This window comes from Hydrogenophaga sp. L310, assembly GCF_055703065.1.
On the sequence record NZ_JBVPZA010000010.1, the window covers coordinates 111,424 to 166,526 of the forward strand.

The window sequence follows — 55,103 nt, forward strand, 5'->3', positions numbered from 1 at the left end:
GATGCGAGGCACCCAAGTCAATTCAACTACAAACTGTTGATTTAAAACACTGTTCAGTGTAAAAGTAATTTTTCATAAAATTCACTGAACACATCATGAACCTGGCGCATCTCGTCACTGAAAACAACGAGAACCAGCTGCGCCAATACACCGACGCCACAGCGGTGTTCGGCGCCCATGGTCGCGCCGTGAAAGAAGCGTTGACCGTGCGCGGGTCGATGTTCTGGCGCGACCTGCGAGGTGTCAGGTATCTGATCCGCGTGTCGGCAGCGGGCGCGCAGCATTCACTGGGCAAAGAATCTGAGCAGACCAGCGCCATCTATGCCAGCTTCATGAACCGAAAGGCCCAGCTGGAGCGAAGCCAGAAATCCCTCGCCATGAAGCTCGACGAAATGCGCAAGCTCAACAAGGTCTATGGCGTTGGACGCACACCGCAGGTCGTGGTCTCGCTGCTGCAATCGATGGAAAAGGCGGGCATCGCCGAACAGTTCCTGACCGTGGGCACCCATGCGCTGTACGCCTACGAGTCGGCTTGCGGCGTGCGCGTGGGCACCGACGCGCTGGCCACCCGCGACATGGACCTGCTGTACGACACCCGCCAACATGTGTCGTTCGTGACCACCCTGAAACGGCTGGACTCGTCGCTGATCGACATTTTCCGCAAGGCCGACAAGACCTTTCGCATCCGGTCAGACCAGTTGCAGACGGCGGTCAATGACGACGGCTTTGAAATCGACCTGATCCGTCGAACCGCGATCGATGACGATCCCCACCCTTTGCCCATGAGCACCAAGGAAGAAGACTTCTGGGCCGTGCAGGTTCCGTCGGGCAACCAGCTGGTGTCGGGCCGGAAGTTTGAGCAGATGGTGGTATCGCCCAAGGGCGACATGGCCTTGATGCGCACGGTGCATCCATTGGACTTCGTGAGGGTCAAGACAAGCATCGCCGCGTCAACCCAGCGCGACCCGCTCAAGCGCCCCAAAGACGCGCTGCAAGCCCAGATCGTTCAGCGCCTTTGGGATGACTATCTGGTCCACCTGCACAGCGCCAAAGGCATGAGCACAAGCCAAGGTGGCAACGAATCGGACTCGACCTGAGTGTCCGGGCTGGCGGGGTGCGGCTGATGGAGAAGCGGGGGGGAAGAGCGGGCATTTTGTGGCGACGGCTGCGGTGGGTACGCCCCTGGTGACCTGAAACCCCGCACAGGCACTCAATAAACCGCCATCGGCTCGATCTCAGCCTCGATCCGACTGGCCATGGCCCGCTCGGCCAGCTTCAGGTCGTGCATCTGCTGAAGATTGAGCCAGGACTGGGCATCGCCGCCAAAGAAGCGGGCCAGACGCAGGGCTGTGTCTGGCGTCACGCCACGACGCTCCAGCACGATGTCATTGATCCGCCCGGCCGGCACATGCAACGCCCTGGAAAGCGCATTGGCGCTCATGCCCAGCGGTTTCAAAAAATCTTCTCGCAAAACCTCGCCGGGGTGCACCGGCCGCATTCCGTTCTTGATCATGCTGCCCTCCTTGGCAAAAGAATCAGTGGTAATCAACGATCTCCACATCGGCTGGACCTTCCGCGGTCCACACAAAACACACCCGCCATTGTTTGTTGATGCGCACGCTGTGCTGCCCGATGCGGTCTCCCGACAAGGCCTCAAGGTGGTTACCCGGCGGAGACCTCAGAAATTCCAGCGTGGTGGCTGCGGCCAACTGGGTCAGTTTGCGCTCCGCCACTTCCTTGAAGTTGGCAAATCGCCTGGACTTGCCGGTCTCATAAAGCGCCCGCGTATCACCACACTTGAACGACTGGATCATGGAGCGTCATTTTATACCGCATACCGGTAAGCGGCATATATTGCCGGTGACCCACATGACACGCCAAAGAAAACCACGGTCAAAATCCGTTGCGCCAATCCACCGCCGAATGCACCGGCCAGATCGGTGTGGAAGTGGAAGCCCTGACCGCCTGCAGCGTGGCCCTGCTCACGATCAACGACATGTGCAAGGCGGTGCACCGGGGAATGATCATTGGCGGGGTGCGGTTGATGGAGAAGCGGGGGGAAGAGCGGAATATGTGCGGGAGTGTCACGCTGACACCCCCGCAAATTAAGAGCGTCAACCAGATATCATTTGAATCCATCAATCTGCGCATAGCCCACAACCTGCCCAGACTTGTCCAGAAGTGCGATCCAACCCAGATCTTTGCTGGAAGTCAGGGGAAGGTACCTCAGGTCGAAAGCTGGGATTTTCGACTTGCGGACAGCGTCCTCTAGAACAACTTTCTGAGCTCCGTCATCGCTTTGGAGCACAGTCAGAGGCTTGGCACGTCGTGCAATCTCAGCTTGAACCTCGGAATACGGGATCCACCAAGACGGTCGCAGCGAAGGAGGCACGCCGTTCAATGAAGCCTCCAAGCTTTCAAGCCGCTCTTGTGAGGATCGAGGAGCGCGCACAGCTACCCTTTGAAGACCAAACCAAGGCAAATTTTGAAACTCATTCGAAATCTGAGTGAAGTCAGTGGTCTGAACCTCATTGGCAGTCACCACAACAAAACGGTCTGTTTCAAATGCCAGCACAACCGGGCGCGCTGAAAAGACTGAAAACAGTCCGTAAAACAAGGCACCCAGCTGGATAACCACGACCAGGGTGAGATCGACCCACCGTTCACGCACGGATTTCCGCGGACTCGCCAAGACTAGTGTGAGCATCGGGCCACAAATCACATCCACCAGAACGACAAGAAGGAAAATCTGGGTCACCCCGAGCATGGTGCGCCAAGGATTTGGGTACCAACCACTAAACACCACGACTGATGACAGCAATGCCACAAACAAACTGCCGATTAAGTGATAGAAGCTCCAGCGGAGAGCAAACCCGATTCTCGAAACGTTGAAAAGCTTCATAGCATCAGTTTAAGATCGCATCATCATTGATGCCTATATTGTCTGTGGCCCCCGCTTGAATTGAATCTGGTTGGTAGCGCGAAAAAGAAAAGACCGCCAAAGCGGTCTTTTCTTTCAGAAGAGCGAAAGAGCAGAAAATTCATTCTCCTGCGTCACTCGCCTCCTTGGACATTAAGCACCACCAGCACGGCACTCATTGGGCACGTACTTGTAGTTAGCAGTAGCAGCCGTTGTGCAAGCCCAGTCAATCGCACCTGCCACACCCGTAGCAGGAGTCAGACTAAAGACCACACTTTTGGCGGTGGGATTCATAGTCGTTACCACAACACCAGTATCGTCAGTGCAAACCACGGAAGTCACGGCACCCACAGCACCAATGTTGTTCACACCAGCACAGGAGCCTGCCGCAATGGTGCCGCCATTGGCAGCAATGTTTTCGGAGATGGTTGGCTTCATGCCACTGGCCAAGTTCAGGCCCTCTGTAACACGGGCACGCACCGTGTAGTCCTGATAAGCCGGCAGGGCCACGGCGGCCAGAATACCGATGATGGCCACCACGATCATCAGTTCGATGAGGGTGAAACCTTTTTGCATGGAACGCTTCATTGCGAAAACTCCTTGGGTGGTTGGGGGAGAGGAACGCGTTCTCCTGAGCAGGGTCCGTGCCAACCCGACAAGGCCGGGTTTCTGCGGTCTTTTTCACGCCGCAGCCGGTGCATGTGACGATTTGTGTCCTGTGATGCTTTTTGCTACTGACAATTTTTGTCACCCCGGTCTGGGCAGACAGAAATTGTCACTTGCGGCGGCAAGGTCTTTGTGTTCAGTGTTGAAGGCGTGATGCCAGCGCCAGCGGTGTGATGACCCGCTGCCCCAGGCCGGCGTCTGGCAACAAACGCGGTCGCCCGTGACCAGGATGAGATCGGGGCTGAGCGCCAGCAGGTTCCACAAGAACGGATCGCCCGGGTCTGGCGAGTCGGGTTGCGGGCAGATCAGGCCGGCCACCACGACAGGGGTGTCAATAATGATGTCGATGGGTTTCTCGGCGCACGGCGCCAACTTCTTCCAGAGCCACTCACAGCTCGAAAGTCTGCCCGGCGCTGAGCCAGCGGATGTCATGGCGCACGTCGTCCACCCGGCTGGGCGTCTGGTCGAAGCGCTGGATCTCGTCCATGATGAGTCCGGTTTCGGCGGGCTTGGTGTGGGTGATGTAGATCGGGTAACGCTGGCGGCGGTCGATCTGGTCGAGCTCTTCGGCCAGGGTGCTGGGCGCGAGGTGCAGGCTGCGGCGGGCGAGCTCTTTTTCGCGGTCGCTGAAGGCGGTTTCGATGATGAGCAGGGCCACGGGCAGCTGGTTGACGCGTTCCCAGAAGGCGGGGTTGCGCTCGGTGTCGCCGCTGAAGACCCAGTGGCCCGAGGCGGTGGCGGCGGCGTAGCCACAGGCGGGCACGGTGTGCACGGCGGGCAGCACCTCGATGGCCTTGCCGCCCACCTGCAGCACCTCGCCCACGGTGATGGGCACGCAGCGCATGAGCGGTGTGGCGGCGCTGGGGATGGTGGAAAAATCGGGCCAGATGAGGTTGTTGAAGATGTGGGCCTTGAGGGCGTCGATGGTGCTCTGCAGGGCGCGCACCTGCAGCGGTTCGGCGCCCGCGGCCAGGCGGCGCGCGGCCACGGCGTCGAGCATGAGCGGCAGGCTGGCCACGTGATCCAGGTGCGAATGGGTCAGCAGGACGTGGTTGACCCGGGCCATTTCGTCCAGGCTGAGATCGCCCACGCCGGTGCCGGCGTCGATCAAAACGTCATCGTCGAGCAAAAAGGAGGTGGTGCGGCAGCCTTGCGCGATGGCGCCGGAGCATCCCAGAACGCGTACCCTCATCGGTCTTGTCGCAGGTTGGTGGCCCAGCGGGCCGGGTTATTTGGACTCAAAGCTGGTGGTCCCGTCCCAGGGGGCGTCGGGCGGCAACCGCCTCATGGAGGCTACCCGTTCGGCATACAGGCGGTAAAGGACTTTTTTGGCATTCTGGCGCTGCAGGTTGAGCAGGTGCACGTCGCAGGCGTCCCAGTCCCGGGCCTGCCAGGCCTGGAGCGCGAGCTTCCACTGCGCCAGCTCCGCGGCCTGTTCGGCCGTGAGCTGCTCGCGGCGCCCCAGCGGGGTGACGATGGTGACGGCCTGGGCCTTGCCTTTGACGCGCACCCGGTCGAGCACCTGCCAGGCGAAGCCCGGCGCCTGGGCCTGGGTGGCTTCGCTGGCGACGATGTCGACGCCATAGATCCGCGAGAGCCCTTCGAGCCGCGAGCCGAGGTTGACCGCGTCGCCGATCACGGTGTAGCTGCGGCGCACGTCGGAGCCCATGTCGCCCACACACATGTCGCCGGTGTTCAGGCCGATGCCGAGCTGGATGGCGGGCAGGGCGCCCTGTGCCCGCTCGGCGTTGATCTCGCGGATGGCCTGCGCCATCGCCAGCGCGGTCTGCACGGCGAGGCTGGCGTGGCTGGGCGTTTCGACCGGGGCGCCCCAGAAGGCCATGACGCAGTCGCCCATGTATTTGTCGATGGTGCCGCGCTGCTGGCGGATGAGCCGGGTCAGGCGGCTGAACACGGTGTTGAGCAGGGCCTGGAGCTCGGTCGGCGCCATGGTTTCGGCGATCTGCGTGAAGCCGCGCATGTCGCAGAACATCACGGTGAGTTCGCGGGTGGTGGCGGTCATGCTGTAGCGGTTGGGGTCCTTGACCATCTCGTCGACCAGCTCGGGCGGCACATAGGTGCCGAAGAGCTGGGCGAGTTCGCGTTTGGCCCGGCTTTCAACGAAATAGCCGTAGCTCATGTTGAGCGCAAAGGCCAGGCCCGCCATCACCAGCGTGCTGGCCAGCGGCAGCACCAGCCCATGGCCGAGGTACAGCCCGGTGTTGAGCCCGATCACCGCCAGCACCACCGCCAGGCTCAGCAGCACCGCGCGCGCCGCGCCCAACAGGGGCAGCGCCAGCGCCAGGACCAGGCCGGCGACCACCAGCACGACCAGTTCGTAACCCAGCGCGTAGTCGGGCTTGACGAGCAGCTGGCCATCGAGCAGGCCGGCGATGAGGCTGGCGTGGGTTTCGACGCCGGGGTAGGTTTCACCGACCGGCGTGACCCGCAGGTCCAGCAGCCCGGGCGCGGTGGTGCCGATCAGCACGATCTTGCCTGCCAGTTGCCCGGGCACCACCCGTCCGGAGAGCACGTCGGCGGCGCTGACATAGGTGAACGACCCGCCCTGCGGGCCACCGGGGCCGCGGAAGGGCACCAGCGTGGCGACCCGGTGATCCACCGGGATGGCGAGCGTGGACGCCCCCTGGCGCAGGCGCACGCTCTCCAGCGCCTGGTACTGGCGACCCACCAGCCGCTCGGAGGGAAAACCCGGTTCGACGCCGGGCGAGCCGAGCAGCAGACGAAACATGGCCAGTGACAGCGATTCGTAGTAGCGCCCCCCGTGCTCGGCCAGCAGGGGGAGCGAACGCACCACGCCGTCCGGGCTGGTGATGGCGTTGAAAAAACCGGCGCGCGGGGCCGCTTCGGCCAGCGGCGGGATGTTGGCGCCGTAGCCGTCCCAGCGCGTGGCCAGGATGGGCCGGCCGCCCAGCGCTTCGGGCGGCATCACCGGCGCGGGCAACACACCGCTGGTACGCCCGTCGCGGTCGCTGGTGAAGTAGTAGCCCAGGACCACCGGGCGGTCCTTGAGCGCCCGCGCCAGCCGGGCGTCGCGGTTCAGCTCGGGTTCGAGTTGCCGGAGGCGTTCGGCAAAACCGGGCTGGTCGGCGAGCGCACCGCTGGCCAGTTGCTGCAGCTGTTGCAGGCCCGAGCTGTTGTCGGCTTCGGCAAACACCGTGTCAAACCCGAGCAGGGCGATGCGCTGGTCTTCAAACAGGGTGTCGACCAGCCGGGCCACGTCGTGCCGGGCCCAGGGCCAGCGCCCGACTTCGGCCAGGCTCTTTTCATCGATGTCGACGATCACCACCCGCTCGTCGCGCGTGGCCGGCATGGTGGCGCGCAGGCGAGCGTCGTAAATGATGTCGTCGAGCCGCTGCAGCACGCCCATGGGCAGCACCCCCACGGCGTGCAGCACGGCCAGCAGCAGCGGCAGCAAGGTGACAGCGATGCGCGGGCCGTGTCTGCTCAAGGCCTGCATGGGGGGCGCCCGAATGGAAGATGCAGGCCGTTCATGGCCTGCGGACCGAGCCGCTGGCCGCTGGGCTTCAGGACTGCACGAACTGCATCTGCGTGCCCGCGAGCTCGATCAGGTCACCGTTGCGCAGGTTGACCGCCTCGGTGCCGATGGCGCTGCCGTTCACGGTGGGCTTGATGGCGCCTTCGACCAGCGCAACCACATAACCATGGGGACGGCGCGTGATGGCCGCCACCGCCACACCCGGTTTGCCGATGGTGGTGACCACCTTGACCAGCGGCACTTCACGGCCCGCGGCAGCACCCGACATGACGCGGATCGAGCCATTGCCCACCGGGGCGGCTGGCTCGGCGGCCCCCACCACGGCACCGGCGTTGATGACCGTGGTTTTTTCAAAGTTCTCGACCACACCGTCGTGCACGAACTTGATCTTGTACTTGCCGATCTCGACCGTGTCACCGTTCTTCAGCTGCTGTTTCTTGATGGCCTTGCCATTCACATAGGTGCCGTTGGTGCTGTTGAGGTCTTCAAGAAACACCTCGGCGCCAGACATCTGCATGACCGCATGCTCCCCGCTGACCGCGAGGTTGTCGATCACGATGTCGTTGTAGGGACGACGACCGAGCGTGGTGCGGTCTTTGGTGAGCTGCACTTCCTTGATGACGACGCCATCGATGGAAACGATCATTTTCGGCATGGCCGACTCCTGTGGAACCTGATGAATTAATTCTTAAGAACTAGCGCCGCCAAGCATACGCGACAGCAAACCCCTGCGGACCTGTTTGGAGTGTGCCAGCACCAGTATCACCGAAATATTATCCCGACCCCCGTACCCGTTGGCTGCATCGACCAGGGTGCGGCATTTCCCCTGCAAACCGCCTGTCGCCATCAGTATCGCGGCAAGCTGTTCATCGAGCACCATGTCGCTCAGACCATCGGAACAAAAGAGGTACAGGTCACTGTCTTCAACCCGGTATTCGTTGACTTCCAGCAACACCGTGTCCTCGACCCCCAGGGCGCGGGTGACGAGGTTCTTGTGGGTGGCGAACTGGGCCTGTTCCTGCGAGATCAGGCCGGCGTCGATCTGCTCCTGCAGCAGAGAGTGGTCGCGCGTGAGCTGCTGCAGGGTGGTGCCCCGCAGGCGGTAGCAACGTGAATCGCCCACATGGCCGATCATCGCTCGCGTTCCCATGAACACCCCCATGACCATGGTGGTGCCCATGCCCGCGTACATGGGGTTGGAGTTGGCGGCGTTGAAGATCGAACGGTTGGCGTTGTCGATGCAGATTTCCATCGCCCGCTTGAGTTCGCGGGGGTTGGCCTCGTGCCCGCCATCGACCAGCCAGCGGCCCAGCTCTTCCTTGATGAACGTGGTGGCCATGGCGCTGGCCACTTCGCCCGCGTTGTAGCCGCCCATGCCATCGGCCAGCACCACCACCTGGTTCTCGGCATCCACGGCAACCGTGTCTTCGTTGTTGTCGCGGACCAGGCCTGGGTCCGTGAGGGCGGCGTACTCAAAGTTCATGTTGAGCAGGTTTATAACCAAACATGTGATTCGTCATCGTTCTTGATTTCGACTATTTGTCACATATTCCGCGATATCAGGGGCTGCGACCCTGGTGGTTGACGGACGTTGGGGGCTGACCTGTGTGGTTTCAAAGTGGCCGGACGGGCCGGCCGCGCTGCTGGCATTGTCGCGCAATGGCATATCGGTACCAGCCAGGGTATCGACCTCCGCTCGCAGCCGCTTCAGTTCGGCCGCCAGATCAGCACCGGTCTGGTAGCGCTGAGCGGGCAACTTGGCCAGACTCCGGGTGAGCATGTCGGCGATCCCGGCGGGCAATCCGGGTCGCAGGGTGCGCACATCGGGGGGGCTCTGGTTGGCGATCTGGTACATCAGCGCGGCCATGGAGTCGCCCCGGAACGGCAGCGTGCCCGTGAGCAGCTGGAACAGCATCACCCCCAGCGAATAGAGGTCGGAGCGGCCATCGATGTGCTGCCCGGCCAGTTGCTCGGGCGACATGAAGCTGGGTGTGCCCAGCACCATGCCGGTCTTGGTGCGGCTGGAATCGGTGATGCGCGCGATGCCGAAGTCGGTGACTTTCACGCTGCCGGCCTCCGGCGCGTACATGACGTTGGCCGGCTTGATGTCGCGGTGCACCACGTTTTGGCGGTGCGCGTAATCCAGCGCCAGGGCCACCCGCTCGCCGATGTCCAGCACCGTGGCCACGGGCAGCAGGTGGTCCGCGCGGGTGTGTGCCACCAGGTCCCGGCCCGGCAGGAATTCCATGGCGATGTAGGCCAGGTCGTGTTCTTCACCGGCGTCGAAGATGGTGACGATGTGCGGATGCTGCAGGCGCCCGGCGGTCTCGGCCTCGCGGAAGAAGCGCTCGCGCGCGTCCTGCAGTTCGCTGCCCTCGAATTCGGCGCTCAGCGCCAGGGTCTTGATGGCCACCCAGCGGCCGATCTTCGGATCTCGACCCTGGTAGACCACGCCCATGGCGCCCTTGCCCAGCTCCTTTTCGACCTGGTAGCGCCCGAGCATGGGCTTCTCGATGCCGCCACCCGTGAGCAGCAGGGTGCCGCCCGGGTGCGATGCGCCACCGCCCAACACCATGGTTTCCGACAGGTTTCTGGCGCGTTTCAGACGGGCCTGCACATCGGCATCGGCACGGTCCAGCCGGGCCATGTGTTCGTACACCGACTGCGCCTTGTTGAACTGGCGCTTGCGTTCGAAATCCAGCGCCAGCTGCTGGAGGTTGTCCATCAGCGCCTCGCTGTGCGGCACGCGGCGCAGGCGGTCAAAGGCCATGTCCAGCTGGCCCTGGCCCTGCAGCGCCAGGCCCATCATGCGGTTGGTTTCGGCCGACTCGGCATCGGTCTGGACCTTGCGCGCCTCGGTGACCCCGAAGCGCCGCGTGACGAGGGCCAGGTGGCCGATCAACAGCAGCGCGGCCGGGAACACCAGCGGCAGCCACAGCGCGGACGCGGACAGCAGGCCGTATTCCGCACCCAGCATCAGCACGAACAGTGCGCCCGAGACCCAGGCACCGCGCACCGCTGACAGCCGCGGCAGGGCCAGCAGCAGATAGACCGCCACCGCCAGCACCAGCGCCGCCACGGCGATACCGCTCCACAGCGGCTGGGCGATGAAATGGCCCTGCAGGATGCTGGAGGTGATGTGTGCCAGGATCACGGCGGGCGACATGGCGGCCGCCACCGGCGTGGTGAACACGTTGCCGACCCCGGCCGCGGTCGCGCCCACGATCACGATCTTGCCGGCGTACTTGGCGGCGGGGATCTTGCCCGAGACCACGTCGTAGAAACTGTCCACCGCAAACGCGGGGCGGCCGTCTGGGTCCGGATAAAACTGCGGCAGCACGCGCGCCAGTTCGTCGGTCGGTATGCGCAGGCGCCCGAGCTGCACCCCCTCGCCGGGCAACAGGCGCAGGTCCTGCACGCCCAGGTTCAGGCTGTGCGCAGCCACCGCCAGGCCCATGGAAGGCACGGCGTGGCCGTCAAAGTTCAGCAACAAGGGTTCCTGGCGCACCGCGCCATCACTGTCCTGCAACTGGTTGAGATGGGCCACGGCCACGGCGGCCTCACCGATGGCGGCAATGGGCTGCTGCGACTGCGATGCCGGGAAGCCGAAACCGGTGGCATCCACCAGCGCGCTTTTCCGTGCAAAGGCGGGCAGCGGCTGGTCGGGCCGGCCCAGAGGCTCACCGAGTTCAAACACCGAAGGCACGATCACGTTGCCCGCGCGAGCCATGCTCGCGACCAGACGGCCATCGGCGTCGAGCTTTTCTTCCGCCTTGATGAGGGTGCGGACCAGGCTCTCGCGCGACAGCGGCCCCAGGTCCGGCAGCGTGCCGCCCTCGATCTGGGTGCGCAGCTCACGCAGGCTGTCCAGTCCACGCGCGGTCTGGGGTTCAAAAAACAGCGCCGTGTGCGCCACCGTTCTGGCTCCAGCGGCCTTGAGCTGGTCGATCAGCTGCGCATGCACCTCGCGCGGCCAGGGCCAGCGGCCGATGTTGGCGATGCTCTGGTCGTCGATGGCGATGATGGCGATGCGGTCGCTGGGTGCGCGCCCGCTGTGGCTGCTGGCGAAGTCGTAGAAGCGGCGCTCGAAACCGCTGAAGAGATCGGTGGCCGCGTGCAAGGCCAGCACACCGGCCACCACCGCCAGGCCCAGCAGCGCGTCCGGGCGCCAGCCCCGGCGGCGGGCGCTCGGCGGCATGGCTTGGCGGCGTTCAGGGGTGCGGGGCAATTTCCGACCTTGTTGGCGTGAGGAGACCGTTGCGACCGACAAGCTTGGGGCAAGGGCTGGATGGCATCCCACGGTATCGACAGGACCGCCGCGCGTGCAGGTGTTTCATTTTGTTGCAGCTGCCGTGACGCATCAAGCGCCGATGTGACCACCAGGCGTCATTTGTGATGCACCCAAGAAAAAAGGCAACGCAAGCGTTGCCTTTTTCACGTCAGCGTGGGAGCCGTTTCACAGCTGCGCCTTGAGCAGCTTGCCCAGCTCGGACGGGTTGCGCGTGATGATGAAGCCGCTCTCTTCCATGATGGCGAGCTTGGCATCGGCCGTGTCGGCACCACCGGAGATCAGCGCACCGGCGTGGCCCATGCGCTTGCCGGGAGGGGCCGTCACACCGGCGATGAAGCCGACGATGGGCTTCTTCATGTTCGCCTTGCACCACATGGCGGCTTCGGCTTCATCGGGGCCACCGATCTCGCCGATCATGATCACGGCGTCGGTGTCGGGATCGTCGTTGAAGGCGCGCATCACGTCGATGTGCTTCAGGCCGTTGATCGGGTCGCCACCGATGCCCACAGCGCTGGACTGGCCCAGGCCGACTTCGGTCAGCATGGCCACGGCTTCATAGGTCAGCGTGCCCGAACGGGACACGACGCCGATGCGGCCCTTGCGGTGGATGTGGCCGGGCATGATGCCGATCTTGATTTCTTCGGGCGTGATCAGGCCGGGGCAGTTGGGGCCCAGCAGCAGGGTCTTCTTGCCGCCGGCGGCTTCCTTGGCCTTCATGCGGTTGCGCACTTCCAGCATGTCCTTGACCGGGATGCCTTCGGTGATGCAGACCGCCAGGTCGAGGTCGGCCTCGACGGCTTCCCAGATCGCGGCGGCAGCGCCTGCGGGCGGCACGTAGATCACCGACACGGTGGCGCCAGTCTGCGCCGCGGCTTCCTTGACGGAGGCGTAGATCGGGATGTTGAAGATCGACTCGCCGGCCTTCTTGGGGTTCACACCGGCCACGAAACAGTTCTTGCCGTTCGCGTATTCCTGGCACTTTTCGGTGTGGAACTGACCGGTCTTGCCCGTGATGCCCTGGGTGATGACCTTGGTGTCTTTGTTGATGTAGATCGACATGGTGTTTCTTCTCCGGGCTTATTTGACGGCAGCGACGATCTTGGTCGCGGCTTCGGCCATGGTGTCGGCCGCAATGATCGGCAGGCCCGACTCGGCCAGCATCTTCTTGCCCAGCTCTTCGTTGGTGCCCTTCATGCGCACCACCAGCGGCACGGACAGGTTCACGGCCTTGCAGGCGGTGATCACGCCGGTGGCGATGGTGTCGCACTTCATGATGCCGCCAAAGATGTTGACCAGGATGCCCTCAACCTTGGGGTTCTTGAGCATGATCTTGAAGGCTTCGGTGACCTTCTCGGGGGTGGCACCGCCGCCCACGTCGAGGAAGTTGGCCGGTTCGCCGCCGAACAGCTTGATGGTGTCCATGGTGGCCATGGCCAGACCGGCACCGTTGACCAGGCAGCCAATGTTGCCGTCCAGGCTGATGTAGGCGAGGTCAAACTTCGAGGCTTCGATTTCGGCCGGATCTTCTTCGTCCAGATCGCGGTAGGCCACGATCTCGGGGTGGCGGAACAGCGCGTTGGCGTCGAAGTTGAACTTCGCGTCCAGGGCCATCAGGTTGCCCTTGGAGTCGCAGTTCAGGGGGTTGATCTCGACCAGGGACGCGTCGGTGTCCATGTAGCACTTGTAGATCTTGGCGAAGATGTCCACGGCCTGGTCCACGGAGGCGCCGCTCAGTCCGATGGCGGCGGCCACCTTCTTGCTCTGCTCAGCCGTGATGCCGGTGAGGGGGTCGATCATCTCGGTGATGATCTTCTCGGGCGTGGCGTGGGCCACTTCCTCGATGTCCATGCCGCCTTCGCTCGATGCGATCAACGCCACTTTCTGGGTCGCGCGGTCGGTGACGAGCGACACGTACAGCTCGTTCTTGATGTCGGCGCCGTCTTCGATGTAGAGGCGACGCACCTTCTGGCCCTCGGGGCCGGTCTGGTGGGTCTTGAGCTGCATGCCCAGGATTTCGCCCGCGATGCGCTTGACGTCTTCAATGGTCTTGGCAACCTTCACGCCGCCGCCCTTGCCGCGGCCACCGGCGTGGATCTGGGCTTTCACCACCCAGACCGGGCCACCCAGTTTTTGCGCGGCTTCCACCGCTTCCTGCACCGTGAATGCCGCGATACCGCGGGGCACCGGCACACCAAATTGACGCAAGATTTCCTTGCCTTGGTACTCGTGAATCTTCATGAGGTCTCTCTCGGACTGGGGGGGTTGTTCGATCCGGCCAAAAAGGCGCAGCCGGCGCACGGGCAATGAACACGGCAGCCGGCGACTGTATCATGGTGCAACGCACCAATCTATATAAGCAGCGGCTTACGTAATGCATAATTATAAAGGCCGACGCTGAACCCTGACTGACACCCACAGGAGACGCCATGGCCAAGATCTTCATCGACGGCGAAGCCGGCACCACCGGCCTGCAGATTCGCGAACGCCTGCAAACGATGCCGGCCATCGAGCTGCTGAGCATCGCGCCGGAGCGGCGCAAGGACCCCGAAGCCAAGCGCGATCTGATGGCGCAGGCCGATCTGGTGATCCTCTGTCTGCACGACGATGCGGCCATCGAATCGGTGGCCATGATCGAGGGCCTGCCGGGCCGGAAACCCCGGATCATCGACGCCTCCACCGCCCACCGCTGCGCGCCCGGCTGGGCCTATGGCTTCCCCGAACTCTGTGCCGACCAGCGCGAGGCCGTGATGAAAGCGGATCGTGTGGCCAACCCCGGCTGCTACGCCACCGGCGCCATCGCTTTGCTGCGTCCGCTGGTCGATGCCGGGCTGCTGCCGAAAGACTTCCCGGTCTCGCTGCCTGCGGTCAGCGGTTACTCGGGCGGCGGCCGCAGCATGATCGAAGCCTATGAAAAAGGCGAAGCCCCGCTGCACGAGGCTTATGCGCTCGGCCTGACGCACAAACACATTCCCGAAGTCCTGCGTTACACCGGCCTGAGCCGCCGGCCCATCTTCATGCCCGCCGTGGGCAATTTCCGCCAGGGCATGCTGGTACAACTGCCACTGCACCTGGACGACCTGCCTGGCGCGCCGAAAGCCAGCGACCTGCACGATGCGCTGGTCGCCCACTACGCGGCCAGTGTCTCGGCCGGCGGCTGGGTCAGCGTGGAGCCCGCACCGGAGAGCGGCAAGCTCGACGCCACCGCCCTCAACGACACCAACCAGCTGGAGCTGCGGGTGTTTGCCCATGAAGCCCATCGTCAAGCCGTGCTGATCGCGCGCCTGGACAACCTGGGCAAGGGCGCCAGCGGCGCCGCGGTGCAAAACCTCCAGCTCATGCTCGGCCTTTGAGAGCCTGAGCGGCCCGTCCGCTCAGTTCGACCGACCGGGTTCGCTGCGGGGTTGGTTCACCACCTGCTGCAACAAGCGCAGGTCTTCCGTCACCCGGTCCGAATAGGCCTCGAACTGGTCGGCCACCATGCGTCGGGCGTCGGCCCGCTTGCCCGCCTGCTCCAGCGCGAGCACATTGCACGCCACGTGGTGGAACATGCGGTGGTGCGAAAGCAAGGCGGTGAACCCCGGGAAGGTGCCCAGGCGGGCCCGGGCCTGACCATGGATCCAGCGGCCCAGATCGCAACGGTCGTCGCGGCAAATCTGTTCGACGTCCAGTCCGGCTTCGGGGTGGCCGGCCAGATGCGCCAGCACGTGCTGCTTCCACTGCTGGTGGGCGGCCACGGCGGCGTCGATGTCCAGGCCCTGCGCGGCGCCCGCAGCCTCCGCCTGGAGCTGGTGGTCGTGCACCGCCCCTTCAGCGCCAAAGAACCGCCGGAATAAAGCCATGGTTTGTCTCCAGGGACACGCATTGTGGCGTGCTTTTGAATACCCCGGATGGTAATGCGAACGCCAGGCTCTCAGCCGCTCAGTCCTCGTGGCGCCCGCTCACCACTTTTCGGATGACATCCCCGCCAAAGCCGCGAGCGGCCAGGAAGCGCATCTGCTTGGCCTGTCCCGCGGCATCGGCGGCCGGCTCACCGAACTTGCGGCGCCAGATCTCGCGCGCGCGCTCGAACTCGGAACCCTGCAGACCAGCCACGGCCGTGGCCACGGCTTCGGCGCTCACGCCCTTGGCCTGCAGCTCGTGCTTCACGCGCGACGCGCCGAGCCGGCTGGCACGGCGGTGCAGCACCGACGCCACCACCCGCCGCTCATCGATGAAGCCCTTCGCCTGCAGATCATCGAGTGCGCGGGCCAGTTCACCGGGCTCGGTTTCGTGGGGCTTGAGCTTGCGCTCCAGCTCGGCACGCGAATGCTCGCGGCCGGCCAGCAGACGCAGGGCGCGGCCCTTGAGTGACGGCTGATCAAAGCCCATTTCAGCCTGCCGCTGTCGATTGGTGCGTGCGATCCACCGGACCGCTTATTCGGCGACGGCGGCTTTCTCCGCCTTGGCGGCCTTGCCACCTTTGGCCGGCGCGGCGGCTTCGTCGGTGGGCAGCAGCGGCACGCCGAGTTCGGTGCGCACCTTGTTCTCGATCTCGACGCGCAGATCGGGGTTCTCGCGCAGGAATTCGCGCGAGTTGTCGCGACCCTGGCCGATCTTCTCGCCGTTGTAGGCGTACCAGGCACCGGATTTTTCGATCACCTTGTGCAGCACGCCCAGATCGAGGATTTCGCCTTCGCGGCTGATGCCTTCGCCAAACAGGATGTCGAACTCGGCCGTCTTGAACGGGGACGCCACCTTGTTCTTCACCACCTTGACCCTGGTCTCGTTGCCGATCGAGTCTTCGCCTTTCTTGATCGTGCCGGTGCGGCGGATGTCCAGGCGCACCGAGGCGTAGAACTTGAGCGCGTTGCCACCGGTGGTCGTTTCAGGGCTGCCGAACATGACGCCGATCTTCATGCGGATCTGGTTGATGAAGATGACCATGCAGTTGGTCTTCTTGATGTGGGCGGTGAGCTTGCGCAGCGCCTGGCTCATCAGGCGGGCCTGCAGGCCGGGCAGGCTGTCGCCCATCTCGCCTTCGAGTTCGGCCTTGGGCGTGAGCGCGGCCACCGAGTCGACCACGATCAGGTCGACCGCACCGGAACGCACCAGGCTGTCGACGATTTCGAGCGCCTGTTCGCCAGTGTCGGGCTGGGAGATCAGCAGGTCCTGCAGGTTGACGCCGAGCTTCTGCGCGTACTGGATGTCCAGCGCGTGTTCGGCGTCGACAAAAGCGCACTGGCCGCCCACTTTCTGCATTTCGGCGATGGCCTGCAGGGTGAGCGTGGTCTTGCCCGAGGATTCCGGGCCGTAGATCTCGATCACGCGACCCCGCGGCAGGCCGCCGACGCCCAGCGCGATGTCCAGCCCCAGCGAGCCGGTGGACACCACCTGGATGTCTTCGATCACCTCGCCCTCGCCCAGCCGCATGATCGTGCCTTTGCCGAACTGCTTTTCGATCTGGGCCAGTGCGACCTGCAGGGCCTTGGCCTTTTCGCTGTTGACGGGGTTGTTCTTGACGGTTGCGTCCATGTGATGCTCCTGAGCGGGTGAGTGGGTGTTCGCTTCCAACAGGTGTTTTTGTGTACAGGCTGGATGCTTGAACAGCAGTTTACCGCTTTGTATATATCAAACAAGCCATTATTTGGTCAATTTGCCTTACTATTTACATCCCCCCCTGCGCCGCTGCGCGGCTTCCCCCCAGGGGGACGGCGCTGGCGGCCCGGCGAAGCCGGTTCCGCGGCGCCCTGGGCGGGATGCACTTCTTCTTCCGACTGAACCCATGAATGCTGAACGGCACGTTGCCATCCCCGACGACCGCTGGCGCTCCGGACATCTGGGCCGTCTGATGGGTCTGGCTTTGCGACGTTTTGACGAGCGCGTGCTGCACCTGATGGCGCACGATGCCAACGTGCCGCTGGGCTTGTCCAACCTCGCCGCACGGGCGCAGGTGGGCGCGGCCCACATCCACATCACGCGCCACCTGGCGCTCAAGGGCTCGCGCCTGACCGAACTCGCCCACCAGGCGGGCATGAGCAAGCAGGCCATGGGCGATCTGGTGACACAGTGCGAAGCCTGGGGCCTGGTGCGGCGCGAACCCGATCCGCTGGATGCGCGCGCAAGGCGCATCGTGTTCACCGGCACCGGCCTGCTCTGGCTGGAGGCGTTTCGCCAGGCGGTGGCGCAGGCCGAGGCGGAATTTCGCGCCCAGGTCGGCGCCGAGGTGGCCACCGTGGTGGCGCTGGGGCTGGAGGCGTACGGCACCTGAATGGCCGCGCGGCACGCGCCCAGGCGGCCCGCGCGCCGGGGGTTTATCCCGGAACCGACCCCTTCGGCGAAGCCTAAAATGGCCGCGGAGACCCTGCCGCCACCAGCCGGTTGTGCGGCTGACCGAGCCCCCACTACAGGCCGTCCGACCGGCCGCAAAGGAAACCCGCATGCGCATCCTGATTGCCGAAGACGACCAGGTTCTGGCCGATGGTCTGCTGCGCAGTCTTCGCGCGGCCGGCGCGGCTGTGGACCATGTGGCCAGCGGCAGCGAAGCCGACGCCGCACTGATGACCAACAACGAGTTCGACCTGCTGATCCTGGACCTGGGTTTGCCCCGGATGCATGGCCTGGAGGTGCTCAAACGCCTGCGGTCACGCGGTTCGGCGCTGCCGGTGCTGATCCTGACGGCGGCCGACAGCATCGAGGAACGCGTCAAGGGCCTGGACTATGGCGCCGACGACTACATGGCCAAACCGTTTTCTCTGCAGGAGCTCGAAGCGCGGGTGCGCGCGCTCACGCGCCGCGGCATGGGTGGCAGCACCAACACCATCAAACACGGCCCGCTGGAATACGACCAGGCCGGACGTGTGGCGACCATCGACGGCAAGATGGTCGAGCTCTCGGCGCGTGAACTGGGCCTGCTCGAAGTGCTGCTGCAGCGCGCCGGGCGCCTGGTGAGCAAGGACCAGCTGGTCGAGCGCCTGTGCGAGTGGGGCGAAGAGGTGAGCAACAACGCCATCGAGGTCTACATCCACCGCCTGCGCAAGAAGATCGAGAAGGGACCGATCCGCATCGCGACGGTGCGGGGGCTGGGTTATTGCCTTGAAAAAATCCCTGGATGAAGGCCCCCCCCGCGCCGAACGCCCGTGCCTTGCAGGCCGCGTCAGGGCCAGAAGCCCTGACTCTTCGGGCTGTCCCACCCTGCGCAGGCAGGCTGGGAGCCGCAGCCCTCAGCCCCCCAGGGGGCAGCACTGGTGGCCCGGCAAAGCCGGCTCCACGGTGCTCTGGGTTGGAACCCTTCGCTCCGGACAAGTTTGCGATAAACCGCCGCAGCTGACATGTCCGATCCCAAAAAACACGACAACGGCCAGATGTCGTTCGGGCTGTTCCAGCGCGAGCAGCGCAGCCTGTTTGGCGAGATCCTGGACTGGATGCTCACGCCGCTGCTGCTGCTGTGGCCGCTGTCGCTGGCACTGACCTGGTTTGTCGCGCAGGGCATTGCGAGCAAGCCGTTTGACCGGGCGCTGGAGTTCAACCTGCAGGCGCTGACGCAGTTCGTGGTGAACCAGAACGACCAGGTGAGCTTCAACCTGACACCGCAGGCACGCGACCTGCTGCGCGCCGACGACAGCGATCTCGTCTACTACCAGGTGCTGGACCCGCGCGGCACACTCATCAGCGGCGAGGGCGACTTCCCCCTGCCGCAGGACAACGAGACCCCCGAACCCGGGCGGGTGATGCTGCGCGATGACATCGTGCGCGGTGACGAAGTGCGTGTGGCCTACGCCTGGCTCTCGCGCAACCAGGACCCCAAACGCCTGGTGCTGATGCAGGTGGCCGAAACCAAGGGAAAACGCTCCACGCTGGCCACCGAAATCATCAAGGGCGTGATGGTGCCGCAGTTCGTGATCCTGCCGCTGGCGGTGCTGCTGGTGTGGATGGCGCTGGTGCGCGGCATCCGCCCGCTCAACGAGCTGGAACAGCGCATTCGCGCGCGCAAGCCCGACGACCTGAGTCCGATCGAGGAGTCTTTCATTCCGCAGGAAGTGGCGCCCCTGGTCTCGTCCATCAACGACCTGCTCACGCGGCTGAAGACCTCGCTGAGCACGCAGAAACGCTTCCTGGCCGACGCGGCCCACCAGCTCAAGACACCGCTGGCGGGGCTGCGCATGCAGGCCGAGCTGGCGCAACGCGAGAGCGATCCGCAGGAAATCCGCGGCTCGCTGCAGCAGATCGCGCGCTCCAGCACCCGCGCCACCCACACCGTCAACCAGCTGTTGTCACTCGCCCGCGCCGAGACCACCGGCCGCACGCTGCCGACCGCGCGCATCGACCTCGCCAAGCTCGTGACGGGCGTCGTGCAGGACTCCGTGCCGCGGGCGCTGGAGCACGGCATCGACCTGGGTTACGAAGGGCCTGAGGAGATGCCCGCGGATTGCCTGATGGACGGCAACCCGACCCTGCTGCAGGAGATGACGCGCAACCTGGTGGACAACGCCATCAACTACTCCGGTCGCGGCGGCGTGGTCACGGCCCGCGTTCTGCTGGACCGCTTCAGCGGCGTGATGATCCTGCAGGTGGAAGACAACGGCCCGGGCATCCCGGAGAACGAGCGTGAGCTGGTGCTGCAGCCGTTCTACCGCGCGCTGGGCACCAACGTCGACGGCTCGGGCTTGGGCCTGGCCATCGTGCACGAGATCGCGCAGCAACACGGCGCCGTGGTGTCCATGGAGGACGCCCAGCCAGAACGTGCCCACCGGGGTCTGCGCGCGTCGGTGCGTTTTGCGCCCCGCAAGTCCCCGGACAAGGACTGAAGCCAGGCGACGCGGTCGCGGAAAATCAGGCCGTTGTCGCCGGCTGGTACACGTTGAGCTGCAGCTTCTCGCGTTCGACCGCCCGCGCCACGGCCGGCAGCGCCGCAAAACGCTGGGCCAGATCCCAGGTGGCGGGGAAGGTGGTGGGGTCGATGCCGGCATAGCCGCCCCAGCGCAACAGGGTCAGCGCATAAGCGTCGAGCGCACCAGGCTTCTCGCCCGTGAGCCAGGGCGCCGCCTGGGCCGCGAGCACCTCGATCTCGCCCAGCAGACCCCGGTAGCTGTTCGCGGCGAACGCACGAATGACCTTTTGCGCACCTTCGTCGTCGGTGAACTTCTGCGGCATGAACACATGGGTGAAGGTGGGGTGCACGGTGTTGTTCATCCAGGCCAGCGTGGACAGCGCACGCGTGCGCGCCAGACCCGAGGCGGGCAGGATGCCGGCCTGCGGCAGCATCGCATCCAGGTGCAACAGGATGGCCACGATCTGGGTGATCACCTCGCCGCCGTCCACCAGCACCGGCACCTGGCCGCGCGGGTTCATGGCGAGGTAGTCTGCCGAGCGCTGTTCGCCCTTGTGCAGCTTCACGCTGACGGGCTCGAACGCCGCGCCCGAAAGTTCCAGCATGCTGTGCGGCACGAACGAGCAGGCGCCCGGGGCGAAATAGAGTTTGAGGCTCATGGTGGTGTGGTCTCCTGAAGAAAGTGAAAACCCGGTCAGCTCAGGTGTTTGCCCAGCACGCCGGCGATTTCAAACATCGTCACCTGCGGCTTGCCGAACACCGGTTCCAGCTTGGCGTCGGCGTTGATGTTGCGCTTGTTGGCCGCGTCCTGCAGGCCGTTGGCCTTGATGTAGTCCCACAGCTTCTTGACCGCTTCCGGGCGCGACACGGCGTCTGCACCGATCACCGCGGCCAATGCAGCGCTGGGCTGCTTGCCGCTGGCGGCGGTGGTCTTGCGCGGTGCCTTGGGGGCTTTCACCGCGGGCGTCTTTTTGGCTGCGGCTTTCTTCGCGGGCGCCGCCTTCTTGGCCGGTGCGGCTTTGCTGGCGGCCGCGCGCACGGGTGCGCCGGCCGCGGTCTTGCGCGGCGGGAACTTGGACGGTGCGAACTCGAAGTTCACCTTGCCCGCCTCTTTGTCCCAGGCGAGGAAGGCCTTGAAGGCCCGGCGCGTGCGCATGGAGACGAACTTGTCGAGCAGGTCGGTCTTGCCGGTTTCCAGCAGCTTGCTCATCTGCTCGCGCGCCACCGGCTGCTGCAGGATGATCTTGCCGCTCTTGAAGTCGCAGCTCGGCGTGGCCTGCGCCAGGGTGGGCACCGATTTTTCGCACACGTAGTTGGCGCCGTGCTCAAACACCGCGCCGCCACACTTGGGGCAGGCGCCGAGCGACTCGCTGCCGGTGAAGTCGACCAGCTCGCCGGTCTCTTCGTTTTTCTTGTCGTCGCCGAAGTCGAATTCCAGCTTCCAGTTCTTGTCTTCTTCGTTGAACTTGATCACGATCTCGGCCACGAAGGGCCAGCCCGCCTTGGAGCGGAAGCCTTCGAGCGGACCGATCTTCTTGGTCGCCAGCAGCTGTTCGGCTTCTTCGGGCTCGAAGGTGCGACCGGCTGGCGACTTGCCGAACGAGAAGCCACAGCCTTCGCTGTTGCCGTCGGCGCCGGTGCAGGCGTAGCGGCGGTAGTTTTCCTTCACCACGCCGCCGCAGTTCGGACAGGGCGTGGACAACGTGGCGTAGTTGCCCGGGATGGTGTCGCGGTCGTATTCCTTGGCCTTCTTCACCATGCGCTCGGTCATGGCGGCGATCTCGCCCATGAAGGCGGCGCGGCTCAGTTTGCCGTGCTCCATCTGCGACAGCTTGTATTCCCACTCGCCGGTGAGTTCGGGCTTGGAGAGCTCTTCCACGCCCAGGCCTCGCAGCAGCGTCATGAGCTGGAAGGCCTTGGCCGTGGGGATGATCTCGCGGCCTTCGCGGAACATGTACTTCTCGGTCAGCAGGCCTTCGATGATGGCCGCGCGCGTGGCGGGCGTGCCCAGGCCTTTTTCCTGCATGGCTTCGCGCAGTTCGTCGTCATCCACCAGCTTGCCCGCGCCTTCCATGGCACCCAGCAGCGTGGCTTCCGAATAGCGCGCGGGCGGCTTCGTTTTCAGGCCCCTGGTTTCCACCGATTCGGTGCGCACGGTCTCGCCTTCGCGCACCGGCACCAGGTTCTGCCCCTTGTCGCCCTCCTTGGCATCGACCACGTCTTCGGCGGCTTCCTTGCCGTAGACCGCCATCCAGCCCGGCTTGACCAGCACCTTGCCTTCGGTCTTGAAATGATGATTCAGAACTTTAGAAATGCGCGTGGTCACCATGAACTCGGCGCTGGGGAAGAACACAGCGAGGAAGCGGCGCACCACCAGGTCGTACAGCTTCTGCTCGGCTTCGCTCAGGCCGCTCGGTGCCTGCAGCGTCGGGATGATGGCAAAGTGGTCCGACACCTTGCTGTTGTCGAAGATGCGTTTGCTCGGGCGGATGTAGCCGCCGTCGAGCGCGGTCAGCGCGTGCGGCGCCAGGTGCTTCATGCCGCTGCCGGCCAGCATCTCGAAAGTCTGTTTCACCGTGGGCAGGTAGTCCTCGGGCAGCGCGCGCGAATCGGTACGCGGGTAGGTCAGGGCCTTGTGGCGCTCGTACAGGCTTTGCGCCAGCTGCAGCGTGGTCTTGGCAGAAAAACCAAAGCGGCCGTTGGCCTCGCGCTGCAGGCTGGTCAGGTCGTACAGCAGGCCGCTGGCCTGCGTGGTGGGTTTGCTTTCTTCGGTGACGCTGGCGGCCTTGCCGCGCACCGCATCGGCAATCGCCTGGGCTTCGCGCTGGCTCCAGACGCGGTCGGCGCGCTGCTCCAGGTCGGCGTCGTCGCCGGTGGGCTTCTTGAACGCGGGGTCGAACCACTTGCCGGGGTACTCGCCGGCCTCGGCGAGGAAGGCGCCGTGGATTTCCCAGTAGTCGCGGCTGCGGTGGGCGCGGATCTTTTCCTCGCGCTCGACCACGATGGACAGCGTGGGCGTCTGCACCCGGCCCACGGTGGTGAGGAAGAAGCCCCCGTCGCGCGAGTTGAAGGCGGTCATGGCGCGCGTGCCGTTGATGCCGACCATCCAGTCGGCCTCGGAACGGCTGCGCGCGGCGTCGGCCAGTCCCTGCATCTGCGCATCGCTGCGCAGGTGTTCGAAGCCGTCGCGGATGGCCGCGGGCGTCATGGACTGCAGCCACAGTCGCTGCACCGGCTTGCCCAGCGTCTGGTAGGCACCCCCTTTGAAGCCGCCAGCGTACTGTTCGATCAGGCGGAAGATCAGTTCGCCCTCGCGGCCCGCATCACAGGCGTTGATGAGCTGGGTCACGTCCTTGCGCTTGGCCAGCCGGACCACGGCCGACAGACGCGACTTGGTCTTGTCGATCGGCTTGAGCTCAAAGTAGGGCGGCAGCACCGGCAGGTGGGCGAAGCTCCACTTGCCGCGCTTGACGTCGAATTCTTCGGGCGCGGCGATCTCCACCAGGTGGCCCACGGCGGAGGTGACGACGTAGCCGTCACTCTCGAAGTGGTCATCGTGCTTCTCGAACTTGCCCGCCACCGGGGTAAGCGCTCGCACGATGTCCTGGGCCACGGATGGCTTCTCGGCAATGACCAATGTTTTGGCGAAACCGTCTGTTTTCATCTCTACAATCAACTTTCACGCGCGCATGCACGCGCACACATGGGTACGCACACACACGCGCGCACCTGCATGAATCAACCTTACCAAAAATTCCGGCCGTGAAGAAAAGCCTCCGCCAGACCCGGCCGCGCCCCGATGACCCCGCTCCCAAGGCCCAGGCCCGCGCGAGCCGGCGCATCCAGACACGGCGCTCCGGCGTGCACGGCAAGGGGGTGTATGCGGTGGTCGACCTGGCCGAAGGCGAGACCCTGATCGAATACGTGGGCGAGATCATCAGCTGGGACGAGGCGCTCAGGCGCCACCCGCACGATCCCAGCGACCCGAACCACACCTTCTATTTCCACATCGACGAAGCGCACGTCATCGACGCCAAGGTGGGGGGCAACTCCTCGCGCTGGATCAACCACAGCTGCAAGCCCAACTGCGAAGCCGAGGTGGACGACGGCCGGGTCTTCATCCGCGCCATGCGCAACATCGCCGCGGGCGAAGAGCTGTTCTACGACTACGGGCTGGTGATCAACGAGCCCTACACGCCCAAGCTCAAGGCCGAGTACCCCTGCTGGTGCGGCGCCAAAAACTGCCGCGGCACGCTGCTCGCGCCCAAGCGCGCCGGCAAAGCGTCGAAGCTAGGATGACCCCCCTGCGCCGCTTCGCGTCTTCCCCCCTGAAGGGGGGACGCACCCTGTGGCCCGGCAAAGCCGGTTCCACGGGTGCCCTGGGCGGCTTCACGCGCTCCGGCGCAGAGACGTGCCCGTCCCTGTCTCTTGCAGACCATGTCTGATCTGCTGGCCCACGTCGAATCGCTCTGGCAGGCGGTCGTCGCCGATCTGCCGGGTTTCACCGTCGAGGTGCTGCCCAGCATCGACTCCACCAACAGCGAACTCATGCGCCGCGCGCGCGCCGGGCTCATGGAGCCGGTGCTGCTGGCGGCCGAGGAGCAGACCGCCGGACGCGGCCGCCTGGGCAAGGGATGGCACAGCAAGGCCGGCCAGTCGCTGACGTTTTCGCTCGCACTGCCGCTGGCGCCGGCCGACTGGTCGGGCCTGTCGCTGGCCGTCGGCGTGAGCCTGGCCGAGAGCCTGCACCCGGACGTGCAGCTCAAGTGGCCCAACGATCTCTGGCTGCACCAGCGCAAGCTCGGTGGCATCCTGGTGGAAACCGCCAGCAACGGCCTGCTGGCCGGTGATGCCACGGCGCACCAGCGCCTGGTGGTGGTGGGCGTGGGCATCAACATCGCCCGCCCCGAAACCGCGGCCGTGAGCGCCCTGGACAGCCCCGATGCGGTGCTGCCCGCCATGGCGCCCGCCGGCTTGTCCGAGGTGCTGGTCGGCCTGACCGCGGGCGAGGTGCTGGAACGCGTGGTGCCCCCGCTGGTGCGCGACCTCCTGGCCTTTGAATCCCAAAGCTTCGCCGCCTTTGCCGAGCGATTCGCCCGGCGCGATGCACTGCAGGGGCGCAGCGTGCGACTGTCCGACGGCACCCTGGGAACCGCCTGTGGCGTGGACCCGCAAGGGGCCTTGCTCGTTCAGACCGCCCAGGGCATGCAGGCGGTCACCAGTTCGGAAGTGGGTGTGCGGCCATGTTGAGGGTGGTGATCTGGCTGCTGGTACTGGCCAACGCGGGCTATTTCGCCTGGACCCAGGGCTACCTGGGCACCCTGGGCCTGAAACCGGTGGTGCAGTCCGAACCGGAGCGCTTGCAGTCCCAGATCAGGCCCGAGGGCTTGCGCCTGCTCAACGCCCCCCGACCGGCCTCCGCACCAGCCCCCGCCGCAGCGCCCGCCACACCAGCCACACCAGCCGCGCCACCAGAAGCGACCGTCGTGGCCGTGGCAGACACCACGGAGGCCCCGGTTGTGGCGGAACCGCCCGCTTCGACCTGCTGGCTGGCCTCGGGCTTTTCATCCGAGCAGGCCGACGTGTTGCGCTCGGCGCTGCAGCAGCTGGACTTGCCCGGTGGCGGTTGGCAGCTGAACGAGGTGCGCAGTGGCGGGCGCTGGGTGGTCTACATGGGGCGCTACAACGACGAGCAGATGGCCCGCAAGAAGACCGAGCTGCGCGACATCAAGATCGAATTCCGCGAGGTGTCGGTGCCGACGCTGGGCCGGGGGCTGGCGCTGGGTACGTTTTCCAGCGAAGCCTCGGCCGAGCAGGCCCTGAAGGACCTGAGCAAAAAGGGCGTGCGCACCGCGCGCGTGGCGCTGGAGCGGCCCGAAGGCACCAGCTTTGCCTTGCGCCTGCCCGCCGTCACCGAAGCGCAGCGCAACGCCGTGAGTGGCCTCGGCGCAGCTCTGGCGGGCAAAAGACTCCAACCCTGCGAATAGGCTCCCCCCCTGCGCCGTTGCGCCTCGCGCCCCAGAAACGAAAAGCGCCGGAAACACTGCAGTGCTCCCGGCGCCAAATGCCTTATCCCAGCGATCACCGCGGAACCGGCTTCGCCGGGCCGCAGGTGATGCCCCCTTGAGGGGGTGACGCGCCCTTAGGCGCGGCGCGGGGGTGACTCTTATCGTGCGACGACGCGCGCCATCTCCAGGCACTTGTTGGAATAGCCCCACTCGTTGTCGTACCAGGCCACGACCTTGACGAAGGTGCTGTCCAGCGCGATGCCGGCGTCGGCGTCGAACACGCTGGTGCAGGTCTCGCCACGGAAGTCGGTCGCCACGACCTTGTCGGTCGTGTAGCCCAGCACGCCCTTGAGCGCGCCTTCGCTCTGCGCCTTCATCTCGGCGCAGATCTCGGCGTAGCTGGCTTCCTTGCTCAGTTCCACGGTCAGGTCGACCACCGACACGTCGGAGGTGGGCACGCGGAAGCTCATGCCGGTCAGCTTCTTGTTCAGCTCGGGAATCACCACGCCCACGGCCTTGGCAGCGCCCGTGCTCGACGGGATGATGTTTTCCAGGATGCCGCGGCCGCCGCGCCAGTCTTTGTTGGACGGGCCGTCCACGGTCTTCTGCGTCGCGGTTGCAGCGTGCACCGTCGTCATCAGGCCGCGCTTGATGCCCCACTTGTCGTTCAGCACCTTGGCCACGGGGGCCAGGCAGTTGGTGGTGCACGAGGCGTTGGAGATGATGGCCTGGCCGGCGTAGGTGGTGTGGTTCACGCCGTAGACGAACATGGGGGTGTCGTCCTTGGAAGGAGCGGACAGGATGACCTTCTTGGCGCCGGCGTCCAGGTGCTTCTGGGCCGTGACCTTGTCGAGGAACAGGCCGGTGGATTCGATCACGATGTCGGCGCCGACTTCATTCCATTTCAGGTTCGCCGGGTCACGCTCTTGCGTCAGGCGAATGGTCTTGCCATTGACGACGATGTTGCCGCCCTCGACCTTGACGGTGCCCTTGAAGCGGCCGTGCACGCTGTCGTACTGCAGCATGTAGGCCAGGTAGTCGGGTTCGAGCAGGTCGTTGATGGCGACGACTTCGATGTCCGAGAAGTTCTGGATCGCGCTGCGCAACACGTTGCGCCCGATGCGGCCGAAGCCGTTGATACCGATCTTGATGGTCATGTCCTGTACTCCTGTTGGATGGATGAAAAGCAAAAACGAAACTGCTTACTTGGTCAGCACAGTGCGCACCGTGTCGGCCACGTTCTGGGCGGTGAAGCCGAAGTGCTCGAACAGCGCCGGCGCCGGGGCCGACTCGCCATAGGTGTCGAGGCCGATCACCGCGGCCACACCGTATTTCCACCAGCCGTCGGTGGAGCCCATTTCCACCGCGATGCGCGGCAGGCCTTTGGGCAGCACGTCCGCCTTGTAGGCCGGATCCTGGCGGTCAAAGGTCGTGGTGCTGGGCATGGAGACCACGCGCACGGCGATGTTGTAGGCGCGGGCCAGCAGGTCCTGCGCCTTGAGCGCGAGCTGCACTTCGGAACCGGTGGCGATGATCACCGCCTGGGCCTTTTTCTTCAGGCCCACTTCGCTGGGCTCGGCCAGCACGTAGGCACCGCGGCTGATGTCGCCGAGGTCGTGCTTGGGCGCGTAGGGCAGGTTCTGTCGGCTGAGCAGCAGCGCGGTCGGCTTGTGGGCGTTCTGCAACGCAACGGCCCAGGCCACGGCGGTTTCGGCCGTGTCACCCGGACGCCAGACGTCCAGGTTGGGGATCAGGCGCAGGCTGGCGGCGTGTTCGACCGACTGGTGGGTCGGGCCGTCTTCACCGAGGCCGATGGAGTCGTGCGTGAACACATGAATCACGCGCTGCTTCATCAGCGCGGCCATGCGGATGGCGTTGCGGCTGTAGTCGGAGAAGGTGAGGAAGGTGCCGCCGTAGGGGATGAAGCCGCCGTGCAGCGCGACGCCGTTCATGACCGCGGCCATGCCGAATTCACGCACGCCGTAGTTGATGTGGCGGCCACCCTGGCCGGCCTCGTTCTTGACCACGTTGCCGGCCAGATCGAAGCGCAGGTTGGGGGTGGACTTGGTGTTGGTGAGGTTGGAGCCGGTCAGGTCGGCGCTGCCACCCAGCATCTCAGGCAGGGCGGCCGTGAAGGCTTCCAGCGCAATCTGGCTGGCCTTGCGGCTGGCCACGGTCTCGGCCTGGGTGTGGGCCGCGAGCACGGCGTCCACGGCGACCTGGTGGAACTGCTTGGGCAGCTCGCCCTTCATGCGGCGGGTGAATTCCTTGGCCAGCTCGGGGAAGGCCGCCTTGTAGGCGGCAAACTGCGCGTTCCAGGCGGCCTCGGCGGTCTTGCCGGCGGCCTTGGCGTCCCAGGCGGCATACACGTCTTTCGGGACCGCGAACGGGGCGTGGGGCCAGCCCAGGGCTTCGCGGGTGAGCTTGATCTCTTCGGCACCCAGCGGCTCGCCGTGGGCCTTGGCGGTGTTGGCGCGGTTCGGGCTGCCCTTGCCGATGCTGGTCTTGCAGCAGATCAGCGTGGGCTTGTCGGCGCTGTTCTTGGCGGCGGCGATGGCTTTGTCCACGGCGTCGGCGTCGTGGCCGTCGACCGCGCGGATCACGTTCCAGCCGCAGGCTTCAAAACGCTTGGGCGTGTCGTCGATGAACCAGGGCGCGACCTGGCCGTCGATGGAGATGCCGTTGTCGTCGTACAGGGCGACCAGCTTGTTGAGCTTCCAGGCGCCGGCCAGCGCGATGGCTTCGTGGCTGATGCCTTCCATCAGGCAACCGTCGCCCAGGAAGACATAGGTGTTGTGGTCCACGATGGCGTGGCCGTCGCGGTTGAACTCGGCGGCCAGCAGCTTCTCGGCCAGCGCCATGCCGACGGCGTTGGTGAGGCCCTGGCCCAGCGGGCCGGTGGTGGTTTCCACGCCGGGCGTGTGGCCGACTTCGGGGTGGCCCGCGGTCTTGCTGCCGAGCTGGCGGAAGTTCTTCAGTTCGCCGATGGGCAGCTTGTAGCCGGTCAGGTGCAGCAGCGCGTAGATCAGCATCGAGCCGTGGCCGTTGGACAGCACGAAGCGGTCGCGGTTGGCCCAGGCGGGGTTGGTGGGGTTGTGGCGCAGGTGGCGCCCCCACAGGGCGACGGCCATGTCGGCCATGCCCATGGGCGCGCCGGGGTGGCCGGAGTTGGCGGCCTGCACCGCGTCCATGGCGAGCGCACGGATCGCGTTGGCCTGGGTCTGGGGCGACACGCCGGGGATGGCGGCGGGGGCGGGGCTGGTGGGGGTGTTGGCGGCTTCGAGCATGGGGGGAACCGGAGGGTGGGGGATGGCAGCGCAAGAGCGCCAAACCCGGGATTTTATCGGGCCGCCCCGGCCGCTCGTGAATAATGAGGACGTGACCCCGACCCACACCACCGCGAAGGCCCCTGTTCCCGCCATGATCCTGGCCGCCGGACGCGGCATGCGCATGCGCCCGCTGACCGACGCGACGCCCAAGCCTTTGCTGCTGGTGCAAGGCCAGCCGCTGATGCAGTGGCCGATGGAAGCCTTGTACCAGGGCGGTTTCTCCCGCCTGGTGGTCAACACCGCCTGGCTGGGTGAGCAGATCGAGCAGCGGTTCGCCGACTGGCCACAACAGCACCCGGGCGCGCAGATCGTGTTTTCGCACGAGGGCCAGGACTTCGGCTATGCGCTCGAAACCGCGGGTGGCATCTCGCGCGCGCTGCCCCTGCTGGGCGAGGTGTTCTGGGTGCTGGCGGGCGACGTGTACGTGCCCGGCTTTTCCTTCACGCAGGCCCGGGTGGACCGCTTCGCCGCCAGCGGCCTGCTGGCGCACCTCTGGCTGGTGCCGAACCCGGCGCACAACCCCGGTGGCGACTTCGGCCTGAGCGCCGGGGGCCTGGCGCTCAACCAGGCCGACCTGAAACACACCTACAGCACCATCGGCCTGTACCGCCGCGCCCTGTTCGAAGCCCCTTGGTGCGACACCATCCCCGGCAACCCGCAGGGCACGGCAGCTGCGCTGGCACCGCTGCTGCGCAAAGCCATGGACGCGGGGCTGGTCAGCGCCGAGCTCTACACCGGCCCCTGGACCGATGTGGGCACGCCCGAACGTTTGAAAGAACTGGGCTGAAGCAATCGGCTCCCCCCGCGCCGCCTGCGGCGTGCCTTGCAGGCCGCGTCATCGTCGGAGCCGATGCCTCTTCGTCCCGTCCAAGCCTGCGCAGGCAGGCTCGGAGCCGCGGTCCTCAGCCCCCCAAGGGGCGATGCGAGTGGCCCGGCGAAGCCGGTTCCACCGCATCCTTGGTTGAACTGCGCGCCGGGCAGTGGCACTGCGGGGTCGTTGCAAAACACGGAGAATGCGTCCATGGACGCACACACCTCTCACGCCCTCTACGCCGAACGCCGCGCCCGCGTGGCCGCCCAGCTGGGCCCCGGCGGCATCGCCATCGTGCCGACCGCGCTGGAGCGCCAGCGCAACCGCGACAGCGACTTCCTGTTCCGCCACGACAGCTACTTCTATTACCTGACCGGGTTCTCCGAACCCAACGCCTGGCTGGTGATCACCGCCGAGGGCGAAACCACGCTGTTCTGCCAGCCCAAGGACCTGGAGCGCGAAATCTGGGACGGCATACGCCTGGGCCCCGAGGCTGCGCCCGAGCACCTGGGCGTGAGCGCGGCCTTTTCCGTGGCCGAGCTCGACCAGCGCCTGCCCCGGCTGCTGGAGAACCGCCACACGGTGTGGTTCCCCTTCGCCACGCACAAGGGCCTCGAAGGCCGGATCGACGGCTGGCTGCAGTCGGTGCGCGCGCGGGTGCGTTTTGGCGCGCTGTGCCCCGAGTCGCAGCGCGACCTGTGCGGCGTGCTCGACGAGATGCGGCTCTTCAAGGACCCGTTCGAGCGCGACACCATGCGCCGCGCCGCGCAGATCAGCGCCGGCGCCCACATCCGCGCCATGCAGCGCAGCGCCGCCATGCTGCGCGCCGGACAGGACGTGCGCGAATACCACCTCGACGCCGAACTGCTGCACGAATTCCGCCAGCACGGCTCGCAGTACCCGGCCTACGGCAGCATCGTGGCCGCCGGGGCCAACGCCTGCGTGCTGCATTACCGGGCCGACAACGCGCCGATCCGCGACGGCGAGCTGGTGCTGATCGACGCCGGCTGCGAGCTCCACGGTTATGCCTCGGACATCACGCGCACTTTCCCGGCCAACGGCCGCTTCACCGGCCCGCAGCGCGCGCTCTACGAGCTGGTGCTGGCGAGCCAGGTGGCCGCGATCGAAGCCACCCGGCCCGGCGCGCGTTTCGTGGCGCCCCACGAAGCGGCGGTGCAGGTGCTCACGCAAGGCATGCTGGACCTCGGCCTGCTCGACAAGAACCAGGTCGGCACGCTGGAAGACGCGATCCAGCACCGCCACTACTTCGCCCACTACATGCACCGCACCGGCCACTGGCTGGGCATGGACGTGCACGACTGCGGCAGCTACGTGGAGCCGTCCGAGGTGGACACCGTGAGCGAACGCCAGGACCCGCTGAGCGGCGAGACCATCAAAGACCGCCCGAGCCGCATCCTGCGCCCCGGCATGGCGCTGACCATCGAGCCCGGCCTGTACGTGCGGCCCAGCGACGGCGTGCCACGCGAGTTCTGGAACATCGGCATCCGCATCGAAGACGACGCCTTCGTCACCGAGTCCGGCTGCGAACTCATCTCGCGCGGCGTGCCGGTGCAGCCCGAGGAGATCGAAGCGCTGATGCGCGCGTGATCGTTCCAGAGGCTTCTCCCACCGTGCGCGTCCTGAGCGTCAACACCGGCAGCGCCCGCGCTTTGCGGATCGGCACTCGCAGCGTGCTTTCGGCCATCGGCAAGTCAACCGTCGCTGGCCCGGTGTCGGTCGGGCGGCTCGGTCTGCAGAGCGACGAGCAGGCCGACCCCACGGTGCACGGCGGGCTGGACAAGGCGGTCTACGCCTATCCGGTGGAACACCTCCCGTTCTGGCAGGCGCAGCGCCGCGAAGCTGGCGTGAGCCTCTTCGACGAAGCGCTGCCGCCCGGCTTCATGGGCGAGAACCTCAGCATCGAAGGCCTGCTGGAGCACGAGGTCTGGATCGGCGATGAGCTGCACTTTCCCGGCTGCGTGCTGCGCGTGACCGCGCCGCGCGAGCCCTGCTTCAAGTTCAACGCCGTCATGGGGCTGAACCAGGCGGGTCGGCTCATGATGGAGCGGCTGTGTTCCGGCTTTTACCTTGCCGTGGTGCGGACCGGCACCATCGAAGCGGGTGAGGCCTTCCAGCTGGTGCCGGGCACCCGTGGCCTGCGGGTCAGCGAGGCATTCGCCGCCAAACGCCTGAAACACCTGCGTTGATCCGCCGATCGGGCGTCATGGTTTTCGGGTAGAACCCCAGCATGAACACACAACAAGCCCATCTGCGCGTCCTCTGCCTGACGATGAACCCCTCGGTCGACCTGGCGACCGAAACCGAGCGCGTGGTGCCCACGCACAAGCTGCGTTGCGGCGACACGCTGCACGACGCGGGCGGCGGCGGCATCAACGTGGCGCGTGTGATCACGCGCCTGGGGGGCACATGCACCGCCCTGTGCCCCACCGGCGGCTCGGCCGGCCACTGGCTGGAGAAGCGCATGCGCGACGAGGGGCTGCACAGTGTCTTCCTGCCGATCGCCGACGAAACCCGCGTCAGTTTCACGGTGCACGAACACAGCACCGGCGCCGAATTCCGCTTCGTCATGCCGGGTCCGCACCTGACCGAACCCGAATGGCAGGCCTGTCTGAGCCATCTGGAACAGCTGCCCGAATTCCCCGACCTGCTGGTCGCCAGCGGCAGCCTGCCGCCGGGTGTGCCGGTGGACTTCTACGCCCGGCTGGCAAGACTGTGCCGCGAACGCGGCGCACGCATGGTGCTCGATACCTCGGGGCCGGCACTGGCCGCGGCGCTGGCCGAGGGCGTGTACCTCTTCAAGCCCAACCTGCGCGAACTCGCCGAGCTCAGTGGCGAGACGCTGGAGACCCCCGAACATTGGCTGGGTGCTGCCCGGCAGCTGATTCAACGCGGCATGACCGAAGTCGTGGCGCTGACGCTGGGCCATCTGGGTGCCCTGCTCGTCACGCGCGATGCGAGCTGGCGCGCCCCACCGCTGGACATCCCCGTGGCCAGCGCGGTGGGGGCGGGCGACAGCTTCGTGGGCGGCATGGTGCTTGCGCTGCAGCAGCATCGCCGCCTGCAGGACGCCTTTGCGCTCGGGGTCGCCGCCGGCTCCGCCACGCTGCTCTCGATCGGCACCGGTCTGTGCAGCCGAGAAGATGTGCAGCGCCTGCTGCCGCAGGTGCAACTCCAGCCGGCGGGCTGAGATCCGCTCGGCCTTCAGGGTGCCTTGTCCGCCTGAGCTTCGCGTGGCGCGGCACGCAGCGGCTCGTTGTAGCCGCTGAGGGCACGCTCCAGGGCCGAGCGGCTGGGTGATTCCACAAACAGGCAGGGTTTGCCGTGGCGCTCGAGCCGTTCGCGGTAGATCCGGATCGCCCGGGTGCGCCCACCCCCACACAACTCGGCACGGTCGTGCATGGACGGGCCTTGGTCATGGAACCGGGGTCCGCTGCACGGAGCAGACGCCACCGGGCTGACCGCCAAGGGCTGCGCCGCCAGGCAAGCGTCTGCATGGTCGGTGTGGCCCGCTTCCACTTCCTCGTGCGCCTGATGGCTGGCCAGCAGCCGGGGCCCGGCCGGGTTGCTGCACGGGGCACCGATGGCGCAGCGCCCCTGCGGCCTTTGGTCCCGGGGGCGAACGCGCAGGCCCTGCAGTTCGACAACCACTGGGTGCGGGTGGGGCGGGTCGATGCGCCGGCGGCTCAGGAACGGTGGGCTTCGGGATCGTCGCTGACCCGGTCGCAGGCCTGACCGTTGAGCCGGCATTGACCATCCTCTTCCAGCCAGGGATGGGCATGGCCCACACAAGCGGTCTGGCAGATCACGACCTGGGCTTCGCGGGTGCCGGACGCCACCGGAGGCCGCGGCTTCATCGCCAGCGGTCGATCACGGCGCAGCACGGTGGCTGCACCCAAACCCCAGAACACGCTGGTGCGCAGCAGCACCAGTTCGGCGCGCAGCCGCAGGTTGTCGCCTTCCAGCGCAGCCACATGGACGGCCGAGGACCGCAGCAGCTCGGTGCAACGGCTCTGCAGCCCCCCATCTGGCGCATCAGGACCCCGTGTTCGTGCGCCAGTCCCGGCGTCAAGGGCCCTTCATCGCGGTTCTCCGGCTGCCGTGCGGGGCTGTGGCTTGGGATCATGTGGATCTCCCTGGGCGTGGACAGGCAATGGCTCTGCCTGGTGACGGGTGCAGCACCACCACGCGGTGCTGGGCCGGCGCCCAAACGGGCTCGCGCGGGTCGGGCTTTTCCCGGCGCCCGGGCTTGGCGCCACAGGCCCACAGCTGCAACTGCAGTGGCCCGTGCGCCACGTGCGCCAGCACGCCAGGAAGGTGCTGGCGGCAGGTGAAACCGGACACGCCGGTGTGGCCGGCGAGGGTGCGCGACAGGCGTTCCACCAGTCATCTCAATGCACACCCCCAGCCACGCGGTGCCACAGCGGTGTGGGTTCTGGAGGAACTTCCTGCACCAGCGCATCTTCCAGCGAAAGCTGCCAGCGTTTGCGCAGGTTTGCCGCCATGGCGCGCATGGGCGGCGAGACGTGGGGATGCCCGGACAGGAAGAACAGGTTGGAGACCAGTTTTCGCGCCATCAGGCTGCGGTTCGGGCCGTCCGCCGGGGCCTGGGCGTAACAGGTCATGAGCGCCAGCGTACCGGCTGTCAAGGCCTCGACGGAGGGCAGGCGGACGCAGTCATCGTCCGGGTCGCTGGCTTCACAGTGGGGGTGGCGCATGAGGGTCTCCGGGAGATGAAGATCGTGTCGGCAATCCACGATCGGTTGGCATAAAATCAAATCATATGCGAATGATTCGCATTTGTAAAGTGCCCCCGATGACCTCCACTGCGGGTGCCTGTGAATGACGACAATGATCCGAGCCACAGCCTCAAAACCCATCAAGAAAGGAACCCGCTCATGAAAGGCGACAAGAAGGCCATTGGCCACCTGCAGGCGCAGCTGAAGAACGAACTCACCGCCATCAACCAGTACTTCGTGCACTACCGCATGCTCAAGCACTGGGGCTTTGACAAGCTGGCCAAGAAGGAATATTCGGAGTCCATCGGCGAGATGAAACACGCCGACTGGCTCATGGACCGCATCTTTGTGCTCGACGGCCTGCCCAACCTGCAGGACCTCGGCAAGCTGAACATTGCGGAAAACGTGCCCGAGATGCTGGCCAGCGATCTGGCACTTGAGCGCGGCGCCCAGGCCACCATCAAGGACGGCATCGCCTACTGCGAGTCGGTGCGCGACTACGTGTCGCGCGATCTGCTGCAGAAGATCCTGGACGACACCGAAGAGCACGTCGACTTCCTGGAAACCCAGTTGGAGCTGGTCGACAAGGTCGGTCTTCCCAACTACCTGCAAAGCCAGATGGGCGAGCCCGCCTGAGCAGGCCACACCCCTCTGCATCTCACGCGGGCATGCGGTACCCCGGTGCGGGCCTGGATACCCCTCCACATTCGCTGGTTACTCCACAAATTGAATACGATCAATTATCATTTGCAGACCTATCCCCTCCCGGAACCGCCTGCCATGATTGTTTGTGTTTGCCACCGCGTCAGTGACCAGACCATTGCCCGTGCTGCACGTTCGGGCATGGACTTTGACGACATCCAGCTGGAGCTCGGGGTGGCCACGCAGTGCGGCAAGTGCGAGAGCTGCGCGCGTGCGGTGTGGTCCGAATGCCGCTCAGGTCAACCCACCGCGCACCTCAAGATTGACGAACTGAGGCAGCACCTGTCCCGCGGGACGCTGCAACTGTCGCCGGTCTGAAGTCGGCGCCCTGGCGGCCTCACGGCCCGCAACCCCGCACGTCACCACGCGTCCGTCCCGCCACCGCTGGCCCGTTCAGCCGCCCGGATCGGCCCCGCGCGGGGTCATTCCATCCGAAAATGTCATTTCAAACTCACCCACTACGCACTTTTGCGCACTGGGCTTTTTTGGGCTGCGCATTTAGAATGCGCAATTGACTTTCACATTGCAAGATGGAAACCCGCCAGGAGACAAGGCCATGACCCCGAACAACAGCCAGGAAGACAAACGCGCCGAACTCAAACGCGCCGCGCTCGAGTACCACGAGTTCCCGACGCCCGGCAAGGTGGCCATTGCCGCCACCAAGCAGCTGACCAACCAGCGCGATCTGGCGCTGGCGTATTCGCCCGGCGTGGCGGCCCCCTGCGAAGAAATCGTCGCCGACCCGAACAACGCCTTCAAATACACCAGCCGCGGCAACCTGGTGGCTGTCATCACCAATGGCACAGCCGTGCTGGGCCTGGGCGACATCGGTCCACTCGCCGCCAAGCCGGTGATGGAAGGCAAGGGTGTTCTGTTCAAGAAGTTCTCGGGCATCGACGTGTTCGACATCGAGATCAACGAAAGAGATCCGGACAAGCTGGTCGAAATCATCGCCTCGCTTGAGCCCACCTTCGGCGGCATCAACCTCGAAGACATCAAGGCGCCGGACTGTTTCTACATCGAGCGCAAGCTGCGCGAGCGCATGAAGATTCCGGTCTTCCACGACGACCAGCACGGCACGGCCATCGTGGTCGGTGCCGCCATCTTCAACGGCCTGAAGGTCGCTGGCAAAGACCCGAAAAAGATCAAGCTCGTGACCTCGGGCGCTGGCGCTGCGGCGCTCGCCTGTCTGGGCCTGCTGGTGAAGCTCGGCATCCCGCGTGAAAACATCTGGGTGACCGACCTGGCCGGCGTGGTGTACGAGGGCCGCACCGAGTTGATGGACGAGGACAAGGTCCAGTTCGCGCAGAAGACCACCCAGCGCACCCTGTCGGAAGCCATCGTCGGTGCCGACGTGTTCCTCGGCCTGTCGGCCGGCGGCGTGCTGAAGAAGGACATGGTGGCCCAGATGGCGGTGAATCCGCTGGTCTTTGCACTGGCGAACCCGAACCCCGAGATCACGCCCGAGGACGTGAAAACGGTGCGCGACGACGCCATCATGGCCACTGGCCGCTCCGACTACCCGAACCAGGTCAACAACGTCCTGTGCTTTCCCTACATCTTCCGCGGTGCGCTCGACGCTGGCGCCTCCACCATCACCGACGAGATGGAGATCGCCGCGGTGCACGCGATCGCCGAACTGGCCCAGGCCGAGCAGAGTGACGTCGTTGCGGCGGCCTATGCGGGCGAGAAGCTGGCCTTTGGTCCGGAATACCTGATCCCGAAACCGTTCGATCCGCGGCTGATGATGAAAATCGCGCCGGCCGTGGCCCAGGCCGCCGCCGACAGCGGCGTGGCGCTGCGCCCGATCACCGACATGGAGGCCTACAAGCAGCGCCTGCAGAGCTTCGTGTTCGCCTCGGGCACGATCATGAAGCCGATCTACGCGGCGGCCAAGACGGCGCTCAAGAAGCGCGTGGCCTACGCCGAGGGCGAGGAAGAGCGCGTGCTGCGCGCGTGCCAGATCGTGGTGGATGATGGCCTGGCCCGCCCGACGCTGATCGGCCGCCCCGCCATCATCGCCGAGCGCATCGAGAAGTTCGGCCTGCGCCTGAAGCAGGAACTGGATTACGACGTGGTCAACGTCGAACAGGACCACCGCTACCGCGATCTCTGGCAGACCTACCACCAGCTCATGGAGCGCCGCGGCGTGACCGAGCAGCTGGCCAAGATCGAGATGCGCCGCCGCCTCACGCTCATCAGCTCCATGCTGCTGCGCAAGGGCGACGTGGACGGCGTGATCTGCGGCACCTGGGGCAACACCCAATTGCACCTGGACTACATCGACCAGGTGATCGGCAAACGCGAGGGCGCGAACTGCTACGCGGCCATGAACGCGCTCATGCTGCCGGGTCGCCAGGTGTTCCTGGTGGACACCCACATCAACTACGACCCCACCGCCGAACAGCTGGCCGAAATCACCAAGATGGCCGCACGCAAGATGATGCGCTTCGGCATCACGCCCAAGGCCGCGCTGCTGTCGCACTCCAACTTCGGCTCGTCCAATCAGCCCAGCGCGATCAAGATGCGCGACACGCTGGCATTGCTGCAAACCCATGCACCGTGGCTCGAGGTGGACGGCGAGATGCACGGCGATGTGGCACTGGACGCGGATGCACGGCTTTCGATCATGCCGCGCTCGGCCCTCAAAGGCGACGCCAACCTGCTGATCTGCCCCAACATCGACGCCGCCAACATCGCCTACAACCTGCTCAAGACGGCGGCCGGCGGCAACATCGCCATCGGCCCCATGTTGCTTGGCGTGGCCAAACCCGTGCACATTCTCACAGCCAGCGCCACCGTGCGCCGCATCGTGAACATGACAGCCCTCACCGTGGCCGAGGCCAACGTTTCCCGGTAATCCCTTGGGAAAAAGCAAGCGCTAACTTTTCTAAACATTTTTGCCACTGCAAGTTGCCTGTTTATTCAGCAATCGCTTGCAATTCTGTAACGCTTCGGGCACACTACCGACCTTGAATCACAGGGTTAACCCGCCCCGTCAACACCGCCGCAAGACACATCTTGTCGGGGTGCCGGAGGCGGGTTGATCGCATCAGGAGCAGGGATTTCATGGATCTGAAACGGATCCGGTGGTCAGGTGCATGGGCGGCAGCAGCCGTCCTGTTGGTGGCAGTCGGCACCTTTTTGGTGCAAGCCCGATCGCCCGACAGCAGCACCCTTCCGGGTTCGGCCGTCGCCTCCGTGGCTTACTCGGGCTTGCCCGTGCAGGGCCGGGAGGTGATGTCGCAGATACGGCAGGGTGGTCCTTTCCGGTACGAGAGAGATGGCACCGTTTTTGGCAACAGAGAGCGGTTGCTGCCGGGTCAGAAGCGAGGTTACTACCGGGAATACACCGTGCCCACACCGGGTTTGAACCACCGGGGTGCACGACGGATCGTGTGTGGAGGACAGAGGCCCCGGGCGCCTGATGATTGTTATTACACCGAGGATCACTACAGCAGCTTCAGGCTGATCGTGCAGTGATCCGGAGCGCAGTGAGCAGATTTTTAACTTTGACTTTAGAAAGAGACGCGGAGATGGACACGCCACTTCGTAACGTAAAACCCAATATCGTTCAGTCGATTCGCGCCTATGGCGTGAAAGACCTGCAGGCTGCGGCCGAGCAGTTGGGTCATCACTTTCTGTACGCCAACCTGGCCAAGGCCCAGAGCAAGCAGGATGTGCTGGAGTTGATCGCGGCGCAGTACACGCTGCCGTCGCACTTCGGCAAGAACTTCGATGCGCTCTACGACTGCATGACCGATCTGGTCCACAAGTCGGGTCCGCAGACCGGTTTCATCGTCGTGCTGGAGCACATCCCGGCCCACGCCAAGTTCGACAAGGAAGCGCGCGAGCAACTGCTCGACATCTTCCGCGATACCGCCGACTACTGGAGCGATCGCAAGATCCCGTTCCGTTGCTTCTACTCCTTCTCGGTCGCGCGCGCATCCAAAGGCGAAGCACCGATCGAGGTGGAAAACGAAGAGCCGATGCCGACGGACAAGCTCCTGGACGTGAGTCCGATGGCGCTTCGCATGAGCAGCCCGTTCAACGCCGGGTACTGGTTGGCTGCGGCCTGACCTGACTTGACCCACCCCCGCGCCGCCTTCGGCGTCTCCCCCTCAAGGGGGCGGCACTGGCGGCCCGGCAAAGCCGGTTCCGCGGTGCCCTGGAAGGAAAAAAGCCGCTGCGATGCAGCGGCTTTTTTATGCCTGCGTGTTTTCTATTGAACAGCCTGGGCGAGCGCCACGTACTCGTGCACCGGCACTTCTTCAGCGCGGCGTTGCAGGTCGAAGGTACCGGCGAAGTTGCGGGCTTCCAGCCACTTGCCCAGCGTGTTGCGCAGGATCTTGCGGCGCTGGCTGAAGGCGGTCTGCACGAGTTCGCCGTAGAGCTTCAGGTCAATGGCCGGTGGCTGCGCCAGCGGAACCATGCGCACGATGGCGCTGTCCACGCGCGGTGGCGGATCGAAGCTCTCAGGTGGCACGAACAACACGTTTTCCATGGCGTAGCGCCACTGCAGCATGACGGACAGGCGGCTGTAATCCGCTGTGGCCGGTCGGGCCACCATGCGGTCGATCACTTCTTTCTGCAGCATGAAATGCTGGTCCTGAATCACCGCCACATGGTCCAGCAGGTGGAACAGGATGGGTGTGGAGATGTTGTAGGGCAGGTTGCCCACCACCCGGATCCCGATGCGCTCCGCCCGCTGGGGGTCCGGTGCGCCCCCCGGGGCCGGAGGGCGCTGAACCGAATGCAGTTCATGCGCCAACGCCGTGAAGTCCACCTTCAGCACATCGGACTCGACCACCCGCAACCGAGGATGGGCACGCAAGCGAACGGCCAGATCACGATCCAGCTCGATGACCGTCAAGTATCCCAGTCGCTCAACCAGGGGTTGCGTGAGCGCGGCCAGCCCGGGGCCGATCTCGACCATGTGATCGGCCGGCGACGGCGCGATCTCGCGCACGATGGCTTCGATGATGCCCTGGTCGGTCAGGAAGTGCTGACCAAAGCGCTTGCGCGCGATGTGTTTCATGTGCGCGGCGTACGGTCCGCGATCAGGGCCGGGGGTCTTCGCGGTATTCCACGAAGGCGCGCGCGCGCACGTCTTGTGACCAGTTCAACAGCACCGCCTGGGCTTTCTGATCCCGCAACCGGGCGCGGGCCACTTCGCGCTGTTCACGTTCGCTCATGGCGGTATTGCGGCGCTCATCGACCCGGATGAGGTGCACACCAAAGCGCGACACCAGCGGCTGCGACATCTCGCCGGGTTGCAGCCTGTCCATCACCTCTTCAAACTCGGGGACAAACTGCCCCGGAACGCTCCAGCCCAGATCACCCCCCTGGCCCGCCGAACCGTCCTGACTGTGCTCTCGCGCCAGCTCTTCAAAACTGCCCTGCCCGCTGGCCACCTGCTGGCGGTACCGATTGAGCCGGGCGACCGCATCGGCCTGACTGAGCTGGGGTCCTGTGCGCAGCAGGATATGGCGCGCGCGGGTCTGGGTGACGGTGAACTCGGGTGATGTACTGGTCTGGCGCTTGTCGATCAGCTTGAGCACGTGGAAGCCCGCTTCACTGCGCAACGGCCCCGCGACACCCCCGGCGACCAGTGAACGTGTCGCGTCAACGAACAACTCCGGCAGCCGGGTGATCGGACGCCAGCCAAACTCACCGCCCGTCGCGCCCTCTGGCGCATCGGAAAACTCTCGCGCCAGCGCAGCAAAGTCGCCCCCCGCGCGTGCGCGATCGGCCACGCTCTGGGCTTTGGCCTGCAACTCGCTGATGCGCGCAGCGCTGGCCGAATCGGGTACCTGCACCAGCACATGAGCCAGACTCAACTCCAGGCTGTCGGGGTTGTTGGCGCCTTGCTCCCGGATGAACGCGTCGATTTCGGATTCGTTCACCTTCACCCGCAGTTCCACTTCGCGCTCGCGCACGCGTTGCAGCAGGATCTGACCGCGCAGTTCGTTGCGCATCCGGTTGATGTCCATGCCTTCGGCAGCCACACGCCGGCGAAACTCTTCCGGGGTGAGCTGGTTCTGGGCCGCGATCGCCTGTTCGGCCTGAGCGAGGGACGCCTCGTCCACGCGCAGCCCCAGCTCATTCGCCTCCTGTTGCTGGGCACGTTCGGCCACCAGTTGTTCCAGCACGAGGCGCGCCAGTTCCTCCCGGGGAGGCAGCGCGACGCCTCGCTGGGCGTACTGCTGTTCGACACGCAGCAGGCGTTGCCGCACTTCGCTGTTGGTGACCGGCTCGGAATTGACCAGCGCAACGATGTAGTCCACCGTGCGCGTGGCCACGGACGGCTGTGTACTGCCTGCCCGTTCAAGCTCGCTGCTCAAGCGCAAGGACTGGGCGGAGGCGGAAACGGGATTCAGCGCGAACAGTGCCAGGCCGCACAACAAAGCGGGCAAAGGGCGCAAGCGGGCAATGTCGGTCATGTGGATCTGTGTGGGTCAGTCGTACTGCTGGAAACGGCTTGGCGGGGCAATCTCTTCACGCAGGTACTGGTATTTCGGTACGTTGCCCTGCAGGGTCTGAAGCGAGCTTGCGCCGACACGAGAGAAGCCGGAAAACTCAAGCTGGAACAAAATGCTCTGGTTGGCTGCGGTCGTGCTCTGCTGCAGACGGGACACCACCACGCGCCCCAGCCAGCACCCGGCATCGTATTCAAATCCGGCCACAAGATCGATGATCTTGCGATCGGGCATGCTGTAGTTCAAGCGTCCGACAGAGTACCACTGGCCCGGCCCCAGGGCACGACCCGGCACACGCGCCGGCGCATTTCCCCACAAGGCGGCGAGTGGCCACTGCCAGCCCAGATCAATCTGCTCGCTGACGTCTCGCTGAATACGGTAGGCCGCGCTCAGGACACGGTAAGGACCTGGCGTGTAGCGCCCCCCCACCGTGGTCCGCACGCTCTCCCGACTCTTGGGGTTGTACTGCAGGTTGGTGTCAAACGACCACAGCGGATCCCACTGGACACGGGCGGCCAGCAGCATGTCGCTCAGCCGCTCGGTGACAGGCGTTCCTCCCGGCAATGTGACGTTCTGGTCCTCAAGCAACAGGCGCTGGGCGATGCCCAGCCGGATCACCTCAGCGCCGTTGTCGACATCCAGCAGCCGGGAATTGACCCCCAGGGTCACTGCCCGGGTGTCCGAAATGCGGTCGTTGCCGTTGTAGGCATTTTCGGCAAACATCGTCGCCAGGTTGAAGTCCCGTGCACCGGAGTCGAAGTTGGGCAGGCCCGCCTGGTCTCGGTAGGGCGTCCAGGTGAAAAACGCCCGGGGCTCCAGCGTCTGCGTGTACTGGCGGCCGAAGTAGGCGGCCGGTCGTTCGAACACCAGGCCGCTGTCCAGGCTGACGGTGGGCACCGCCCGCGAAGCCGACACTGGGACACCGGCGGTATTGTCAAACTGGTACTGGGTCGCATGCAGGCGCGCGCGGGGCTGCACAAACCAGCCAGGGGATTGCCAGCGACGGGTGAGTTCGGCCACCGCCAGGGATCGATCTCCTCCGGATTTGAGCTCTCCGGCCGTGGACAGAACGGAGCGCTCGAAGCGGGTGAAATTGGTCTGCACCAGCAGATCCCAGCCAGGCGATCCCAGCAGTGTCTGGTCAAACTTCTGATAGTTCAATGCCAGCGACGGCAGGCGGTCATAGGGTGGGGTGAAAGGCGCACTCACATCCTGCAAGGACTGCCACTGGTATACACCCGCATTCACCGACCAGGGCCCGCCAACCCAGCTCATGTCAGCATCGTTGAGCAGCAACCGCGAGGTCAAGGAAGTGATCGAACGGGGGAAATCGCGCCAGTAGTTGTCATCGCCCACACGGTTCAGGTTCACACGCAGGCCGATCGGGCCTCCGCCACCGACGCTGTCTGTCAGGCGCTGGTTGTGCTGCAGCGAATACGCCCAGCGGTCATCGTCGCGCAGCCGGTCCGAGGGCATGAACGCGGCCCGCAGCCGCCCCGTGTAACTCGGCTGCAGGTAGCGGAATTCACCCGCGAGATCCACGCCCCGTTTCGTCATCAGGGACGGCGCGAGCGTGGCGTCCATGTTCGGCGCCAGGTTCAGGTAATACGGGGCTGTCAGCTGCACGCCACTTTGATTGTCGATGGCCATGCTCGGCGGCAGGACCCCCGATTTGCGCTTGTCGGACAACGGGAAAGTGAAATAGGGCGCCGCCAGGATCGGCACACCCTTGAACTCCAGCACACCGCCCTTGGCCGTGCCCACGTCTTCCTCGGTGTCCAGCTCGATGGTGGTGGCGCGGACCAGCCAGTCCGGCATCCAGGTGCTGCCCGGCGGCCGCTCGCAGGTGGAGTAGCGCCCGTCGTGCACCACCATCTTGTCCTGGCTCAGGAAGTCGATGCGGCTGGCGTCGCCGTTGGCCTGGTTCTTCAACAACCGGTAGGTGGGTTCCGAAAAATGGCCTTTGTAGGTCTCCACGTTCATCTGCAACTCGGGACCCTCGAAGCGGTCGCCACTGCGGTTGATCAGGACATGGCCCGTGGCGAGCGCCTCGTTGGTGCGCTGGTCGAATTCGACCCGATCCGCGCGAATGACCGTGTCGTGGCGCCGGAGCTCCACCTCGCCGTCGATCACGGTGAGGTCGTCGGTCTTGCCTTCCATGCGCTCACCCCACACAAAGGTCGGCAACTGCTTGCGCGTTTCTGGCGGCAGCGTCTCCTGCAACAGGGCGCCCGGTTTGAGTCGGATCGATTCTCCGGCATCGGCATCCTGCGCCCACACCGGCACAGCCCCGGCACCCAGCGCCAGCACCGCAATGGCACCCTGGACGGCCCGGGACAGGCGGGTCGGTTCGGGACAGGCGCCGCTCGCTGCACGAGCGCTGCGGGAAAAAGCGGGGATGGGTCTGGAAGCAGGTTTCAAGGCGGTGTGTGGCAAAACGGCCGACTCTGAATGCTGTAGGAACTCGGTCCCGCTGCAACAGGTCGGCGGGACCACGAAACGCCCGCCCGGAACCAGGTCAGCGGCGCAATGGATTTTTCGAATCTGCGGCGATTATCCTATGCCTGTTGCCGCTTCACGGCGACGGTCGCTGACACCCCCCAACCCCCGCCCCAGACATGCCCCCCAATACGAACGCCGTCGCGTGGACGGACCCGCAGCGCGAAGCCGCTTTCCTGGCCTGGCTGGCGCCTCTCGCCCGGCAGCACGGCCTGCTGGCGACCTCGCTGCGCCCGGCTTCCGCCGATGCCAGCTTTCGGCGCTACCTGCGGCTGGACCGCCTGAGCGGCGGCAGCCTCATCATCATGGATGCGCCACCGGCACACGAAAACTGCCAGCCCTTTGTGCAGGTGGCCGCGCTGATGCGCGATGCGGGGTTGCTGGTGCCCGATGTGCTGGCCTGGGACGAGCCACAGGGTTTCATGCTCCTGAGCGACCTGGGTCACCAGACCCTGCTGGACGTGATCAACCCGGAACGGCCGCAGGCCAGCCACGCCCACTACATGGCCGCGCTCGACAGCCTGCTGGCCTGGCAGCTCGCCTCGAAGCCCGGCGTGCTGCCGCCCTACGATGAGACCCTGCTGCGGCGCGAACTGCAGTTGTTCCCTGACTGGTACCTCACGCAGCACCGTCAGGTGACGCTGGATGCCAAGGAGGCCACGACACTGCAGAAGGCCTTTGACAGCATCGTCCGGCGCAACCTCGCCACACCCAGCGTCTACGTGCACCGCGACTTCATGCCCCGGAATCTGATGATCCCCCGCCAGCCTGGCACCACACCGGCCCAGCAGCTTGGTGTGCTCGATTTCCAGGACGCGGTCTACGGCCCCATCACCTACGACGTGGCCAGCCTGATGCGCGACGCCTTCCTGACCTGGGAAGAGGATTTCATCATCGACGTCACCATCCGCTATTGGGAAAAGGCCCGCCAGGCCGGCCTGATGGACTTCGAGGACTGGCACAGCGACTTCGGTGCCTTCTACCGTGCGGTGGAGTGGATGGGCCTGCAACGCCACCTGAAGGTCGCAGGCATCTTCGCGCGCCTCACGCTGCGCGACGGCAAGCCCAAGTACCTGGCCGACGCGCCGCGCTTCATCCACTACATCCGCCATACCACGCACCGCTACCGCGAACTCGGCCCGTTCCTCCAGCTCATCGACAAGATCGAAGGTTTCGAGGCCGCGTCGGGCTACGCCTTCGGGCGGGTCTGATCCCCACATGCCGCGCTTTCACTGCCCCGTCCCGATGACCCTCGGCGCCGAGCTGGAACTGCCCGCTGCCGCTGCGCGCCACGTGCAGGTGCTGCGCCTGCAACCGGGCGGCGTCATCACGCTGTTCAACGGCGAAGGCGGCGAATACAGCGCCACCATCCTGCGCATGGGCCGCAGCGACGTGGCGGTGCGCGTGGACAGCCACGAGGCCCTGGAGCGCGAAGCCAGCCGCCGTGTGCACCTGGCGCTGGGCATGCCCGCCAACGACCGCATGGACTGGCTGGTGGAAAAAGCCGCCGAACTCGGCGTGGCCGGCATCCAGCCCCTGCACACCGCACACAGCGTGCTGCGCCTGAGCGGCGAGCGCGCCACCAAGAAACAGGCGCATTGGCAGTCGGTGGCCATCGCGGCCTGCGAACAATGTGGCGGCAACCGCGTGCCGGCCGTGTCGCCGGTTCAGGAACTGCTGGCCTGGCTGAAATCAGGCGCCGCGCAAGAGGCCGATCCAGAGGCCCCCCGCCCCCTGCGCTGTCTGCTCTCGCTCGCGCCCGACACCCGCCCCCTGGCCGACGTGCTGCGCGACATGCCGGCCCAGGCACCGCTGCTGTTCCTGAGTGGCCCGGAGGGGGGGCTCAGCCCGTCCGAGGATGCCCAGGCCCGAACGGCGGGCTTCATCCCGGTGACCCTGGGCCCACGCGTGCTGCGCGCAGAAACCGCCGCGCTGGCGGCGCTGGTCATCGCCTCGCAGCCCTGAAGCCGCGCCGGACCACCTCAGGCGGTCGTGGCGTACATCGGCTTGCCATCGTTGAGGTAGAGCCAGCCCTTGACAATGCGGTAGATGAACCAGACCAGGTTGCCCAGCAGGACGAAGGCTCCCACCACCAGAAACAGGGTGAGCACACCGATCACGCTCCAGAGCAGCGCGAACCAGAAGGTGCGGATCTGCCAGCGGAAATGGCTTTCCAGGTAGGTGCCGGCCACGTCGTCCTTCTTCACATAGTTCATGACGATGGCCACCAGGCAGGTGATGCCGAGCAACAGCGACGAGGCGTACAGCGCGTAGATCACCGTCGTGAGGGTCTTGTTGGCGTCGTCGGCCTTCGGTTCAGCGCTTGCGTTCATGAGTCCTCCTGGAATCTGCGTCTTTACAGATGGTGCAAACGGCCGGCTGGCCGACTTGGCCCACTATACCGTCGGGTCCGCGACCCCAGAAGCGCCCAACGCCTTGTATAAACAACCACTTATGAACAAGAATCTCTGGCTCCTGGCCGCCGCGCAAGGCCTGTTCCTGACCAACAACGTGGTCTTCATCGCCATCAACGGGCTGGTCGGGCTGTCGCTCGCGCCACTGGGCTGGATGGCCACCCTGCCCGTGATGGGCTACGTGGTGGGCGGGGCGCTGTCCACGCCGCTGGTGGCGCGCACCCAGAGCGCGTTCGGCCGCAAGGGCTCGTTCCAGATCGGGCTGCTGGTGGCGTTGGCTTCGGCGCTGCTGTGCTTCTGGGCAGCGATCGACAAAAACTTCTGGCTGCTCGTGACGGCCACCGTGATCGCCGGCTACTACAGCGCCAACGGCCAGTTGTACCGGTTTGCCGCTGCCGAGTTGAGCGCGCCCGATTTTCGAGAAAAAGCGGTGTCGCTGGTGTTGGCCGGCGGTCTGGTGGGCGCGGTGCTGGGACCCAATCTGGCCAGCCGCACGCGCAGCCTGTTCGAGGTGCCGTTTGCCGGTGCCTACCTGGCGCTGGCCGTGGTGGCGCTGCTGTCGATGGCCATCATGTTGTTTCTGAAATTTCCACCGCTGCCGCCCAAGAAGGCCAACGCCGACCCGGGGCGCCCGCTCTCGGTCATCATGCGTCAGCCGGTTTTCATCGTGGCCACCGCCGGGGCGGCGCTGGGCTACGGTGTGATGAACCTGCTGATGGCGGCCACGCCGCTGGCCATGCAGGTGTGCGGCTTTGAATTTGACGACGCCGCGCTGGTGCTCGAATGGCATGTGATCGGCATGTTTGCGCCGGGCTTCTTCACCGGGCACCTGATCAAGCGCTTCGGCACGCTCACCATCATGGGCGTGGGTGTGGTGCTCAACATCGCCTGCATCGCCGTGGCGCTCACGGGTGTGAACCTGCACCAGTTCCTGATCGCGCTGTTCCTGCTCGGCGTGGGCTGGAACTTTCTCTTCACCGGCAGCACCACGCTGTCGCTGCAAGCCTACAGGCCTGAGGAAAAAGACCGCGCACAGGCCGCCATCAACTTTTTTGTTTTCGCCACCATGGCCCTCACGTCGTTCGCCTCCGGTGCACTGGTCACCACGCAGGGCTGGCTGTGGCTGAACGTGGGTTCCCTGGTGCCCGTGGCCCTCACCGGACTGGCGCTGGCGTGGCTTGCGTGGGTCCGCCGGCAAGCCCACAATGCGGCCTGATCTGACGCCGGTCGGCGCCAGACGGGTTTTCTGTTCGGGAGGTTGTCATGGGGCTGTTGGATTCACTGGTGGGCGCGGCGCTCGGAGGCGGGCAAGGTGGTCAGACTCAAGCGGGCACGGGCGGCCTGGATCCCCAGGTGCTCATGGGCATCGTCGCTGCGCTGATGAACAACGGCGGCGGCCTCTCGGGCATCCTGGCCAAGCTGCAGCAGGGCGGTCTGGGTGACGCGGCGGCTTCGTGGGTGGGCACGGGCGCCAACCAGCCCGTGTCGCCCGACGCACTGGGCGGCGCGCTGGGTCCGGACCTGATGGGCATGATCGCCAGGCAGCTCGGCGGCAACCAGCAGCAGGCCGCCGGCACCCTGGCCGATCTGCTGCCGGGCCTGATCGACCAGCTCACGCCACAAGGTCGGCTGCCGACCGACAACGGCCTGGGTGGCCTGGGCGCGCTGCTCGGAGGTGGTGACGGCAAGCTTGATGCCGGTGACCTGATGGGCATGCTCGGCGGCCTGATGCGCAAATAAGCCTGTTCGACCCCAACTGAAACGGCCTCTTCGGAGGCCGTTTTGTTGTGGGGCAGCTCAGGCTGGGGCCCGAAGATCGAGCCACGCCTTCAGCGCTGCGTAGGCCCTCGAAGGATCTGCCTCGTTGAAGATCTCGTGGAACTGGCCATCCAGGCACTGGCTGGTCACCAGTTCGGGCGGCGCCACGGCGGCAAACGCGCGGCTGCCTTCGGGTCGCACCAGACGGTCCGCGCCCGCGTACAACAACAACGTGGGCACGCGCCAGTGGGGCGCCGCGGCCACCACGGACGGGCCGTTGCTGTCGATGAAATGCGCCAGCCGCGCCGAGATGCGGTCGTGCACCAGACTGTCCTGCTGGTAGGCCTGCACCACGTCAGCGTCGTGCGATATCTGGCGCGCATCGAGCCCGTTGGACAGCGCGAGGTTGGGCGCCCAGCGGTACAGCAGCCGCACGAGCCTCTTCTGCAGCGGGCCGATGCCCGCGTTCAGCGCGGGCGACGACAGCACCAGCCCGTCCACCGGCGCCAGGTTGCGGTGCACGAAGGTGGCGGCCACCAGACCGCCCATGCTGTGCCCGAAAAGGATCAGCGGACAGGCCCAGGGGTTGGCGAGGTGGCGGCGGGTGTCGTCCAGCACCTCGGACAGATCGGACAGCAGCGCATCGTCGTCGGGCAAAACACCCTGCGCGCCGCCGGACTCGCCGTGGCCTCGCTGGTCGTACGCACGCACGCAAAAGCCCCAGTCGTTGAGCCGCTGGGCGAGCGCGTCGTAGCGCCAGGCGTGTTCGCCCAGGCCGTGCACGATGAGCACCACCGCCCGCGGGCGCATGCGCAAAGGCAGGGGCCAGTCGTAGAGGGCGAGGTTCAGTCCGTCGCGCAGCGTGAACGGGGCTTGGGTGGTGTCGGACATGAGCGAAAGACTCTCAGCCTCTCAGGGCATGCGGGCCATGACCTGAGCCACCGCGGCCGTGAGGCGGCGCGCGTAGTCGAGGTGCAGGAACTCGTTGGGGCCGTGGGCGTTGCTCTTGGGGCCGAGCACGCCGCAGACCATCATCTGCGCCCGCGGGAAACCCTGGCTGAGCATGTTCATCAGCGGGATGGTGCCCCCTTGGCCGATGGTGCCGCAGGCAGCACCGAAGTGGGCCTGCGAGGCGCCCTGCAGCGCGTCTTCGAACCACGACGCTGTGCTGGGCGCGTTCCAGCCGGTGGCCGCGCCTTCGCCCTCGAAAGTGACGCGGGCCTGGTAGGGTGCGTTGTCTTCCAGCAGGGCCTTGAGCTGCTGCACGGCGGCGGGCGCGTCCACCAGCGGCGGCAGGCGCAGACTGAGCTTGAACGCGGTGTAGGGCCGCAGCACGTTGCCGGCGTTCTGCAGCGTGGGGAAACCGTCGGCGCCGGTCACGCTGAGCGTGGGCCGCCAGGTGCGGTTGAGCAGGGCCTCCACCGGGTCGGTGGTGGTGGGCAGGGCGAACACGCTGGAGCCCCCGCAGTCGTGGTGCGCCCAGGGGAAACGTTTGTAGAGCTCCTCGCCCAGGATGGTCGCGGTGGCCTGCGCCTGCGCCAGCCGCTCGGCCGGCACTTCGCAATGAAAGCTGGCGGGCAGCAGCCGACCGGTGGCGCTGTCTTCCAGCCGGTCCAGCACCTGCCGCATGATGCGAAAGCTCGACGGCACCAGGCCCGAGGCATCGCCGGAATGGATGCCTTCGGTGAGGATCTCGACCTTGAGCACGCCGCTGGCCATGCCGCGCAGGCTGGTGGTGAGCCAGAGCTGGTCGTAGTTGCCGGCGCCACTGTCCAGGCAGATCACCAGACCCACGTCGCCCAGCCGGGTGCGCAGCGCGTCCACATAGGGCAGCAGGTCGGCCGAGCCACTTTCTTCGCAGGTCTCGATCAGGCCGACGATGCGCGGATGCGCCACGCCCTGGGCCTTGAGCGCCTGCACCGCGGCGATGCTGGCATAGACCGCGTAACCGTCGTCGGCGCCGCCTCGGCCGTAGAGGCGGCCGTCATCGATCTTCGGCGTCCAGGGGCCGAGGTCGCTGCGCCAGCCGGTGAACTCGGGCTGTTTGTCGAGGTGGCCGTACATCAGCACGGTCTGGCCGGATGCGGGAGCCGGTGTGCCGTCTCTCCCGGCGCTGGCCGGCACCTCGAAAAACAGCACCGGCGTGCGCGGCACGCCGTTGGCATCGTTGAGCCGCACGATCTCCAGTGTGAGGCCATCGACGGACTGCGCGCGCACCCAGTCGGCCGCGCTCTGCAACACGCGCTCCAGCAGGCCGTTCGCCGCCCAGTCGGGGTCGAACATGGGCGACTTGGCGGGCACCTCGATGTAGCGCACCAGCTCGGGCACGATGCGCTGCGCCCAGGCGGTGTCGACATGGGCCTGCAAGGCCGAAGCATCCAGCGGGGGCAGCGGTTGGGGCAGTCGGGCATTCATGGCGTGGTCTTTCGGCTGGCGGCGCGGGCCGCGCGGACAAAACGCGAGTATAGGCAGGGCCGCGCCGCCTTGGACCGGCCACGGCTTGCGTGGCGGCCACACGGCGGCGTTACACCGTGCCCACACAAATATGCGAAGCGGTGCGCGCGGCGGTGTTGCCCATCACGTTCAGCACCTGAACGGATGGAGGCTTGTCCGGATGAATGACGGCGCGAACCCGAATACATGAAATGAAGAAAACAGGCACTTGCTGCCTTGCCCTCACAGATCGGGTGCCGGTCGGGCGTCCCGCAGGTGTCGTCCGGCCGTATGGCACTCTGGTAATTTCGCAGCATGCAAGCACTCAACCCCCACCTGGCCCCCACGCCCTGCATCGACAGTGCACACCCCGCGGTGATGGCCTTCGCGCGCACCCATGCGCAGGGCGCCACCGAACGGGACCGCGCCGTGGCGCTGTACAACGCGGTGCGCGACGGCCTGCGCTATGACCCTTACCGCATCGACCTGTCCGAACACGGCATGAAAGCCAGCACGGCGCTGGCGCAGGGGTTGGGCTGGTGCGTGCCCAAGGCGGTGGTGCTGGCGGCCGTGGCGCGGGCGGCCGGCATCCCGGCGCGGCTGGGCTTTGCCGACGTGCGCAACCACCTCTCCACCCAGAAGCTGCGCGAGACCATGCAGACCGATGTGTTCGTCTGGCATGGCTACACCGAGCTGTGGCTGGACGGCGCCTGGCGCAAGGCGACGCCAGCCTTCAACCTCTCGCTGTGCGAAAAATTCGGGCTGCTGCCACTGGAATTCGACGGCGTGCACGATTCGCTCTACCACCCGTTCGACCGTGCGGGGCAGCAGCACATGGAATACGTGAACCAGCGCGGCAGCTTCGACGACCTGCCGCTGGCGCAGATCACGGCCACCTTTGAACAGATCTACCCGGGCCTGCTCGGAAACACGGGCGGCGACTTCGCGGCCGACGCCGCGCGCGAGGCTGGCCACTAGAAAAAGCGGCCGACGTTGAACAGCGTCAGCACACCCAGCACGGCGAAGATCAGCGCCGAAATGCCGTGCACCAGCGTCATGGACACCTTTTTCGCAATCTGGTCGCCCAGGAACACCGCGGGCACGTTAGCGATCATCATGCCCAGCGTGGTCCCGGCCACCACAGCCACAAAGGCGTCGTAGCGCGCGGCCAGGGCCACGGTGGCGATCTGCGTCTTGTCGCCCATCTCGGCCAGAAAGAACGCGACCACGGTGGTGCCGAAAACGCCCAGACGCAGACCCTTGGTAGCGGTCTCGTCGTCGTCGATATGGTCGGGGATCATCATCCACACCGCCATGGCGAGGAACGAGGCGCCGATGATCCAGCGCAGCCACACCGGGCCGATCGCGTCGGCCACCCACTGTCCCACGGCGCCGGCCAGCGCGTGATTGGCCAGCGTGGCCACCAGGATGCCGAGCACGATGGGGAGGGGTTTGCGAAAGCGCGCAGCCAGCAACATGGCCAGCAGTTGCGTCTTGTCGCCCATTTCACCGAGCGCGACGACGCCGGCGGAGACCAGAAGTGCTTCCAAGATGGTGATCCCAGGGCCAGACCAATAGAGAAACCACAACGCGACCCCGGCCCAACCGGAGGCATTGTGGTCAAAGGTCTGGCCAGGCTGGCGGGCTGTCTGCGCCATGGCCGTGAGGGCCAAGTGTGTTGACGCAGACCCCTGCAGGTTGCAGGGCGGCTACTCCCCCGTGACGGGTGAGCCGCGATTTTAACCGCAGCCGTCAGCTGGAGAAGCGGAACACCGCCGTGCTGGCCAGCAGGTTGGGCAGGGTGCGGACTTCGTGGCCTTCGTGCAGGCCGAAGCTGTCTTCGATGGTGAGGCCGTTGCGGCGCGCGAGCACCTCGAAGTCGCGGTAAGTGCCGACGCGGATGTTGGGCGTGTCGTACCACTGGTAGGGCAGGCGCTTGGTCACCGGCATGTGGCCCTGCAGCACCGCCAGCCGATTGGGCCAGTGGGCGAAGTTGGGGAAGGCCACGATGCCCAGGCGGCCCACGCGCGCGGTCTCCAGCAGCATGGTCTGCGCATTGCGCAGGTGTTGCAGGGTGTCGATCTGCAGCACCACGTCGAAGGCGTCGTCGTTGAACATGGTTAGCCCGCCTTCGAGGTTGAGCTGCAGCACGTTGACGCCGCGTTTGACGCAGGCGAGCACCTTGGCGTCGTCGATCTCCACGCCGTAGCCGCTGCAGCCGCGCGTGGCCTGCAGGTGGGCCAGCAGGGCGCCGTCGCCACAGCCCAGATCGAGCACGCGCGAGCCCGGCGGCACCAGCCGGGCGATCGATTCCAGAATGGCTTTTTCGCTCATTTCGATCCTCCCGAAGCCTGACCCACCGTGTGCTCGAAGTAGGCCCGCACCGCCTGGTGATAACGCGGGTCGTCGAGCAGGAAGGCGTCGTGGCCGTGCGGCGCGTCGATCTCGGCGTAGCTCACGTCACGCCCGTTTTCCAGCAGGGCCTGAACCATCTCGCGGCTGCGCGCGGGCGAGAAGCGCCAGTCGGTGGTGAAGCTCACCAGCAGGAACCGGGCTTTCGCGCGCGCCAGCGCGGCGCTCAGGCTGCCACCGTGTTCGCGCGCGGGGTCGAAATAATCAAGCGCCCGGGTGATCAGCAGGTAGGTGTTGGCATCGAAGTACTCGCTGAACTTGTCGCCCTGGTAGCGCAGGTAGCTCTCGATCTGGAACTCCACATCCTGCGTGGTGTAGCGGTAGGCCAGCTCGGCGGTGTCGGCCGGGTCTTCCCCGTTCGCGGTGCGCAGGCTGCGCCCGAACTTCTCGTTCATCACGTCGTCGCTCAGGTACGTGATGTGGCCGATCATGCGGGCGATGCGCAGGCCACGCCGGGGCAGGGTGCCTTCGCGCAGGTAGTGGCCGCCATGGAAATCAGGGTCGGTGACGATGGCGCGGCGCGCCACCTCGTTGAAGGCGATGTTCTCGGCCGTGAGGTTGGGCGCGCTGGCGACCACGATGGCGTGGCGCACGCGCTCGGGGTACTGCAGTGTCCAGCTCAGCGTCTGCATGCCGCCCAGGCTGCCGCCCATGACGGCGGCCAGTTGCTCGATACCCATGACGTCGAGCAGGCGGGCCTGCGCGCTGACCCAGTCTTCCACCGTGACCACGGGAAAGTCCGCGCCCCAGGGCTGGCCGGTGGCGGGGTTGGTGTGGGTGGGGCCGGTGGAGCCGAAGCAGGAGCCGAGGTTGTTGACGCCGATCACGAACCACTTGTCCGTGTCCACCGCCTTGCCTGGGCCGATCATGCTGTGCCACCAGCCCTCGCTGCGGGGCAGCGGCTGGCCGTTGGCGTCGGCGTGCCAGCCAGCGACGTGGTGCGAGGCGTTGAGGGCGTGGCAGACCAGCACCGCGTTGGAGCGGTCTGCGTTGAGCGCGCCATAGGTTTCCACCACCAGCTCGTAGGCGGGCAGCACGGCGCCACTCTTGAGCGGCAGCGGTTCGGTGAACCGGAACGTTTGGGGCGTGACGATCACAGCGGTTTCCCCTGCCGGGCAGGGTCCAAAAACAAAAACCCGGTGCCGCCAAGAGCGAGACCGGGAATCCCCCCTTTAGCGGCATTTCTTAAGCGCCCGCAATCTGGATCAAATCGGCGCTGGCAACAAGTATAAATTGAAGCGCTGCGGTCGCGCAGCCACCCCACCGAACGGCGGCAACCCCCCGGTGCACAAGTTTCCCAA

General features: G+C 65.7%; 54 protein-coding genes, 2 pseudogenes and 1 riboswitch (1 of these 57 running past the window's edge). Of the genes and pseudogenes, 24 read left to right on the forward strand and 32 right to left on the reverse strand.

Features of this window, described 5'->3' with window-relative positions:
• On the forward strand, positions 1-2 hold a 2-nt sliver of the coding sequence (moaC, locus tag AC0GNO_RS16900; RefSeq protein WP_472904807.1) for a cyclic pyranopterin monophosphate synthase MoaC. It extends 499 nt beyond the left edge of the window; only 2 of the gene's 501 nt are visible here; its start codon lies off the left edge, out of view; its stop codon straddles the left edge of the window (only 2 of its three bases are visible, at positions 1-2).
• 93 nt (positions 3-95) lie between these two features.
• Positions 96-1,097 (forward strand): GSU2403 family nucleotidyltransferase fold protein, encoded by a 1,002-nt coding sequence (locus AC0GNO_RS16905; RefSeq protein ID WP_472904808.1) that lies wholly within the window; start codon positions 96-98, stop codon positions 1,095-1,097.
• Between the two features lie 113 nt (positions 1,098-1,210).
• Here AC0GNO_RS16905 and AC0GNO_RS16910 read toward each other — a convergent pair whose 3' ends face one another.
• Positions 1,211-1,513, reverse strand: coding sequence for a HigA family addiction module antitoxin (locus AC0GNO_RS16910; protein WP_472904809.1), 303 nt, complete (start codon positions 1,511-1,513; stop codon positions 1,211-1,213).
• A 22-nt stretch (positions 1,514-1,535) separates the two neighbouring features.
• Positions 1,536-1,814 (reverse strand): type II toxin-antitoxin system RelE/ParE family toxin, encoded by a 279-nt coding sequence (locus AC0GNO_RS16915; protein ID WP_472904810.1) that lies wholly within the window; start codon positions 1,812-1,814, stop codon positions 1,536-1,538.
• Positions 1,815-1,918: 104 nt separating this feature from the next.
• Between AC0GNO_RS16915 and AC0GNO_RS16920 the strand changes: the two are divergent.
• A pseudogene (locus AC0GNO_RS16920) lies at positions 1,919-2,059 on the forward strand (cyclic pyranopterin monophosphate synthase MoaC); the annotation flags it as partial.
• 66 nt (positions 2,060-2,125) lie between these two features.
• On the opposite strand, the gene tfpZ reads toward AC0GNO_RS16920, so the two are convergent.
• The 10 genes from tfpZ to sucC all read right to left on the reverse strand — a co-directional run bounded on the left by tfpZ (position 2,126) and on the right by sucC (position 13,632).
• The gene (gene tfpZ / locus AC0GNO_RS16925; protein ID WP_472904811.1) at positions 2,126-2,902 is read right to left on the reverse strand and encodes a TfpX/TfpZ family type IV pilin accessory protein; all 777 of its coding nucleotides are present in this window, start codon (positions 2,900-2,902) and stop codon (positions 2,126-2,128) included.
• 171 nt (positions 2,903-3,073) lie between these two features.
• Entirely contained in the window at positions 3,074-3,508 is a 435-nt protein-coding gene (locus AC0GNO_RS16930) for a pilin (RefSeq protein ID WP_472904812.1), read from the reverse strand.
• A gap of 159 nt (positions 3,509-3,667) precedes the next feature.
• Positions 3,668-4,018, reverse strand: a complete 351-nt coding sequence (locus tag AC0GNO_RS16935; RefSeq protein WP_472904813.1) for a hypothetical protein — start codon at positions 4,016-4,018, stop codon at positions 3,668-3,670.
• Positions 3,975-4,778 (reverse strand): 3',5'-cyclic-nucleotide phosphodiesterase, encoded by an 804-nt coding sequence (locus tag AC0GNO_RS16940; protein ID WP_472904814.1) that lies wholly within the window; start codon positions 4,776-4,778, stop codon positions 3,975-3,977. Before AC0GNO_RS16940 ends, AC0GNO_RS16935 begins: the two co-directional genes overlap by 44 nt.
• A 36-nt stretch (positions 4,779-4,814) precedes the next feature.
• Complete coding sequence (locus AC0GNO_RS16945) at positions 4,815-7,064, reverse strand: CHASE2 domain-containing protein (RefSeq protein ID WP_472904815.1); 2,250 nt, start codon at positions 7,062-7,064, stop codon at positions 4,815-4,817.
• Positions 7,065-7,131: 67 nt separating this feature from the next.
• The gene (locus tag AC0GNO_RS16950) at positions 7,132-7,758 is read right to left on the reverse strand and encodes an FHA domain-containing protein (protein WP_472904816.1); all 627 of its coding nucleotides are present in this window, start codon (positions 7,756-7,758) and stop codon (positions 7,132-7,134) included.
• A 33-nt stretch (positions 7,759-7,791) separates the two neighbouring features.
• Positions 7,792-8,586: a Stp1/IreP family PP2C-type Ser/Thr phosphatase gene (locus AC0GNO_RS16955; RefSeq protein WP_472904817.1), complete on the reverse strand. Its 795-nt coding sequence runs from the start codon at positions 8,584-8,586 to the stop codon at positions 7,792-7,794.
• A 33-nt stretch (positions 8,587-8,619) separates the two neighbouring features.
• Positions 8,620-11,331 (reverse strand): CHASE2 domain-containing serine/threonine-protein kinase, encoded by a 2,712-nt coding sequence (locus AC0GNO_RS16960; RefSeq protein WP_472904818.1) that lies wholly within the window; start codon positions 11,329-11,331, stop codon positions 8,620-8,622.
• A gap of 228 nt (positions 11,332-11,559) precedes the next feature.
• On the reverse strand, positions 11,560-12,453 hold the full coding sequence (gene sucD / locus AC0GNO_RS16965) for a succinate--CoA ligase subunit alpha (protein WP_472888622.1): 894 nt from the start codon (positions 12,451-12,453) through the stop codon (positions 11,560-11,562).
• 18 nt (positions 12,454-12,471) lie between these two features.
• Positions 12,472-13,632 carry an ADP-forming succinate--CoA ligase subunit beta gene (sucC, locus tag AC0GNO_RS16970; RefSeq protein ID WP_472888621.1) on the reverse strand — a complete coding sequence of 387 codons (1,161 nt, stop codon included), beginning with the start codon at positions 13,630-13,632 and terminating at the stop codon, positions 12,472-12,474.
• Between the two features lie 188 nt (positions 13,633-13,820).
• Between sucC and argC the strand changes: the two genes are divergently transcribed.
• Positions 13,821-14,744 carry an N-acetyl-gamma-glutamyl-phosphate reductase gene (gene argC, locus AC0GNO_RS16975; RefSeq protein WP_472888620.1) on the forward strand — a complete coding sequence of 308 codons (924 nt, stop codon included), beginning with the start codon at positions 13,821-13,823 and terminating at the stop codon, positions 14,742-14,744.
• A gap of 21 nt (positions 14,745-14,765) precedes the next feature.
• Here argC and AC0GNO_RS16980 read toward each other — a convergent pair whose 3' ends face one another.
• The 3 genes from AC0GNO_RS16980 to recA all read right to left on the reverse strand — a co-directional run bounded on the left by AC0GNO_RS16980 (position 14,766) and on the right by recA (position 16,905).
• A complete protein-coding gene (locus tag AC0GNO_RS16980; RefSeq protein WP_472888619.1) occupies positions 14,766-15,233 on the reverse strand; it encodes a CZB domain-containing protein in 468 nt (155 codons plus the stop codon).
• A 79-nt stretch (positions 15,234-15,312) separates the two neighbouring features.
• Positions 15,313-15,762, reverse strand: coding sequence for a recombination regulator RecX (gene recX / locus AC0GNO_RS16985; RefSeq protein ID WP_472904819.1), 450 nt, complete (start codon positions 15,760-15,762; stop codon positions 15,313-15,315).
• Between the two features lie 45 nt (positions 15,763-15,807).
• Entirely contained in the window at positions 15,808-16,905 is a 1,098-nt protein-coding gene (recA, locus tag AC0GNO_RS16990) for a recombinase RecA (protein WP_472888617.1), read from the reverse strand.
• A gap of 250 nt (positions 16,906-17,155) precedes the next feature.
• On the opposite strand from recA, the gene AC0GNO_RS16995 reads away from it, so the two are divergent.
• The 3 genes from AC0GNO_RS16995 to AC0GNO_RS17005 all read left to right on the forward strand — a co-directional run bounded on the left by AC0GNO_RS16995 (position 17,156) and on the right by AC0GNO_RS17005 (position 20,177).
• Complete coding sequence (locus tag AC0GNO_RS16995; RefSeq protein ID WP_472904820.1) at positions 17,156-17,641, forward strand: MarR family winged helix-turn-helix transcriptional regulator; 486 nt, start codon at positions 17,156-17,158, stop codon at positions 17,639-17,641.
• 169 nt (positions 17,642-17,810) lie between these two features.
• Positions 17,811-18,485, forward strand: coding sequence for a response regulator (locus tag AC0GNO_RS17000; protein ID WP_305359989.1), 675 nt, complete (start codon positions 17,811-17,813; stop codon positions 18,483-18,485).
• A 216-nt stretch (positions 18,486-18,701) separates the two neighbouring features.
• Complete coding sequence (locus AC0GNO_RS17005; protein WP_472888615.1) at positions 18,702-20,177, forward strand: sensor histidine kinase N-terminal domain-containing protein; 1,476 nt, start codon at positions 18,702-18,704, stop codon at positions 20,175-20,177.
• Between the two features lie 25 nt (positions 20,178-20,202).
• Here the strand turns inward: AC0GNO_RS17005 and AC0GNO_RS17010 are convergent, their stop codons facing one another.
• The gene (locus AC0GNO_RS17010; protein WP_472904821.1) at positions 20,203-20,859 is read right to left on the reverse strand and encodes a glutathione S-transferase family protein; all 657 of its coding nucleotides are present in this window, start codon (positions 20,857-20,859) and stop codon (positions 20,203-20,205) included.
• Positions 20,860-20,894: 35 nt separating this feature from the next.
• Positions 20,895-23,864 (reverse strand): DNA topoisomerase III, encoded by a 2,970-nt coding sequence (locus tag AC0GNO_RS17015; protein ID WP_472904822.1) that lies wholly within the window; start codon positions 23,862-23,864, stop codon positions 20,895-20,897.
• Between the two features lie 176 nt (positions 23,865-24,040).
• Between AC0GNO_RS17015 and AC0GNO_RS17020 the strand changes: the two genes are divergently transcribed.
• The 3 genes from AC0GNO_RS17020 to AC0GNO_RS17030 all read left to right on the forward strand — a co-directional run bounded on the left by AC0GNO_RS17020 (position 24,041) and on the right by AC0GNO_RS17030 (position 26,187).
• On the forward strand, positions 24,041-24,499 hold the full coding sequence (locus AC0GNO_RS17020) for an SET domain-containing protein (RefSeq protein ID WP_472904854.1): 459 nt from the start codon (positions 24,041-24,043) through the stop codon (positions 24,497-24,499).
• Positions 24,500-24,637: 138 nt separating this feature from the next.
• Positions 24,638-25,450, forward strand: coding sequence for a biotin--[acetyl-CoA-carboxylase] ligase (locus AC0GNO_RS17025; RefSeq protein WP_472904823.1), 813 nt, complete (start codon positions 24,638-24,640; stop codon positions 25,448-25,450).
• On the forward strand, positions 25,444-26,187 hold the full coding sequence (locus tag AC0GNO_RS17030; RefSeq protein ID WP_472904824.1) for an SPOR domain-containing protein: 744 nt from the start codon (positions 25,444-25,446) through the stop codon (positions 26,185-26,187). The genes AC0GNO_RS17025 and AC0GNO_RS17030 overlap by 7 nt, the downstream gene beginning before the upstream one ends.
• A 179-nt stretch (positions 26,188-26,366) precedes the next feature.
• Here the strand turns inward: AC0GNO_RS17030 and gap are convergent, their stop codons facing one another.
• The gene (gene gap / locus AC0GNO_RS17035; protein WP_472904825.1) at positions 26,367-27,365 is read right to left on the reverse strand and encodes a type I glyceraldehyde-3-phosphate dehydrogenase; all 999 of its coding nucleotides are present in this window, start codon (positions 27,363-27,365) and stop codon (positions 26,367-26,369) included.
• Positions 27,366-27,410: 45 nt separating this feature from the next.
• Positions 27,411-29,495 (reverse strand): transketolase, encoded by a 2,085-nt coding sequence (gene tkt, locus AC0GNO_RS17040; protein ID WP_472904826.1) that lies wholly within the window; start codon positions 29,493-29,495, stop codon positions 27,411-27,413.
• A gap of 133 nt (positions 29,496-29,628) precedes the next feature.
• On the opposite strand from tkt, the gene AC0GNO_RS17045 reads away from it, so the two are divergent.
• The 4 genes from AC0GNO_RS17045 to AC0GNO_RS17060 all read left to right on the forward strand — a co-directional run bounded on the left by AC0GNO_RS17045 (position 29,629) and on the right by AC0GNO_RS17060 (position 33,556).
• Positions 29,629-30,324 (forward strand): nucleotidyltransferase family protein, encoded by a 696-nt coding sequence (locus tag AC0GNO_RS17045; protein ID WP_472888679.1) that lies wholly within the window; start codon positions 29,629-29,631, stop codon positions 30,322-30,324.
• A gap of 234 nt (positions 30,325-30,558) precedes the next feature.
• The gene (locus AC0GNO_RS17050; RefSeq protein WP_472888608.1) at positions 30,559-31,956 is read left to right on the forward strand and encodes an aminopeptidase P N-terminal domain-containing protein; all 1,398 of its coding nucleotides are present in this window, start codon (positions 30,559-30,561) and stop codon (positions 31,954-31,956) included.
• Positions 31,953-32,555 carry an MOSC domain-containing protein gene (locus AC0GNO_RS17055; RefSeq protein WP_472904827.1) on the forward strand — a complete coding sequence of 201 codons (603 nt, stop codon included), beginning with the start codon at positions 31,953-31,955 and terminating at the stop codon, positions 32,553-32,555. The genes AC0GNO_RS17050 and AC0GNO_RS17055 overlap by 4 nt, the downstream gene beginning before the upstream one ends.
• 41 nt (positions 32,556-32,596) lie before the next feature.
• Positions 32,597-33,556 (forward strand): 1-phosphofructokinase family hexose kinase, encoded by a 960-nt coding sequence (locus AC0GNO_RS17060; protein WP_472904828.1) that lies wholly within the window; start codon positions 32,597-32,599, stop codon positions 33,554-33,556.
• Positions 33,557-33,570: 14 nt separating this feature from the next.
• Here AC0GNO_RS17060 and AC0GNO_RS17065 read toward each other — a convergent pair whose 3' ends face one another.
• The 4 genes from AC0GNO_RS17065 to AC0GNO_RS17080 all read right to left on the reverse strand — a co-directional run bounded on the left by AC0GNO_RS17065 (position 33,571) and on the right by AC0GNO_RS17080 (position 35,084).
• Positions 33,571-33,768, reverse strand: coding sequence for a hypothetical protein (locus AC0GNO_RS17065; RefSeq protein ID WP_472904829.1), 198 nt, complete (start codon positions 33,766-33,768; stop codon positions 33,571-33,573).
• A 284-nt stretch (positions 33,769-34,052) separates the two neighbouring features.
• Positions 34,053-34,340 carry a hypothetical protein gene (locus tag AC0GNO_RS17070; RefSeq protein ID WP_472904830.1) on the reverse strand — a complete coding sequence of 96 codons (288 nt, stop codon included), beginning with the start codon at positions 34,338-34,340 and terminating at the stop codon, positions 34,053-34,055.
• Positions 34,341-34,488: 148 nt separating this feature from the next.
• Positions 34,489-34,749: a hypothetical protein gene (locus tag AC0GNO_RS17075; RefSeq protein ID WP_472904831.1), complete on the reverse strand. Its 261-nt coding sequence runs from the start codon at positions 34,747-34,749 to the stop codon at positions 34,489-34,491.
• A gap of 8 nt (positions 34,750-34,757) precedes the next feature.
• A complete protein-coding gene (locus AC0GNO_RS17080; RefSeq protein WP_472888604.1) occupies positions 34,758-35,084 on the reverse strand; it encodes a hypothetical protein in 327 nt (108 codons plus the stop codon).
• 180 nt (positions 35,085-35,264) lie between these two features.
• On the opposite strand from AC0GNO_RS17080, the gene bfr reads away from it, so the two are divergent.
• The 5 genes and pseudogenes from bfr to AC0GNO_RS17105 form a co-directional block, all read left to right on the forward strand.
• Positions 35,265-35,741 (forward strand): bacterioferritin, encoded by a 477-nt coding sequence (gene bfr / locus AC0GNO_RS17085; RefSeq protein ID WP_472904832.1) that lies wholly within the window; start codon positions 35,265-35,267, stop codon positions 35,739-35,741.
• 144 nt (positions 35,742-35,885) lie between these two features.
• The gene (locus AC0GNO_RS17090; protein ID WP_472888602.1) at positions 35,886-36,125 is read left to right on the forward strand and encodes a (2Fe-2S)-binding protein; all 240 of its coding nucleotides are present in this window, start codon (positions 35,886-35,888) and stop codon (positions 36,123-36,125) included.
• A gap of 238 nt (positions 36,126-36,363) precedes the next feature.
• Positions 36,364-38,667: an NADP-dependent malic enzyme gene (locus tag AC0GNO_RS17095; protein WP_472888601.1), complete on the forward strand. Its 2,304-nt coding sequence runs from the start codon at positions 36,364-36,366 to the stop codon at positions 38,665-38,667.
• 209 nt (positions 38,668-38,876) lie between these two features.
• Positions 38,877-39,290 (forward strand): guanyl-specific ribonuclease, encoded by a 414-nt coding sequence (locus tag AC0GNO_RS17100; protein ID WP_472904833.1) that lies wholly within the window; start codon positions 38,877-38,879, stop codon positions 39,288-39,290.
• 53 nt (positions 39,291-39,343) lie between these two features.
• A pseudogene (locus AC0GNO_RS17105) lies at positions 39,344-39,739 on the forward strand (barstar family protein); the annotation flags it as partial.
• 290 nt (positions 39,740-40,029) lie between these two features.
• Here the strand turns inward: AC0GNO_RS17105 and rsmA are convergent.
• From rsmA to AC0GNO_RS17120, 3 genes are read right to left on the reverse strand one after another with little or no spacing between them, the layout of a single operon-like run.
• Positions 40,030-40,845, reverse strand: a complete 816-nt coding sequence (gene rsmA / locus AC0GNO_RS17110) for a 16S rRNA (adenine(1518)-N(6)/adenine(1519)-N(6))-dimethyltransferase RsmA (RefSeq protein ID WP_472904834.1) — start codon at positions 40,843-40,845, stop codon at positions 40,030-40,032.
• 22 nt (positions 40,846-40,867) lie between these two features.
• Entirely contained in the window at positions 40,868-42,250 is a 1,383-nt protein-coding gene (locus AC0GNO_RS17115; RefSeq protein WP_472904835.1) for a peptidylprolyl isomerase, read from the reverse strand.
• A gap of 15 nt (positions 42,251-42,265) precedes the next feature.
• Positions 42,266-44,707, reverse strand: a complete 2,442-nt coding sequence (locus AC0GNO_RS17120) for an LPS-assembly protein LptD (protein WP_472904836.1) — start codon at positions 44,705-44,707, stop codon at positions 42,266-42,268.
• 197 nt (positions 44,708-44,904) lie between these two features.
• Between AC0GNO_RS17120 and AC0GNO_RS17125 the strand changes: the two genes are divergently transcribed.
• Entirely contained in the window at positions 44,905-45,996 is a 1,092-nt protein-coding gene (locus tag AC0GNO_RS17125) for an aminoglycoside phosphotransferase family protein (protein WP_472904837.1), read from the forward strand.
• A gap of 7 nt (positions 45,997-46,003) precedes the next feature.
• Positions 46,004-46,750, forward strand: a complete 747-nt coding sequence (locus AC0GNO_RS17130) for a 16S rRNA (uracil(1498)-N(3))-methyltransferase (RefSeq protein WP_472888595.1) — start codon at positions 46,004-46,006, stop codon at positions 46,748-46,750.
• Between the two features lie 17 nt (positions 46,751-46,767).
• Here AC0GNO_RS17130 and AC0GNO_RS17135 read toward each other — a convergent pair whose 3' ends face one another.
• Complete coding sequence (locus AC0GNO_RS17135; RefSeq protein ID WP_305360064.1) at positions 46,768-47,118, reverse strand: DUF4870 family protein; 351 nt, start codon at positions 47,116-47,118, stop codon at positions 46,768-46,770.
• A 121-nt stretch (positions 47,119-47,239) separates the two neighbouring features.
• On the opposite strand from AC0GNO_RS17135, the gene AC0GNO_RS17140 reads away from it, so the two are divergent.
• On the forward strand, positions 47,240-48,415 hold the full coding sequence (locus AC0GNO_RS17140) for an MFS transporter (RefSeq protein WP_472904838.1): 1,176 nt from the start codon (positions 47,240-47,242) through the stop codon (positions 48,413-48,415).
• Positions 48,416-48,462: 47 nt separating this feature from the next.
• Positions 48,463-48,939, forward strand: a complete 477-nt coding sequence (locus AC0GNO_RS17145; RefSeq protein WP_472904839.1) for a YidB family protein — start codon at positions 48,463-48,465, stop codon at positions 48,937-48,939.
• A gap of 57 nt (positions 48,940-48,996) precedes the next feature.
• Here the strand turns inward: AC0GNO_RS17145 and AC0GNO_RS17150 are convergent, their stop codons facing one another.
• Entirely contained in the window at positions 48,997-49,848 is an 852-nt protein-coding gene (locus tag AC0GNO_RS17150; RefSeq protein ID WP_472904840.1) for an alpha/beta hydrolase, read from the reverse strand.
• A gap of 21 nt (positions 49,849-49,869) precedes the next feature.
• Complete coding sequence (locus AC0GNO_RS17155) at positions 49,870-51,372, reverse strand: M20 family metallopeptidase (protein WP_472904841.1); 1,503 nt, start codon at positions 51,370-51,372, stop codon at positions 49,870-49,872.
• A 333-nt stretch (positions 51,373-51,705) separates the two neighbouring features.
• On the opposite strand from AC0GNO_RS17155, the gene AC0GNO_RS17160 reads away from it, so the two are divergent.
• On the forward strand, positions 51,706-52,368 hold the full coding sequence (locus tag AC0GNO_RS17160; protein WP_472888589.1) for a transglutaminase-like domain-containing protein: 663 nt from the start codon (positions 51,706-51,708) through the stop codon (positions 52,366-52,368).
• Here the strand turns inward: AC0GNO_RS17160 and AC0GNO_RS17165 are convergent.
• The 3 genes from AC0GNO_RS17165 to metX form a co-directional block, all read right to left on the reverse strand.
• A complete protein-coding gene (locus AC0GNO_RS17165; protein ID WP_472904842.1) occupies positions 52,365-52,940 on the reverse strand; it encodes a TMEM165/GDT1 family protein in 576 nt (191 codons plus the stop codon). The two genes, AC0GNO_RS17160 and AC0GNO_RS17165, sit on opposite strands and share 4 nt — an antisense overlap.
• Before the next feature lie 10 nt (positions 52,941-52,950).
• Positions 52,951-53,120: riboswitch (yybP-ykoY riboswitch) on the reverse strand.
• 22 nt (positions 53,121-53,142) lie between these two features.
• Entirely contained in the window at positions 53,143-53,724 is a 582-nt protein-coding gene (metW, locus tag AC0GNO_RS17170; RefSeq protein ID WP_177136720.1) for a methionine biosynthesis protein MetW, read from the reverse strand.
• On the reverse strand, positions 53,721-54,899 hold the full coding sequence (gene metX, locus AC0GNO_RS17175) for a homoserine O-succinyltransferase MetX (protein ID WP_472888587.1): 1,179 nt from the start codon (positions 54,897-54,899) through the stop codon (positions 53,721-53,723). Before metX ends, metW begins: the two co-directional genes overlap by 4 nt.
• Positions 54,900-55,103: the final 204 nt, after the last annotated feature.

Bases quoted from the DNA above. Each gene is read 5' to 3' on its own strand.
- AC0GNO_RS16905 (WP_472904808.1), top strand. From the start codon at position 96: ATGAACCTGGCGCATCTCGTCACTGAAAACAACGAGAACCAGCTGCGC.
- AC0GNO_RS16910 (WP_472904809.1), bottom strand. From the start codon at position 1,513: ATGATCAAGAACGGAATGCGGCCGGTGCACCCCGGCGAGGTTTTGCGA.
- AC0GNO_RS16915 (WP_472904810.1), bottom strand. From the start codon at position 1,814: ATGATCCAGTCGTTCAAGTGTGGTGATACGCGGGCGCTTTATGAGACC.
- tfpZ (WP_472904811.1), bottom strand. From the start codon at position 2,902: ATGAAGCTTTTCAACGTTTCGAGAATCGGGTTTGCTCTCCGCTGGAGC.
- AC0GNO_RS16930 (WP_472904812.1), bottom strand. From the start codon at position 3,508: ATGAAGCGTTCCATGCAAAAAGGTTTCACCCTCATCGAACTGATGATC.
- AC0GNO_RS16935 (WP_472904813.1), bottom strand. From the start codon at position 4,018: ATGACATCCGCTGGCTCAGCGCCGGGCAGACTTTCGAGCTGTGAGTGG.
- AC0GNO_RS16940 (WP_472904814.1), bottom strand. From the start codon at position 4,778: ATGAGGGTACGCGTTCTGGGATGCTCCGGCGCCATCGCGCAAGGCTGC.
- AC0GNO_RS16945 (WP_472904815.1), bottom strand. From the start codon at position 7,064: ATGCAGGCCTTGAGCAGACACGGCCCGCGCATCGCTGTCACCTTGCTG.
- AC0GNO_RS16950 (WP_472904816.1), bottom strand. From the start codon at position 7,758: ATGCCGAAAATGATCGTTTCCATCGATGGCGTCGTCATCAAGGAAGTG.
- AC0GNO_RS16955 (WP_472904817.1), bottom strand. From the start codon at position 8,586: ATGAACTTTGAGTACGCCGCCCTCACGGACCCAGGCCTGGTCCGCGAC.
- sucD (WP_472888622.1), bottom strand. From the start codon at position 12,453: ATGTCGATCTACATCAACAAAGACACCAAGGTCATCACCCAGGGCATC.
- sucC (WP_472888621.1), bottom strand. From the start codon at position 13,632: ATGAAGATTCACGAGTACCAAGGCAAGGAAATCTTGCGTCAATTTGGT.
- argC (WP_472888620.1), top strand. From the start codon at position 13,821: ATGGCCAAGATCTTCATCGACGGCGAAGCCGGCACCACCGGCCTGCAG.
- AC0GNO_RS16980 (WP_472888619.1), bottom strand. From the start codon at position 15,233: ATGGCTTTATTCCGGCGGTTCTTTGGCGCTGAAGGGGCGGTGCACGAC.
- recX (WP_472904819.1), bottom strand. From the start codon at position 15,762: ATGGGCTTTGATCAGCCGTCACTCAAGGGCCGCGCCCTGCGTCTGCTG.
- recA (WP_472888617.1), bottom strand. From the start codon at position 16,905: ATGGACGCAACCGTCAAGAACAACCCCGTCAACAGCGAAAAGGCCAAG.
- AC0GNO_RS16995 (WP_472904820.1), top strand. From the start codon at position 17,156: ATGAATGCTGAACGGCACGTTGCCATCCCCGACGACCGCTGGCGCTCC.
- AC0GNO_RS17000 (WP_305359989.1), top strand. From the start codon at position 17,811: ATGCGCATCCTGATTGCCGAAGACGACCAGGTTCTGGCCGATGGTCTG.
- AC0GNO_RS17005 (WP_472888615.1), top strand. From the start codon at position 18,702: ATGTCCGATCCCAAAAAACACGACAACGGCCAGATGTCGTTCGGGCTG.
- AC0GNO_RS17010 (WP_472904821.1), bottom strand. From the start codon at position 20,859: ATGAGCCTCAAACTCTATTTCGCCCCGGGCGCCTGCTCGTTCGTGCCG.
- AC0GNO_RS17015 (WP_472904822.1), bottom strand. From the start codon at position 23,864: ATGAAAACAGACGGTTTCGCCAAAACATTGGTCATTGCCGAGAAGCCA.
- AC0GNO_RS17025 (WP_472904823.1), top strand. From the start codon at position 24,638: ATGTCTGATCTGCTGGCCCACGTCGAATCGCTCTGGCAGGCGGTCGTC.
- AC0GNO_RS17030 (WP_472904824.1), top strand. From the start codon at position 25,444: ATGTTGAGGGTGGTGATCTGGCTGCTGGTACTGGCCAACGCGGGCTAT.
- gap (WP_472904825.1), bottom strand. From the start codon at position 27,365: ATGACCATCAAGATCGGTATCAACGGCTTCGGCCGCATCGGGCGCAAC.
- tkt (WP_472904826.1), bottom strand. From the start codon at position 29,495: ATGCTCGAAGCCGCCAACACCCCCACCAGCCCCGCCCCCGCCGCCATC.
- AC0GNO_RS17045 (WP_472888679.1), top strand. From the start codon at position 29,629: ATGATCCTGGCCGCCGGACGCGGCATGCGCATGCGCCCGCTGACCGAC.
- AC0GNO_RS17050 (WP_472888608.1), top strand. From the start codon at position 30,559: ATGGACGCACACACCTCTCACGCCCTCTACGCCGAACGCCGCGCCCGC.
- AC0GNO_RS17060 (WP_472904828.1), top strand. From the start codon at position 32,597: ATGAACACACAACAAGCCCATCTGCGCGTCCTCTGCCTGACGATGAAC.
- AC0GNO_RS17065 (WP_472904829.1), bottom strand. From the start codon at position 33,768: ATGCACGACCGTGCCGAGTTGTGTGGGGGTGGGCGCACCCGGGCGATC.
- AC0GNO_RS17080 (WP_472888604.1), bottom strand. From the start codon at position 35,084: ATGCGCCACCCCCACTGTGAAGCCAGCGACCCGGACGATGACTGCGTC.
- bfr (WP_472904832.1), top strand. From the start codon at position 35,265: ATGAAAGGCGACAAGAAGGCCATTGGCCACCTGCAGGCGCAGCTGAAG.
- AC0GNO_RS17090 (WP_472888602.1), top strand. From the start codon at position 35,886: ATGATTGTTTGTGTTTGCCACCGCGTCAGTGACCAGACCATTGCCCGT.
- AC0GNO_RS17095 (WP_472888601.1), top strand. From the start codon at position 36,364: ATGACCCCGAACAACAGCCAGGAAGACAAACGCGCCGAACTCAAACGC.
- AC0GNO_RS17100 (WP_472904833.1), top strand. From the start codon at position 38,877: ATGGATCTGAAACGGATCCGGTGGTCAGGTGCATGGGCGGCAGCAGCC.
- rsmA (WP_472904834.1), bottom strand. From the start codon at position 40,845: ATGAAACACATCGCGCGCAAGCGCTTTGGTCAGCACTTCCTGACCGAC.
- AC0GNO_RS17115 (WP_472904835.1), bottom strand. From the start codon at position 42,250: ATGACCGACATTGCCCGCTTGCGCCCTTTGCCCGCTTTGTTGTGCGGC.
- AC0GNO_RS17125 (WP_472904837.1), top strand. From the start codon at position 44,905: ATGCCCCCCAATACGAACGCCGTCGCGTGGACGGACCCGCAGCGCGAA.
- AC0GNO_RS17130 (WP_472888595.1), top strand. From the start codon at position 46,004: ATGCCGCGCTTTCACTGCCCCGTCCCGATGACCCTCGGCGCCGAGCTG.
- AC0GNO_RS17135 (WP_305360064.1), bottom strand. From the start codon at position 47,118: ATGAACGCAAGCGCTGAACCGAAGGCCGACGACGCCAACAAGACCCTC.
- AC0GNO_RS17140 (WP_472904838.1), top strand. From the start codon at position 47,240: ATGAACAAGAATCTCTGGCTCCTGGCCGCCGCGCAAGGCCTGTTCCTG.
- AC0GNO_RS17145 (WP_472904839.1), top strand. From the start codon at position 48,463: ATGGGGCTGTTGGATTCACTGGTGGGCGCGGCGCTCGGAGGCGGGCAA.
- AC0GNO_RS17150 (WP_472904840.1), bottom strand. From the start codon at position 49,848: ATGTCCGACACCACCCAAGCCCCGTTCACGCTGCGCGACGGACTGAAC.
- AC0GNO_RS17155 (WP_472904841.1), bottom strand. From the start codon at position 51,372: ATGAATGCCCGACTGCCCCAACCGCTGCCCCCGCTGGATGCTTCGGCC.
- AC0GNO_RS17160 (WP_472888589.1), top strand. From the start codon at position 51,706: ATGCAAGCACTCAACCCCCACCTGGCCCCCACGCCCTGCATCGACAGT.
- metW (WP_177136720.1), bottom strand. From the start codon at position 53,724: ATGAGCGAAAAAGCCATTCTGGAATCGATCGCCCGGCTGGTGCCGCCG.